The sequence below is a fragment of the Ramlibacter sp. genome, from assembly GCF_036676645.1.
GTDB lineage: Bacteria > Pseudomonadota > Gammaproteobacteria > Burkholderiales > Burkholderiaceae_C > Ramlibacter.
In genome coordinates this window covers 54195-109666 of the sequence record NZ_JAKFCM010000104.1, presented here as the reverse complement: position 1 = coordinate 109666, position 55472 = coordinate 54195, and the positions used below count along the sequence as shown (strand labels likewise).

51 protein-coding genes and 1 tRNA gene (2 of these 52 cut by a window edge) are annotated in these 55472 nt (G+C 71.2%); 12 read left to right on the top strand and 40 right to left on the bottom strand.

Annotation, left to right across the window (positions count from 1 at the left end; translation table 11 throughout):
- Positions 1–387 carry the 5' portion of a dienelactone hydrolase family protein gene (locus V6M57_RS15760; protein ID WP_332815946.1) on the bottom strand. It extends 294 nt beyond the left edge of the window, so the window shows 387 of its 681 coding nt (coding positions 1–387); it begins with the start codon at positions 385–387; the stop codon falls past the left edge of the window.
- 184 nt (positions 388–571) lie between these two features.
- Between V6M57_RS15760 and V6M57_RS15755 the strand changes: the two genes are divergently transcribed.
- The gene (locus V6M57_RS15755; RefSeq protein WP_332815945.1) at positions 572–1549 is read left to right on the top strand and encodes an LLM class flavin-dependent oxidoreductase; all 978 of its coding nucleotides are present in this window, start codon (positions 572–574) and stop codon (positions 1547–1549) included.
- 118 nt (positions 1550–1667) lie between these two features.
- Here the strand turns inward: V6M57_RS15755 and V6M57_RS15750 are convergent, their stop codons facing one another.
- The gene (locus V6M57_RS15750; protein WP_332816135.1) at positions 1668–1880 is read right to left on the bottom strand and encodes a hypothetical protein; all 213 of its coding nucleotides are present in this window, start codon (positions 1878–1880) and stop codon (positions 1668–1670) included.
- A gap of 105 nt (positions 1881–1985) precedes the next feature.
- Here V6M57_RS15750 and V6M57_RS15745 point away from each other — a divergent pair, with 105 nt between their 5' ends.
- A complete protein-coding gene (locus V6M57_RS15745) occupies positions 1986–2924 on the top strand; it encodes a glutathione S-transferase family protein (protein ID WP_332815944.1) in 939 nt (312 codons plus the stop codon).
- 57 nt (positions 2925–2981) lie between these two features.
- Here V6M57_RS15745 and V6M57_RS15740 read toward each other — a convergent pair whose 3' ends face one another.
- Both V6M57_RS15740 and V6M57_RS15735 read right to left on the bottom strand, forming a co-directional pair.
- Positions 2982–3335: a DUF4148 domain-containing protein gene (locus tag V6M57_RS15740; RefSeq protein ID WP_332815943.1), complete on the bottom strand. Its 354-nt coding sequence runs from the start codon at positions 3333–3335 to the stop codon at positions 2982–2984.
- Between the two features lie 277 nt (positions 3336–3612).
- Positions 3613–3966, bottom strand: a complete 354-nt coding sequence (locus tag V6M57_RS15735; RefSeq protein ID WP_332815942.1) for a winged helix-turn-helix domain-containing protein — start codon at positions 3964–3966, stop codon at positions 3613–3615.
- Between the two features lie 76 nt (positions 3967–4042).
- Between V6M57_RS15735 and V6M57_RS15730 the strand changes: the two genes are divergently transcribed.
- Positions 4043–4603, top strand: coding sequence for a hypothetical protein (locus V6M57_RS15730; RefSeq protein WP_332815941.1), 561 nt, complete (start codon positions 4043–4045; stop codon positions 4601–4603).
- A 112-nt stretch (positions 4604–4715) separates the two neighbouring features.
- Entirely contained in the window at positions 4716–5000 is a 285-nt protein-coding gene (locus V6M57_RS15725; RefSeq protein ID WP_332815940.1) for a hypothetical protein, read from the top strand.
- 3 nt (positions 5001–5003) lie between these two features.
- On the opposite strand, the gene V6M57_RS15720 is transcribed toward V6M57_RS15725, so the two are convergent.
- The 19 genes from V6M57_RS15720 to V6M57_RS15630 form a co-directional block, all read right to left on the bottom strand.
- Positions 5004–5831: an SDR family oxidoreductase gene (locus tag V6M57_RS15720; protein ID WP_332815939.1), complete on the bottom strand. Its 828-nt coding sequence runs from the start codon at positions 5829–5831 to the stop codon at positions 5004–5006.
- A 33-nt stretch (positions 5832–5864) separates the two neighbouring features.
- Positions 5865–6761, bottom strand: coding sequence for a c-type cytochrome (locus tag V6M57_RS15715; protein WP_332815938.1), 897 nt, complete (start codon positions 6759–6761; stop codon positions 5865–5867).
- A 107-nt stretch (positions 6762–6868) separates the two neighbouring features.
- Positions 6869–7633 (bottom strand): enoyl-CoA hydratase, encoded by a 765-nt coding sequence (locus V6M57_RS15710; RefSeq protein ID WP_332815937.1) that lies wholly within the window; start codon positions 7631–7633, stop codon positions 6869–6871.
- A 139-nt stretch (positions 7634–7772) separates the two neighbouring features.
- Positions 7773–8363 (bottom strand): 2-hydroxychromene-2-carboxylate isomerase, encoded by a 591-nt coding sequence (locus V6M57_RS15705; protein ID WP_332815936.1) that lies wholly within the window; start codon positions 8361–8363, stop codon positions 7773–7775.
- Entirely contained in the window at positions 8363–9085 is a 723-nt protein-coding gene (locus V6M57_RS15700) for an SDR family oxidoreductase (protein WP_332815935.1), read from the bottom strand. The genes V6M57_RS15705 and V6M57_RS15700 overlap by 1 nt, the downstream gene beginning before the upstream one ends.
- Before the next feature lie 2 nt (positions 9086–9087).
- Positions 9088–9897 carry an acyl-CoA thioesterase gene (locus V6M57_RS15695; RefSeq protein ID WP_332815934.1) on the bottom strand — a complete coding sequence of 270 codons (810 nt, stop codon included), beginning with the start codon at positions 9895–9897 and terminating at the stop codon, positions 9088–9090.
- 7 nt (positions 9898–9904) lie between these two features.
- The gene (locus V6M57_RS15690) at positions 9905–11110 is read right to left on the bottom strand and encodes an acetyl-CoA C-acyltransferase (RefSeq protein ID WP_332815933.1); all 1206 of its coding nucleotides are present in this window, start codon (positions 11108–11110) and stop codon (positions 9905–9907) included.
- 10 nt (positions 11111–11120) lie between these two features.
- Positions 11121–13520 (bottom strand): 3-hydroxyacyl-CoA dehydrogenase/enoyl-CoA hydratase family protein, encoded by a 2400-nt coding sequence (locus tag V6M57_RS15685; RefSeq protein WP_332816130.1) that lies wholly within the window; start codon positions 13518–13520, stop codon positions 11121–11123.
- Between the two features lie 97 nt (positions 13521–13617).
- Positions 13618–13992, bottom strand: coding sequence for a DUF2147 domain-containing protein (locus V6M57_RS15680; protein WP_332816129.1), 375 nt, complete (start codon positions 13990–13992; stop codon positions 13618–13620).
- 53 nt (positions 13993–14045) lie between these two features.
- Positions 14046–15842: an acyl-CoA dehydrogenase C-terminal domain-containing protein gene (locus V6M57_RS15675; protein WP_332815932.1), complete on the bottom strand. Its 1797-nt coding sequence runs from the start codon at positions 15840–15842 to the stop codon at positions 14046–14048.
- Between the two features lie 4 nt (positions 15843–15846).
- On the bottom strand, positions 15847–16551 hold the full coding sequence (locus tag V6M57_RS15670) for a TetR/AcrR family transcriptional regulator (protein WP_332815931.1): 705 nt from the start codon (positions 16549–16551) through the stop codon (positions 15847–15849).
- A 101-nt stretch (positions 16552–16652) separates the two neighbouring features.
- Positions 16653–16967 carry a chaperone modulator CbpM gene (locus V6M57_RS15665; RefSeq protein WP_332815930.1) on the bottom strand — a complete coding sequence of 105 codons (315 nt, stop codon included), beginning with the start codon at positions 16965–16967 and terminating at the stop codon, positions 16653–16655.
- 2 nt (positions 16968–16969) lie between these two features.
- Positions 16970–17935 (bottom strand): DnaJ C-terminal domain-containing protein, encoded by a 966-nt coding sequence (locus V6M57_RS15660; RefSeq protein ID WP_332815929.1) that lies wholly within the window; start codon positions 17933–17935, stop codon positions 16970–16972.
- 117 nt (positions 17936–18052) lie between these two features.
- Positions 18053–18739, bottom strand: a complete 687-nt coding sequence (pdeM, locus tag V6M57_RS15655; protein WP_332815928.1) for a ligase-associated DNA damage response endonuclease PdeM — start codon at positions 18737–18739, stop codon at positions 18053–18055.
- Between the two features lie 54 nt (positions 18740–18793).
- Positions 18794–19441 carry a nucleoid occlusion factor SlmA gene (gene slmA, locus V6M57_RS15650; RefSeq protein ID WP_332815927.1) on the bottom strand — a complete coding sequence of 216 codons (648 nt, stop codon included), beginning with the start codon at positions 19439–19441 and terminating at the stop codon, positions 18794–18796.
- 101 nt (positions 19442–19542) lie between these two features.
- On the bottom strand, positions 19543–20919 hold the full coding sequence (locus V6M57_RS15645) for an ATP-binding protein (protein WP_332816128.1): 1377 nt from the start codon (positions 20917–20919) through the stop codon (positions 19543–19545).
- A 47-nt stretch (positions 20920–20966) separates the two neighbouring features.
- A complete protein-coding gene (locus V6M57_RS15640; protein WP_332815926.1) occupies positions 20967–21668 on the bottom strand; it encodes a response regulator transcription factor in 702 nt (233 codons plus the stop codon).
- Between the two features lie 30 nt (positions 21669–21698).
- Entirely contained in the window at positions 21699–22589 is an 891-nt protein-coding gene (gene argB, locus V6M57_RS15635; protein ID WP_332815925.1) for an acetylglutamate kinase, read from the bottom strand.
- A 40-nt stretch (positions 22590–22629) separates the two neighbouring features.
- A complete protein-coding gene (locus V6M57_RS15630; RefSeq protein WP_332815924.1) occupies positions 22630–23547 on the bottom strand; it encodes an SDR family oxidoreductase in 918 nt (305 codons plus the stop codon).
- Between the two features lie 46 nt (positions 23548–23593).
- Here V6M57_RS15630 and V6M57_RS15625 point away from each other — a divergent pair, with 46 nt between their 5' ends.
- Positions 23594–24646 (top strand): CDP-6-deoxy-delta-3,4-glucoseen reductase, encoded by a 1053-nt coding sequence (locus V6M57_RS15625; RefSeq protein WP_332815923.1) that lies wholly within the window; start codon positions 23594–23596, stop codon positions 24644–24646.
- Positions 24647–24720: 74 nt separating this feature from the next.
- On the opposite strand, the gene V6M57_RS15620 is transcribed toward V6M57_RS15625, so the two are convergent.
- Positions 24721–25689 carry an NAD(P)-dependent oxidoreductase gene (locus V6M57_RS15620; protein ID WP_332815922.1) on the bottom strand — a complete coding sequence of 323 codons (969 nt, stop codon included), beginning with the start codon at positions 25687–25689 and terminating at the stop codon, positions 24721–24723.
- A 107-nt stretch (positions 25690–25796) separates the two neighbouring features.
- Between V6M57_RS15620 and galU the strand changes: the two genes are divergently transcribed.
- The gene (galU, locus tag V6M57_RS15615; RefSeq protein WP_332815921.1) at positions 25797–26684 is read left to right on the top strand and encodes a UTP--glucose-1-phosphate uridylyltransferase GalU; all 888 of its coding nucleotides are present in this window, start codon (positions 25797–25799) and stop codon (positions 26682–26684) included.
- Between the two features lie 25 nt (positions 26685–26709).
- On the opposite strand, the gene V6M57_RS15610 is transcribed toward galU, so the two are convergent.
- Positions 26710–26937, bottom strand: coding sequence for a sulfurtransferase TusA family protein (locus V6M57_RS15610; RefSeq protein ID WP_332815920.1), 228 nt, complete (start codon positions 26935–26937; stop codon positions 26710–26712).
- Between the two features lie 117 nt (positions 26938–27054).
- Here V6M57_RS15610 and rfbB point away from each other — a divergent pair, with 117 nt between their 5' ends.
- From rfbB to rfbC, 4 genes are read left to right on the top strand one after another with little or no spacing between them, the layout of a single operon-like run.
- Complete coding sequence (gene rfbB / locus V6M57_RS15605) at positions 27055–28119, top strand: dTDP-glucose 4,6-dehydratase (protein ID WP_332815919.1); 1065 nt, start codon at positions 27055–27057, stop codon at positions 28117–28119.
- Positions 28116–29030: a dTDP-4-dehydrorhamnose reductase gene (gene rfbD / locus V6M57_RS15600; protein ID WP_332815918.1), complete on the top strand. Its 915-nt coding sequence runs from the start codon at positions 28116–28118 to the stop codon at positions 29028–29030. The genes rfbB and rfbD overlap by 4 nt, the downstream gene beginning before the upstream one ends.
- Positions 29031–29033: 3 nt before the next feature.
- The gene (rfbA, locus tag V6M57_RS15595; RefSeq protein WP_332815917.1) at positions 29034–29921 is read left to right on the top strand and encodes a glucose-1-phosphate thymidylyltransferase RfbA; all 888 of its coding nucleotides are present in this window, start codon (positions 29034–29036) and stop codon (positions 29919–29921) included.
- Between the two features lie 5 nt (positions 29922–29926).
- On the top strand, positions 29927–30484 hold the full coding sequence (gene rfbC / locus V6M57_RS15590; protein ID WP_332815916.1) for a dTDP-4-dehydrorhamnose 3,5-epimerase: 558 nt from the start codon (positions 29927–29929) through the stop codon (positions 30482–30484).
- A 6-nt stretch (positions 30485–30490) separates the two neighbouring features.
- Here rfbC and V6M57_RS15585 read toward each other — a convergent pair whose 3' ends face one another.
- Together V6M57_RS15585 and cysM are read right to left on the bottom strand one after the other, a co-directional pair.
- On the bottom strand, positions 30491–31018 hold the full coding sequence (locus V6M57_RS15585) for an NUDIX domain-containing protein (protein ID WP_332815915.1): 528 nt from the start codon (positions 31016–31018) through the stop codon (positions 30491–30493).
- Between the two features lie 111 nt (positions 31019–31129).
- Positions 31130–32041: a cysteine synthase CysM gene (gene cysM, locus V6M57_RS15580; RefSeq protein WP_332815914.1), complete on the bottom strand. Its 912-nt coding sequence runs from the start codon at positions 32039–32041 to the stop codon at positions 31130–31132.
- A 42-nt stretch (positions 32042–32083) separates the two neighbouring features.
- Here cysM and V6M57_RS15575 point away from each other — a divergent pair.
- Positions 32084–32170, top strand: a tRNA-Leu gene (locus V6M57_RS15575).
- A 239-nt stretch (positions 32171–32409) separates the two neighbouring features.
- Here V6M57_RS15575 and V6M57_RS15570 read toward each other — a convergent pair.
- The 4 genes from V6M57_RS15570 to V6M57_RS15555 form a co-directional block, all read right to left on the bottom strand.
- Entirely contained in the window at positions 32410–34929 is a 2520-nt protein-coding gene (locus V6M57_RS15570; RefSeq protein WP_332815913.1) for an ABC transporter permease, read from the bottom strand.
- Between the two features lie 64 nt (positions 34930–34993).
- A complete protein-coding gene (locus V6M57_RS15565) occupies positions 34994–41305 on the bottom strand; it encodes a type I polyketide synthase (RefSeq protein WP_332815912.1) in 6312 nt (2103 codons plus the stop codon).
- Positions 41306–45880 (bottom strand): MupA/Atu3671 family FMN-dependent luciferase-like monooxygenase, encoded by a 4575-nt coding sequence (locus tag V6M57_RS15560; protein ID WP_332815911.1) that lies wholly within the window; start codon positions 45878–45880, stop codon positions 41306–41308.
- A gap of 21 nt (positions 45881–45901) precedes the next feature.
- Complete coding sequence (locus V6M57_RS15555; protein WP_332815910.1) at positions 45902–46657, bottom strand: 4'-phosphopantetheinyl transferase family protein; 756 nt, start codon at positions 46655–46657, stop codon at positions 45902–45904.
- Positions 46658–46858: 201 nt separating this feature from the next.
- Between V6M57_RS15555 and V6M57_RS15550 the strand changes: the two genes are divergently transcribed.
- Positions 46859–47716, top strand: a complete 858-nt coding sequence (locus tag V6M57_RS15550) for a polysaccharide deacetylase family protein (protein WP_332815909.1) — start codon at positions 46859–46861, stop codon at positions 47714–47716.
- A gap of 1 nt (position 47717) precedes the next feature.
- Here V6M57_RS15550 and V6M57_RS15545 read toward each other — a convergent pair whose 3' ends face one another.
- The 9 genes from V6M57_RS15545 to V6M57_RS15505 all read right to left on the bottom strand — a co-directional run.
- Positions 47718–48566, bottom strand: coding sequence for a formate dehydrogenase accessory sulfurtransferase FdhD (locus V6M57_RS15545; RefSeq protein WP_332815908.1), 849 nt, complete (start codon positions 48564–48566; stop codon positions 47718–47720).
- Between the two features lie 37 nt (positions 48567–48603).
- On the bottom strand, positions 48604–49155 hold the full coding sequence (locus V6M57_RS15540; protein WP_332815907.1) for a hypothetical protein: 552 nt from the start codon (positions 49153–49155) through the stop codon (positions 48604–48606).
- A 12-nt stretch (positions 49156–49167) separates the two neighbouring features.
- On the bottom strand, positions 49168–50418 hold the full coding sequence (locus tag V6M57_RS15535) for a formate dehydrogenase subunit gamma (protein ID WP_332815906.1): 1251 nt from the start codon (positions 50416–50418) through the stop codon (positions 49168–49170).
- The gene (locus V6M57_RS15530; protein ID WP_332815905.1) at positions 50396–50617 is read right to left on the bottom strand and encodes a hypothetical protein; all 222 of its coding nucleotides are present in this window, start codon (positions 50615–50617) and stop codon (positions 50396–50398) included. Before V6M57_RS15530 ends, V6M57_RS15535 begins: the two co-directional genes overlap by 23 nt.
- The gene (gene fdh3B, locus V6M57_RS15525; protein ID WP_332815904.1) at positions 50614–51231 is read right to left on the bottom strand and encodes a formate dehydrogenase FDH3 subunit beta; all 618 of its coding nucleotides are present in this window, start codon (positions 51229–51231) and stop codon (positions 50614–50616) included. Before fdh3B ends, V6M57_RS15530 begins: the two co-directional genes overlap by 4 nt.
- 18 nt (positions 51232–51249) lie before the next feature.
- Complete coding sequence (locus V6M57_RS15520; RefSeq protein WP_332815903.1) at positions 51250–54228, bottom strand: formate dehydrogenase subunit alpha; 2979 nt, start codon at positions 54226–54228, stop codon at positions 51250–51252.
- A gap of 22 nt (positions 54229–54250) precedes the next feature.
- The gene (locus V6M57_RS15515; protein ID WP_332815902.1) at positions 54251–54457 is read right to left on the bottom strand and encodes a formate dehydrogenase; all 207 of its coding nucleotides are present in this window, start codon (positions 54455–54457) and stop codon (positions 54251–54253) included.
- A 180-nt stretch (positions 54458–54637) separates the two neighbouring features.
- Positions 54638–55312 carry a TorD/DmsD family molecular chaperone gene (locus V6M57_RS15510; protein WP_332815901.1) on the bottom strand — a complete coding sequence of 225 codons (675 nt, stop codon included), beginning with the start codon at positions 55310–55312 and terminating at the stop codon, positions 54638–54640.
- Positions 55305–55472, bottom strand: the end of a protein-coding gene (locus V6M57_RS15505) for a 4Fe-4S binding protein (RefSeq protein ID WP_332815900.1). Its footprint extends 1923 nt past the window's final position; only the last 168 of its 2091 coding nucleotides appear in the window; the start codon falls outside the window, past its right edge; it ends in the stop codon at positions 55305–55307. Before V6M57_RS15505 ends, V6M57_RS15510 begins: the two co-directional genes overlap by 8 nt.

Sequence of the window (55472 nt, the reverse complement as noted above, 5' to 3'; positions counted from 1 at the left end):
TGCCGCGGCGATCAGTGCCGCGGCAGCGCCCGTGCTGGCGCCGAAGTAGCCGATCGGCAGTCCCTGCAGGGGCGGATCGGACGCGGCCCAGGCCGTAGCGTCCTGCAGGCGCTGGGTCAACAGCGGAATGTCGAAGCGGTGCTGGCGCGTATGCAGGTCGACCTCTTCCTCCTCGGGCGTGAGAAGGTCGAACAGCAAGGTGGCGATGCCGGCGTCCTGCAGCCGCCGCGCGACCTTGCGGTTGCGGGCGCTGTGGCGTCCGCTGCCGCTCCCATGGGCGAACAGCACCAGCCCGGTCGCGGCGTCGGGCAGGACCAGGTCGCCGACCAGGTGGTGCGCACCGGCCGGCATCCGCACTTCGCGCGAGGGTTCGGATCGTGCTCGCATGGGCTGCAAGGTGCCTGCTGGGGCCGCCGCCGTCGGTCAGCAGCAACCACGAGTGCGCGTAGGAGCGCGAGCGACATGCCCGGCCGCGCGACCGGCCCCCGGCCGGACTGGCCGTGCAGCGTGTTGCAAGCTGCAATGGCCCCGCGCCGGCACCCGCCGCCGCCTGCATGGCATGCTTGCCGGCATGCAGTTCCCGCTTTCCGTCCTGGACCTCGCCCCCATCGTGGAGGGCGGCGATGCGGCGCAGTCGTTCCGCCACTCGCTGTCGCTGGCGCAGCAGGCGGAGCGGCTGGGCTACCGGCGCTTCTGGCTGGCCGAGCACCATGGCATGCCGGGCATCGCCAGCGCGGCCACGGCGGTGCTGATCGCGCACGTGGCCGCCGGCACCGAACGCATCCGCGTCGGTGCCGGCGGCATCATGCTGCCCAATCATTCGCCGCTGGTCATCGCCGAGCAGTTCGGCACGCTGGAGGCGCTGTTCCCCGGCCGCATCGACCTGGGCCTGGGGCGCGCGCCCGGCTCGGACCCGGCCACGGCCCGCGCCCTGCGGCGCAACCTGGACAGCGACCCCGACCAGTTCCCGCGGGATGTGGTGGAGTTGATGGACTTCCTGTCGGACGAGCCGCAGCAGAAGGTGCGTGCCGTGCCGGGTCGCGGCGCCAGGGTGCCGGTGTGGATCCTGGGTTCCAGCCTGTTCGGGGCGCAGCTGGCGGCCATGCTGGGGCTGCCCTACGCGTTCGCGTCGCACTTCGCCCCCCAGCAGATGATGCAGGCGGTGGAGTTGTACCGCGCCGCATTCCGGCCTTCGGCGCAACTGGACAAGCCCTACGTGATGCTGGGCTTCAACGTGATCGCCGCCGATTCGGACGAGCAGGCGGCGGTGCTGGCCACCTCGCAGCAGCAGGCCTTCGTCAACCTGCGCAGCGGGCGGCCGACCCGGCTGCCGCCGCCGCTGCCGGGCTACCTGGAGTCGGTCGGGCCGGCCGGGCGCGGACTGCTCGAAAGCATCCTGGCCTGCTCGGCGATCGGCTCGCCGCATACCGTGCGGCGGCAGGTGCGCGAGTTCATCGAGCGCACCGGCGCCGACGAACTGATGGTGGCCTCGCAGATCCACGACCACGCGGCACGCGTGCGCTCCTACGAGTTGCTGGCCGGCGGATAGGCCCACCCCCGAAGCGCCTGCGGCGCTCCTCCCTCAAGGGGCGTCACCAGCGGCCCGGCAAAGCCCGGTTCCGCGGTGACCCTGAACCCAGCCCAGTGGACCTTGCCAGGCACGGCTATCAGTGCGCCTCGGCCACCTTGGCGGCCTCGATCGCGCCGACCGTGCCCTCGTCCCGGGCGCCGTTGAAGAAGATGTTGAGCAGCACGGCCGCGATCGAGGTCAGCAGGATGCCCGATTCCAGCAGCCCCAGCGTCGAGGAGGCGCGCCAGGTGTTCGAGGTGCGGCGGCTGGTGGAGGGCGGCATGGTGCGGCAGCTGGCGGCGAAGATCACCGACGCCCAGCTCGCGCAGGCGGCGGTGCTGCGGCCGGCGCACTGACCGGGCGGCCTGCGCGGGCGTTTCCGACCCGACCGCGCCGGGCGTGGCATGCTTGCGGCATGAGCGGCTACCTCGAGCACGGCCAGTGGCACGATGGCTGGTACGACACCCGTGCCACCCGCGGCGAGTTCGTGCGCACCACGTCGGCGTTCCGCCACCGGATCACCGCCGACGGCTCCAGCGGATTCCCGGCCGAAGACGGCCGCTACCACCTGTACGTCTCGCTGGCCTGCCCCTGGGCGCACCGCACGCTGGTGGCGCGCGTGCTCAAGCGGCTGCAGGCGGCCGTCACGGTATCGGTGGTCGAACCGGTGATGACCCAGGGCTGGAGCTTCAGCGAAGCACTGCCCGATCACCTGTACGGGTCGTCGCACCTGCACCAGCTGTACACCCTGGCCGACCCGGACTACAGCGGCCGCGTGCTGGTTCCGGTGCTGTGGGACAAGCAGTCGCGCACCATCGTCAGCAACGAGTCCAGCGAGATCCTGCGCATGTTCAACGACGCGTTCGACAGCCTGGGCGCGGGCGGCGTGGATCTCTACCCCGAACCGTTCCGCGCCGAGATCGACCGCATCAACGCGTTCGTCTACGACGACATCAACAATGGCGTGTACCGCTGCGGGTTCGCCAGCGGGCAGGCCGCCTATGAGCGTGCGTTCGAGCGGCTCTTCTCCGCGCTGGACCGGGTCGAGGCGCTGCTGCAGGAGCGGACCTGGCTGGCGGGATCGCCCCAACCCACCGAGGCCGACTGGCGCCTGTTCACCACGCTGGTGCGCTTCGATGCGGTGTACTTCGGCCACTTCAAGTGCAACCGCAACCGGATCGAGGACTTCCCGCGCCTGTCAGGCTACCTGCGGGAGCTCTACCGGGTGCCCGGCATCGCTGCGACGGTGGACATCGGCCACATCAAGCGGCACTACTACATGAGCCATCCGCACATCAACCCGACCCGCATCGTGCCGGCGGGCCCACGGCTGGCGTTCTGCGAGCCGCAGTGACCCGCACGCAAAAGGGGCTCCGTTGCCGGAGCCCCTTTCGACGGACGCGGCCTGTTTTCAGCGGGCCGTGTGCACGTTGCCGGCGACGCGCTCGCCGGACGGCCGCTGGCCATTGCGGGCCAGCCAGGCCGAGCCGCTGTCCTCGCGGGTCATGGCGGTCACGCGGTCGCGCGACGCGACGTACTCGTTCGACACTTCCGCGCGGGACTTGCTGCTCTGGAAGCTGCGCAGCGGCTGGTACGTGGTGGACCAGGGGTTCACGCCCGCCTGCTTGTAGCTCGCCAGGTCGGCCTGCACCTGGGCCCGCGTGGCCGTGGACTGGAACGGCGTGGTGTCGATGGTGATGTCGTCGGCCAGGGCGCTGCCGGCGGCAACGGCGGTGGCGAGGGCGAGGGCGATCGTGCGGTTCATGTGGGTATCTCCGGGTGGATGAGCAAAAGGATGGAACGGGAGCCGGCTTTGCTTGCCGGCGGCGCGCGGTGGAAGCACCGTCGGCATGGAAAGAATTGTGGGATTCGCGGCCGGGAAGAAAAACCGCCCGGTCGTGCATGCGGCATTGCCGATCCGGCAACAATCGCGCCACCGCAGGCGCTGCCGGCGCTTCGCAACCTTGAGGTCGCAGGACTTGCTGCGGCACCCCTGCAGGCGCCTGCGGATGGCCGGTGCCCGCCGGGGGCCGGCAGGCGGCTCAGCCGCGCGTGGCCTTGACCATCACCCGCGACAGTTGCGCGAAGTGCTCCAGCGCCGCCTGCGTGAGTTCGATCTGCTTGCGGCGGGCGTCCTCGGTGTCCGCCAGCGTGATCCAGCCCTTGCTGCGCATGGATTTCAGGCGCGAGTGGATGGTGGCCGGCGCGCCGAATTCGCCCTTGGAGAGCATGTCGCGCACCGAGAGCCGGTCGCCCTGCTGCGCGGTGCGCGCGATCCAGGACAGGATGCGCTCTTCCAGCGGGTCCAGCGGAGGCAGCGTGGGCAACCCGCGGATCGCCTGCGACAGTTGCAGGAAGCGCAGGTAGATCTCGGCTCCTTTCGTGGCTCTGTTCATCCGTTCTCCGTATGGCTCGCCCGTGGCGACCGTGCTAGAACAGCCGCCGACGCCACGCGATGCTAACCGCAAGCCCATGATCCCACCGAGTCTCCGCCTGCAGGTGGCGCAGGTGCTCGCCACCATGGCGCTGTTCCTGGCGATGCTCTGGGTGAACGAGCAGCTGTTCCGCTGGCTCGAATTCGCACCCGGCATCAACTGGATCTACCTGCCCGCCGGGGCGCGCCTGCTGTGCACCCTGCTGTTCGCCGAAGCCGGCGCCGTCGGGCTGCTGCTCGTGTCGTGGCTGGTCAGTTTCCTGCTCTTCTTCCCCGACGATCCCGAGCGGGCCTTCGTGGGCGGCATCCTGGCCGCCCTGGCGCCCTGGCTGGTGTATCGCGGCGCCTCCCGGGCCTGGGGCTTCCAGGCCTCGCTGGGCAACCTGACGCCCGGGCGGCTGCTGGTGCTGGCGCTGGCGTACTCGGTGGCCAGCCCGCTGCTGCACCACCTGTGGTTCGCGTGGCGCGGCCAGGACAACCTGCTGCAGGGCTTCCTGGCGATGTTCGCGGGCGACCTGGCCGGCACGCTGATCGTGCTGTACGGAATCAAGGCCCTGCTCGTGCTGCTGCACCCGTTGCCCAGCGGGAGGCCTCACTAACCCGTTTGGGCGATTGACGCGGCCCGCCCTTGGGATAAGCTGGAAACCGTATCAGTTTCTGTCACGACAAAGGGCAACCGGGGAGCATCATGGAGGCGCGCAGGAGGGGGCAATGACGGGATGCGAGGCATGCTCCGCGCTGGTGAACACGGGCGACACGTCCTGCGCGATCTGCGGCGCCGACCTGCAGGGGCTCGCGGCCGGGAAGCGCGCCGGGGCGACGCAGCGGCCCAAGGTCGATATACCGGTACGTCGCTACGGCCAGGTGCCGCCGCCACGGCTCTCGCTGCGCGACCAGTCCGCGCGGCACGCCGCCCGGCGACGCTCGGCCCTGGTGGCAGTCGTGCTGACCGCGGGGCTGGCCGGCGGGCTGGCCGCCTGGCTGCAGTTCGGCTGAGGCTCAGTCGACGAAGAAATCCGGGATGAACTGCTTCGTCCCGGGCGTGACCGAGTAGCGGTCCAGGTCACTGACGCCATGGCCGGCCAGCACTTCGTCGTCGATGTAGAAGTTGCCGGTGGCGCCGGCCGGGCCGGTGAGGATGCACCACGCGGCGTCGGCTAGGATCTCGGGCTTGCGGCACAGCTTGATGTCCACGCCCGGGATCATCTGCAAGGCCGCGGTGGCGATGGCCGTGCGCGGCCACAGGCTGTTGACGGCGATGCCGTACTTGCGGAACTCGCCGGCGTGGCCCAGCGTGCACAGGCTCATGCCGTACTTGGCCATGGTGTACGCGGTGTGCGGCGCGAACCAGCGCTCCTTCATCGACAGCGGCGGCGACAGGTTCAGCACGTGCGGGTTGCGGCCCGCCGCCGCCGCCTTCTTCAACTCCGGCAGGCAGGCCTGGGTGCACAGGTACGTGCCGCGCGCATTGACCCCGTTCATCAGGTCGTAGCGCTTCATCGGCGTGTGCTCGGTGTCGGTCAGGCTGATCGCGCTGGCGTTGTTGACCAGGATGTCGATGCCGCCGAACGCCTGCACCGCCTGCGCCACCGCATCGAGCACGGCGCCTTCGTCGCGAATGTCCACCGCCAGCGCCAGGGCCTGGCCGCCCGCGCCGCGGATCTCGTCGGCGGCGCTGTGGATGGTGCCCGGCAGCTTGAGGTTGGGCTCGGTGGTCTTGGCCGCGATCACCACGTTGGCGCCGTCGGCGGCGGCGCGCTTGCCAATGGCCAGGCCGATGCCGCGCGAGGCGCCGGTGATGAAGAGAGTCTTGCCTTGCAGCGTCATGGCGCAGTCTCCTTGCGGGTCGATCGGGGGCTCTCAGCCCTTGGGCGCGGGCAGGCTGCGCAGGTACAGGTGCAGCGCCCGCATGTCGGTGTCGTTGATCTCGCGCAGCGAAGTGAAGGGCATCACCTGGACCGCGCTGCCATCGGCCCGTTTGCCCGTACGGAACAGCCTCATCAGTGACTCGGAATCCGGGTAGCGATCCATCGCCGAGTCTTTCCCCGGCGCCAGCCGCGAGGCGGGCGGCCAGTCCGGCGGGCCGCCAGGGATGCGGCCACCCGCCAGGTGCTCGCCGTGGCAACCCAGGCACATGTTGGCCACGTACGCCCCATGCTGCACCGTGACGCCCTCGGCCACCGGTGCCGCCGGCGGCAGGGAATGGTCGATCTTGGCGGCGGCGTCCCGGATTGCGCCAAAACCGTACAGGACGCGCGCGGGCAGCGGCAACGCGACGATGGCCGCACCGCCTTCGGCCGGCGGCAGCGACCGGACGTAGGCGATCAGCGCGGCGAGGTCGGCGTCGGTGAAGCGGTTGTAGTCCTCGCTGGGCATGATCATCAGCGGCCGCCCGCCGGGTGCCACGCCATGGCGGATCGCTCTCACCCAGTCCTCGGGCCGATACCGGGCGACCAGGCTGCCGGGGCCGGGGCTGATGTTGGGGCCCTTGATGCGCAAGCCCGCCGATGCGTCGTCGACGAAGGTGCGTCCGGCGCCATTGGCGCCGTGGCAGTCCACGCAGCCGCGCGACGAGAACAGGTAGTGCCCGCGCTCGATCGCCTGCGCGTCGCTCACGTAGGCGAGCGCTGGCGCCCTCACCTCGACCTTGCGATGCATCCGGCTGTCGGCCAGCTGCAGCCCCGCCAGCACCCCACCGCCCGCGGCCAGCAGCAGCACTGCAGCCGTCCAGCCCGCCACCTTCATCCACTTGCGCATGCTCGTCTCCTGAAGGGCTTGAAAGGATGAAACCTTTGGCTTGCAAAATCAGGAGCGGATCGTCGGTCAACGCCTCGACCGGTGTCAACGCCGCTTGGCGCCGCCGCTCAGACCTGCGAGAAATCCGGCCTGCGCTTCTCCATGAAGGCCGTGAAGGCCTCGCGCGCGGCCGGCTCGCGCAGCATGCGCGAAAAGCTGGCGCCCTCCTCCTGCATGCGGTCGAGCACCGGTCCCTGCTGCCCCAGCTTCATCAGGCGCTTGGTCTCGACCAGGCTGCCCAGCGGCTTGGCCGCCAGCTTGCGCGCCTGCGCCTGCGCGTAGGCGTTGGCCTCGGTCGGCGGCAGCACGCGGTTGACCAGGCCCGCCTCGAGCGCCGCTTCGGCCATGAAGGGTTCGCCCAGCAGCAGCGCTTCGGCGGCGCGGTGGTAGCCGAACATCTGCGGCACCAGCAGGCTGGAGGCGGCCTCGGGACACAGGCCCAGGTTCACGAAGGGCAGCGAGAAAGCGGCGTTGTCGCCGGCGAACACCAGGTCGCAGTGGAACAGCATCGTGGTGCCCACACCCACCGCCGGGCCGCACACGGCCGCCACCAGCGGCTTGGGGAACTGCGCGATGCCGCGCAGGAAGCGGAACACCGGGGAGTCGGCGCCGGCGGGCGGCTGGTTCAGGAAATCGCCGATGTCGTTCCCGGCGCAGAACACGGTCTCGTGCCCCTGCAGCAGGGCCACTCGGGTCGCCGGGTCGGCGCTGGCAGCCTCCAGCGCGTCGGCCAGGGCCGCATACATGGCGGAGGTGATCGAGTTCTTGCGCTCCAGCCGGTTGAAGGTGAGGGTCATCACGCCGGCTTCGGCGTGGGTCAGGATGTCCTTCATGTCGCTTGCTCCACCAAGCTGTGCACACCCGGCACACGGCGTTCCATGGCTGGGTCCAGTGCCACCGCGGAACCGGCTCTGCCGGGCCGCTGGTGGCGCCCCTTGAGGGGAGGCGCCGAAGGCGCTTCGGGGTGGTCGTTCATCTCAGGCTCTCCTTCACGAAATCGAGGCGGTCCTGGCCCCAGAACATCTGGTCGCCCACGAAGAAGGTGGGCGCACCGAACACGCCGCGGGCCACGGCTTCCTGGGTGGCGGCCTTGAGCCGCTCCTTCACCGCCGGGTCCTGCGTCAGGGCCAGCAACGCCTGTGGCTCGAAACCGGCTTGCTGCAGGACGGCAGCAACCTCGGCCGGCTCGTTCATGTCGCGGCCGTCGACCCAGATCGCGCGCATCACCGCATCGACGCAGGGCCGCAACTTTTCCGGCTGGCGCATCTGCAGGCCGACGGCAGCGCGCATCAGCATCAGCGTGTTGATCGGGAAATGCGGATTCAGCCGGAACGGGACGCCGTACCGGGCCGCATGCCGGGCCAGGTCCTGCTCCATCCAGCGGCTCTTGGCCGGCACCTCCATCGGCGAGCGGTTGCCGGTGGCCTGGAACACGCCGCCCAGCAGCATGGGCCTGTCGTGCACGGTGGCGCCGGTCTCGGCGGCGATGCGCGGCATTTGCGTCCAGGCCAGGTAGGCCGCCGGGCTGCCGACGTCGAAGTAGAACTCCACGCTCTTGCTCATCAGAACTTCTCCATCCAGGGCCTCAGGTCGAGTTCGTGGGTCCAGGCATCGCGCGGCTGCCGGTGCAGCATCCAGTACTGGTCGGCGATGTGCTCGGGGTTCAGGATTCCCTCCTGGTCCTTGAGCGCGTAGCGCTCGGGGAAATTCTCGCGGATGAAGGCGGTGTCGATGGCGCCGTCGATCACCACGTGGGCCACGTGGACGCCGCGCGGCCCCAGTTCCCGTGCCATGCTCTGGGCCAGCGCGCGCAGCGCATGCTTGGCGCCGGCGAAGGCGGCGAACTGGGCGCCGCCGCGCATCGAGGCCGTCGCACCGGTGAACAGGATGGTCCCGCGCCCGCGTGCGACCATCCGGCGCGCCACCTCGCGGCCGTTGAGGAAACCGGCGAGGCAGGCCATTTCCCAGACCTTGAAGTAGCGCCGCGCGGTCTCGTCCAGGATGCTGGCGCGCACGTTGGCGCCGATGTTGAACGCCAGCACCTCGATCGGACCGATCTCCGACTCGATGCGCTCGACCAGCGCCACCACGTCATCTTCCTTGCGTGCATCGCTGCCGAAGCCCTGCGCCTGGCCGCCCTCGGCGCGGATCCGGTCGACCAGCGGCTGCAGCGATTCGGCGCTGCGGCGCGTCACGCAGGCGGTGAAGCCTTCGCGCGCGAAGCGCCGGGCGATGGCGCCACCGGTGGCGTCGCCGGCGCCGATGACGAGTGCGACGGGGGTCATGCTCACTCCTTGTAGTAGACGACCTGGTGCGTGGTGGCCAGCAGGTCGCCGGCCTCGTTCCAGAGTTGCGCGGTCTGGTCGAAATAGCCGCCGCGGAAGGCCTGGGCCTGCGCCTGCCCCAGCAGGTGGCCCTCGCCGACCTGCGAAAGCTGCGCCGCGCCGGCATGGAAATAGACCGTCATCGTCACGGTGCCGATCGGCACGAACACCGGCCGGCGGCGCCAGATGCGCGGGAAGAACACGTCGGCCAGTGCCGTGAGCGAAGCGAAGTCCAGCGCCCGCGGCGGGTCGTCGCGCATCCACAGGCGGGTGCGGCTGTCGCCCAGGTCGTGCCCGTGCCAGTCGACCGGGAGCGCCCCGTCGACGAAGCGCATCTCGTAGCGCTTGACCCACTCGACGCGGGCAGGGCCCTGGGCCAGCGGCACGTCGGCCGGCCTCGGCACCGCCGGCAGAGGGTGTTCGACCGCGCCCCAGGTGTCGCGCCGCAGCGCGGTGAACACGGTGCCGGTCAGCACCGCCTGGCTGTCCTGCAGCATCTGCACGGACCAGTGCTGGGTGGAGCGGTTGGTGCGAGCCGGCGTGGCCACGACCTCGAAGGGGCCGTCGGCGACGGCCGACGCGAAATTCACCGTCAGGGCCACGGGCTCGCCCAGCAGGGCCGGATGGCGCAGCACGGCGGCCAGCGCCTGGGCCGCGGTGACGCCGCCGAACGGCCCCACCATGTTGGCGTAGGCCGGGCTGGTCTGCCCCTGCCAGCGGCCCTCGCCGGCGTCGGACAGTGCGATGGCGGCGTCGAACGCGTGGGCCGTCACGTCGCGCCTAGACCCGCTCGAAGATGCCGGCAGCGCCCTGGCCCATGCCCACGCACATGGTGACCATGCCGTACTTCAGGTTCCTGCGGCGCAGCGCGTGCACGACGGTCGCGGAGCGGATGGCGCCGGTGGCGCCCAGCGGGTGGCCCAGGGCAATGGCGCCGCCCATCGGGTTCACCCTGGCCGGGTCCAGACCGAGCGTGTTGATCACCGCCAGCGACTGCGCCGCGAAGGCTTCGTTCAGCTCGATCCAGCCCATGTCGTCCTGCTTCAGGCCGGCGGCCTTCAGCGCGGCGGGGATGGCCTCGACCGGGCCTATGCCCATGATGTGCGGCGGCACGCCGCGGCTGGCATAGCCGACGAAGCGCGCGAGCGGCTGCAGGTCGAAGCGCTTGAGCGCGGCTTCGCTCACCACGATCAGCGCCCCGGCGCCGTCGGAGGTCTGGGAGCTGTTGCCGGCGGTCACGCTGCCGCGGGCGGCGAACACGGTCTTGAGCCTGGCCAGGCCTTCGACCGTGGTGTCGGGGCGGGCGCCCTCGTCCAGGTTCACCGTGCGGGTCTTCACTTCGATCTCCGCCGATTCGAGGTCGACCGACCGGTCGCTCACTTCCACCGGGGTGATCTCGTCGGCGAACTCGCCGGCCTTCATCGCCGCCAGCGCCTTCATGTGCGACCGGTAGGCGAACTCGTCCTGCGCCGCGCGCCCGACCTTCCACTGCTGCGCCACCTTCTCGGCGGTCAGGCCCATGCCGTAGGCGATGCCGTAGCTCTCGATGTCGTCGGGGTTGGAGAAGATCGCCGGCGAGAGCGAGGGCGCGTTGCCCATCATGGGCACCATGCTCATGCTCTCGGTCCCGGCGGCGATCATCACGTCGGCTTCGCCGACGCGGATGCGGTCGGCCGCGATCTGCACCGCCGACAGGCCGGAGGCGCAGAAGCGGTTGACCGTGATGCCGCCCACGCTCTTGGGTAGGCCGGCCAGCACCGCGCCGATGCGCGCCACGTTCAGCCCCTGCTGGGCCTCGGGAATCGCGCAGCCGCAGATCACGTCCTCGATCGCGTTCGGATCGAGGCCGGGCGCCTGCGCCAGCGCCGAGCGCAGCACGGTGGCCAGCAGGTCGTCCGGCCGGGTGTTGCGGAAGTAGCCGCGGTGCGAGCGCCCGATGGGCGTGCGGGTGGCGGCGACGATGTAGGCGTCCTGTACTTGCTTCATGTCCTGTCCCTCAGTTCCTGACCGGCTTGCCCGTGTTCAGCATGCCCAGGATGCGCTCCTGGGTCATGGGGTGCTGCACGAGTTCGCAGAAGGCCTGGCGCTCCAGGGTCATGAGGTACTCCTCGCTCACCAGGGTGCCGGCGTCGACCTCGCCGCCGGTGACCACGTTGGCGATCAGCGAGGCGATGCGGAAGTCGTGCGCGCTGATGAAGCCGCCGTCGCGCAGGTTGACCAGCTGGCCCTGGATGGTGGCCTTGCCGCTGCGGCCGGCCACCGGGAACAGGCGCTTGAGCGGTGCCCGCCAGCCGGCGTCGAACATGGACTTCGCTTCCTGGATCGCCACGTACAGCAGCTCGTCCTTGTTGGGCACGACGATGTCGCTGTCCAGCAGGTAGCCGATCCTGCGCGACTCGAGCGCGCTGGTGCCCACCTTGGCCATGGCGGCCGCGGTGAAGCCCTCGGTCAGGAACGGCAGCAGGTCCTTGTGGGTGGACTGCGCCTGCGCCTCGGCGGCGCGCCGCGCGATGTAGGCCAGGCCGCCCGCACCCGGAACGAGGCCGACTCCGACCTCCACCAGGCCGATGTAGCTTTCCATGGCCGCCACGCGCCGCGCCGAGTACAGGCCCAGCTCGCAGCCCCCGCCCAGGGCCAGCCCCCGGATGGCCGACACCACCGGCACGCCGGCATAGCGCAGCCGCAGCATGGTCTGCTGCATGAAGCCTTCGGCGTCCTCGATGGCACTCACGCCCACCGCCAGGAAGGCCGGCAGGGTCGCTTCCAGGTCGGCGCCGGCGCTGAAGGGCTCGTCGCCCGACCAGATCACCAGGCCCTGGTAGTCCTTCTCCGCCGTCTCGATCGCCAGTTGCAGGCCTTCGCACACCTCGGGGCTGATGGTGTGCATCTTGGTCTTGAGGCTGGCGATCAGCACGTCGCCCTCCAGGGTCCAGACGCGGACGTTCCTGTCCTCGTGCACCGTGGTGCCGGCCGTCTCGAACGTCGCCTCCCCGCTGCCCCGCACCGTCTCGGGGAAGTGCTGGCGCCGGTAGACCGGCAGCAGGCGGCGCGGCTCGAATTGGCCGCTGGTTGGGTTCCACGAACCCTCGGGGGTGTGCACGCCCCCCGCCTCGGCCACCGGGCCCTTGAACACCCACTCGGGCAGCGGCGCCTTCGACAAGGCCTTGCCTTCATCGATGTCCTGCTGGATCCATCGAGCGACCTGCAGCCAGCCGGCTTCCTGCCACAGCTCGAAGGGACCCTGCTTCATGCCGAAGCCCCAGCGCATGGCGAAGTCCACGTCGCGCGCGGTGTCGGCAATCGTGGCCAGGTGGACCGCGGCGTAGTGGAAGCTGTTGCGCAGGATGGCCCAGAGGAACTGCCCCTGCGGCCCTTCGCTCTCGCGCAGCAGCTTCAGGCGCTCGCCCGCGGGCTTCTTGAGCATGCGGCCGTAGACTTCATCGGCCTTCTGGCCACCGGGCACGTAGTCCTTCGATTCCAGCTCGAAGCGCAGCACGTCCCGGCCGACCTTCCTGTAGAAGCCGGCCTTGGTCTTCTGGCCCAGGTGGCCCATCTCCAGCAGCACCTCGAGCACCTCGGGCGTGCCGAAGCTGTCGTAGAAGGGATCGGTCTCGGCGCTCAGGTTGTCCTGCAGCGTCTTGATCACGTGGGCCATGGTGTCCAGGCCCACCACGTCGGCGGTGCGGAACGTGCCGCTGGAGGCGCGGCCCAGCTTCTTGCCGGTGAGGTCGTCGACCACGTCGTAGGTGAGGCCGAACTGCTCGACCTCGCGCATGGTGGCCAGCATGCCGGCGATGCCGACCCGGTTGGCGATGAAGTTGGGCGTGTCCTTGGCCCGCACCACGCCCTTGCCCAGCCCGCTGGTGACGAAGGTCTCCAGGTCGTCCAGGACCTGCGGCTGCGTCGTCGGGGTCGCGATCAGCTCCACCAGGTACATATACCGCGGCGGGTTGAAGAAGTGGATGCCGCAGAAGCGCGGCTTGATCGCATCGGGCAGCGCTTCGGACAGCTTGGTGATCGACAGGCCCGAGGTGTTGGAGGCGACGATCGCGTGCGGCGCCACGTGCGGCGCGATCTTCCTGTACAGCTCCAGCTTCCAGTCCATGCGCTCGGCGATGGCCTCGATCACCAGGTCGCATTCGCCCAGCAGGGCCATGTGCTCCTCGTAGTTGGCCGGCTGGATCAGCGCGGCGTCCTCGGCCACGCCCAGCGGCGAAGGCTTGAGCTTCTTGAGCCCTTCCACCGCCTTGGTGACGATGCCGTTCTTCGGGCCTTCCCTGGCCGGCAGGTCGAACAGCACCACCGGCACCTTCACGTTCACGAGGTGGGCGGCGATCTGCGCGCCCATCACGCCGGCGCCGAGCACGGCGACCTTTCTCACCTGGAAGCGGCTCATCGTCGCGGCCCTTTCGCTGCCGGCCGCAGGCGCGGCGTCGTGTTCCTTGTACATCTCACTCTCCGGTTCCCTCCCCGCCCGGGAAGGGGAAAGACATCTACTCGACCCGCACCCAGGCCTGCGTGCGGCCGAACGGGCCGATCGAACCGCGCACGTCCAGGCGCTTGCCGCCGTCCTGCGGTGTCAGGCGCAGCGCGTAGTCGCGGCCGTTCTCCGGATCGAGGATCTTGCCGCCCTCCCAGACGTCCTTGCCGTCCGCCTTGCGGGCGCCGCGGATGATCTCCAGCCCGTCCAGCCGCTGGCCCTTCCGGTCGTCGGTGCACTCGTCGCAGACCGCATCGGGCCTGGCGTTCTTCGCCAGGCGCCGCACGATGCGGCCGTTGACCACGCCGTTGGCCTCGGTGATGCGAATCTCGGCCTTGACCTCGCCGGTCTTGTCGTCCACGTTGCGCCACAGTCCGACCGGCGACATCTGCGCGACGGCGGTGCCGGCGGCCAGCAGGCCGCCCAGGAGGACCACCGCCCTCACGCCAGCGCCTCGTCGGTCTCGAGCAGGACCCTGGCGCCCGAACGCGCCGTGCGCATCAGCGTGGCCGTCTCGGGGAACAGGCGGGCGAAGTAGAAGCGTGCCGTCTGCAGCTTGGCCTTGTAGAACGGGTCGGAGTTGCCGGCCGCGATCTCGCGCAGCGCGACCTGGGCCATGCGCGCGAACAGGTAGCCGAACACCAGGTGGCCGGCCACGCGCAGGTAGTCCACCGCGGCGGCGCCCACCTCGTCCGGGTTCTGGAAGCCCTTGAAGCCGATCTCGGTGGTGAACTTGGTCATCTGCTCGCCCAGCAGCGCGATCGGGTTGATGAACTCGGCCATCTTCTCGTTCACGCCCTCCTCCTCGACCAGCTGGGCGACCAGCTTGCCGAACTTCTTGAGCGTGGCACCCTGGTTGCCCAGCACCTTGCGGCCCAGCAGGTCCAGCGACTGGATCGTGTTGGTGCCCTCGTAGATCATGTTGATGCGGGCATCGCGCACGTACTGCTCCATGCCCCATTCCTTGATGTAGCCGTGGCCGCCGAACACCTGCAGGCAGGCCGAGGTGGCGATCCAGCCGTTGTCCGTGATGAAGGCCTTGACGATCGGCGTGAGCAGCGCCACCAGCTCGCCGGCGTCCTTGCGCACCTTCTCGTCCGGATGGTTCAGCTCGCGGTCGATCAGCTGCGCGCTCCACAGCGCGAGCGCCCGGCCTCCCTCGGCATAGGCCTTGGCGGTCAGCAGCATCTTGCGCACGTCGGGGTGCACGATGATCGGGTCGGCCGGCTTGTCCTTGGCCTTGGGACCGGACAGAGAGCGCATCTGGATCCGATCCTTGGCGTAGGCCAGCGCATTCTGGTAGGCGACCTCGGTCAGGCCCAGTGACTGCATGCCCACGCCCACGCGCGCGGCATTCATCATCACGAACATGGCCTGCAGCCCCTTGTTCGGCTCGCCCACCAGCGTGCCGGTGGCGCCGTCCAGCACGATCTGCGCGGTGGCGTTGCCGTGGATGCCCATCTTGTGCTCCAGGCCACCGCAATGCACGCCGTTGCGCGCGCCCAGCGAGCCGTCGGCGTTGATGTTGAACTTGGGCACGATGAACAGGCTGATACCCTTGCTGCCCTTGGGCGCGTCCGGCAGGCGCGCGAGCACCAGGTGGACGATGTTGGGCACGAAGTCGTGCTCGCCGGCCGAGATGAAGATCTTGTTGCCGGTGATCCGGTAGCTGCCGTCGGCCTGCGGTTCGGCCCTGGTGCGCAGCAGGCCCAGGTCGGTGCCGCAGTGCGGCTCGGTCAGGCACATGGTGCCGGTCCACTCGCCGCTCACCAGCCGGGGCAGGTAGGTCTTCTTCTGCTCCGGCGTGCCGTGCGCGCGCAGCGCGGCGTAGGCGCCGCTGGTCAGGCCCGGGTACATGGTCCAGGCCTGGTTGGCGGCGTTGAGCATCTCGTAGAAGGCCTGGCTCACCACCACCGGCAGGCCCTGGCCGCCGAAGGCGGGATCGCATGACAGCGCCGGCCAGCCGCCCTCGACGTATTTCGCGTAGGCCTCCTTGAAGCCCTGGGGCGTGGCGACCTCGTGCGTGGCCCGGTCGAGCCGGCAGCCTTCCTCGTCGCCGCTGATGTTGAGCGGGAAGATCACCTCGCTGGCGAACTTGCCGCCCTCCTCCAGCACGGCATCGATGGTGTCGGCGTCGACCTCGGCGAAGGCCGGCATGGCCTTGTACTCGTCGGCGACCTTGAGCACCTCGTGCATGACGAACTGCATGTCGCGCAGGGGCGGGGCGTAGCTGGGCATGGGATCACTCCTTGTGGGCGTTCTTGCTGTGGCGTTGGGGGCGGTGGGGGCGGCCGTCGACCGCATCCGCGCCGTAGCGGCGCAGGATGTTGTCGAAGCCGGTGTTGGCGCGCGCGATGGAGCCGGGGCTGCGCAGGAAGCGCGCCTCGTAGTGCAGGGCCAGGATCAGTCCGTGGATCTCGAACAGCATCTGCTCGATGTCGGTGCCGGCGCGCAGGTGGCCCTCGTCGCGCGCGCCGGCGATGGCGCGCTTCATCGCGGCATGCCAGGTCATGACGGAGCTGGCCAGGGCATCGCGCACCGGGCCGGGACGATCGTCGAACTCGACGGCGCCGCTGATGTAGATGCAGCCCGAATCGATCTCCACCGAGGTGCGCTTCATCCAGTTGGCGAACAGCGCGCGCAGCCGCGGCAGCCCGCGCGGCTCGTTCAGCGCGGGATAGAACACCTCGTCCTCGAAGCGCGCGTGGTACTCGCGGATGACCGAGATCTGCAACTCCTCGCGCGAGCCGAAGTGGGCGAACACGCCCGACTTGCTCATCTGGGTCACCTCGGCCAGCGCACCGATGGACAGGCCTTCCAGCCCGATCTGCGTGGCCAGCCCGAGGGCGGCATCGACGATCGCGGCCTTGGTCTGCTGGCCCTTCTGCAGGGCACGACCGTCGCGCGCGGGGCGCGAGCGCTTCAGGGGCAGCTCGGTGACGGACATGGAGGTGGAGAATAAAACGAACGATCGTTCTATTCTGCAGGAAAACGCGGCAACCCTCCCAACCCTTCCGGCCTCTAGGGGCACCGGCCTAGAAAGCCGGCTCAGGGGCCCGGATCGCCACCTTCGAGCATCTGCAGCCGGCGGCGCAGCAGGGCCACTTCCTCCATCAGGTCGGCCGCCAGCGCGGCCAGCTGCGGATCGGCGCCGAAGCCCGATTCCAGCTTCGCGACCCGGCGCGCCCGAACCAGCGTGGCGCTGTCGAAGCGCCACTGCCCACCCTGCCCGCTGGCGCGCAGCACGCCCGCCTGCACGTGCTCCTGCACCCAGGCCACCTGCACACCGCACAGGCGCGCGACTTCCTCGACCGACAAGGCGGCATCGCCGAGCACTTCGACTTCACGGATCTCTTCACGCATGCTCATCCTCCGCCGGCGGCCCGGCGCACCTCGAAACCGGGGTAGCTGGCGCGCAGCGCCTCCCAGGCGGCGCGCTGCGCATCGGTGACGGCGGGCGGCGCCACCAGCTCCAGTTCCAGGTACAGGTCGCCCGGCGGGGCGGAAGGAAGGCCGCGGCCCTTCAGGCGCAGCTTGCGACCGGCGCCGGAACCCGCCGGCACCTGCACCTCCACCACGCCGGCCGGCGTGGCGACCTCGACGGGACCGCCCAGCGCGGCCTCCCAGGCCGCCAGCGGCACCCGCTGGTAGACGTCGCGACCCTCGGCGCGCCAGCGTGGATCGGGCCGGAACACCACTTCCAGCAGCAGGTCCCCCGCCGGCCCGCCGTTCAGGCCCGGGTTGCCCTGGCCGGCCAGGCGGATGTGCTGGCCTTCGCGCACGCCCCGGGGGATGCGCACCTGCAACTGCCTCTGCTCGCGGTGCAGGCGTCCCTGTGGATCGAGCCGGCCGCTTTGCAGCGCCAGGGTGCGCTCGACCCCGCGGTAGGCATCGAGCAGATCCAGCTCGACCCGCGCGTAATGGTCTTCGCCTCGCAAGGGCCCCGCTGCGGCGCGCGCACCGTGGCCGCCGGTACTGCGTTGCCGGGCCGCGCGCCCGAACAGCTGCTCGAAGAAGTCGCTGTAGGCCTCCTCGGAAACGCCCTCGCTGCCGCTGAACTCCCAGCCGGCATCCCAGTTGGGCGGAGGCTGGAAACCGCCGCCCGCGCGCGCCTGCGGCTGGCTGGCGAGCTGGTCATAGGCGGCGCGCTTCTCGGGGTCGGACAGGACGGCGTTGGCTTCGTTCACTTCGGCCATGCGCGCGGCCGCACCGGCTTCCTTGCTGACGTCGGGGTGGTACTTGCGTGCCAGCCTGCGATAGGCCTTGCGGATGTCGTCCCCGGTGGCGTCGCGCGCCACGCCGAGCACCTGGTAGTAGTCCTTGAAATCCATGCGGCAGCCCTTCGTGCGGGATTGTCGGGAGCGGGCCGCGGCGCCAGCCGCCGCGGCAGCATGTGCAAAAGCGTCTTGCCAAGTGTTTCGGCGCCGGCGGGCCGCGCTCAGGCCGGGTCAGGCGGCAGGCAGCGGCCGCAGCACGCCGTCGGCGATCGCGTAGATGCGGTCGCCGGGCACGCGCCGGATCGGGTGCATGCCGGTGAAGCTGCCGAACGCCGGCAGCACGCCGACCGCGCGCTGCGGCTGAGCGCCACTGTCGTCGCCCAGCCAGAAGCAGGGCAGGCGCAGGCGATCGAAGGCGCGGCCGCCGAGGCCGACGCAGGGGTGCCAATGCCCGGCCAGGACGTAGCGCCCCGCCGCCGGTTCCGGGTGGTGGCACAGGGCGAACGAGCCCAGCAGCAGCGGCTCTCCGGTCGCTTCGATGCCCAGCGAGGCGGGCGGGTCGCCCGCCCGGGCATCGTGATTGCCGCGCACCAGCGTCAGGTCCAGCGCGGCATGGCGATCGCGCCAGGCCTGCAGCGCGGCCAGGGTTTCGCGCGCATGCGAGCGGCGCGAGTGCAGGAAATCGCCCAGGAAGACGACCCGGCGCGCCGAAGTGCTGGCCAGGGCCCGCGACAGCGCATCCAGCGTGGCGCCGGTGGTGGCCTCCGGCACCGGCACGCCCAGCCGGCGGTAGCTCACCGCCTTGCCGAAGTGCGCGTCGGCAACCAGCAGCGCGCCGTGCGCCGGCAGCAACAGCGCGCCGGTCGGGTGCAGCAGCGCGTCCTCGCCGGCGAGTCGGATGCGGTGCAGGGCGGACATGCGAGGCGCCGGCCGCAGCGGCGGCAGGGCGGACGGACCAGGCGTGCCGGCGGCTCAGCCCAGCATGAAGCCCAGGCTGGCGTCCAGGTGCTCCGACGGGCTGCGCCGGAAGCCGGAGCGGGCAAAGCGCTGCAACCGGCCCACCACGAAAGCGGTGAGCATGGAAGCGCGCACCTGCGCGTCGACCGTGGGGGTGGCGGAGGGCTCGGCGCCGGCCTCGCGCAGGCACTGCTTGAGCGTGGACTCGATCTTGTCGAAGAACTGGTTCATGCGCTGCTGCAGGCGCTCGTTCTCGAACACCAGCGCATCGCCCACCATCACGCGCGTCATGCCGGGGTTCTTCTCGGCGAACTGCACCACCATGGTGACGATGCGCGCAGCCTGGCGGCTGCCGGCCTCCGGGCCGCCCTCGCGCTCCTGGATCTGGTTGACCAGCGTGAACACGCTCTGCTCGATGAATTCGATCAGGCCCTCGAACATCTGGGCCTTGCTGGCGAAATGGCGGTACAGGGCCGCTTCGCTGACCTCCAGCCGCGCCGCCAGCGCCGCCGTGGTGATGCGCTCGGCGCCGGGTTGCTCCAGCATCATCGCCAGCGCCTGCAGGATCTGCACCCGCCGCTCGCCCGGCTTGGGGCGCTTGCGCGCGGGCGCCGCGGCCTCGGCGGCGGGAACTGCGGGCGTGCTGAGCTCGGCTTCGGACATGGCTTGGCAATGGATCAGTTGGCGGCATTCTCGCACACCGATGGGGCGCTGCTGACGCCCAGGGTGCGTGCGGCAGCGCGGCTGCGCGCCCAAGTGCGCGCTTACAACGCCAGCAACAGCCGCGCGCGCAGGCCGCGTCCGCCGGCGCCCGCGCCCAGTTCCAGCTGGCTGTGGTGCACGCGCGCGATCTCCTGCGCGATCGCCAGCCCCAGGCCATTGCCCTCGCCGGCCGTGCCCTGCACCCGGTAGAAGCGCTCCAGCACCCGCCCGAGCTCGGCTTCGGGCACGCCGCGCCCGTCGTCCTCCACCTCCAGGAACGCCTGGCCGGCCTGCACGCCGCAGCGCAGGGTGACCGTGCCGCCCTCGGGCGTGTACTTGACGGCGTTGTCGACCAGGTTGGCCAGCAGCTCGCGCAGCAGCCACTCATGACCCATCACCTGTACCGGCGCAGCCTCCAGCCCCAGGTCGATGCGGCGCGCGCCGGCGGCGTCCAGGTGCGCGCCCAGGATGTCCTCGCACAGCGACTTCAGGTCGACGCGGTGCAGGGGCTGGGCCTGCATGGTCCGCGCGTCGGCCCGCGAGAGGGCCAGCAGCTGGTTGGCCAGCTGGGAGGTGCGCCGGGTGGCGCCGCGCAGCTTGTGCACCTGCTCCGCCGGCAACTCCATCCGCCCATCCGGTCCGGCATGGCCGGCCGCCTGCGCCCACGCCTCCACCTGCGCCTGCAGGGCGGCCAGCGGCGTGCGCAACTGGTGCGCCGCGTCGGCGATGAAGCGGCGCTGGCTCTCGGCCTGGGCATTCACCATCCCGAACAGCCGGTTGAGCGACTGCACCAGCGGCCGCACTTCCTCCGGCGAGCCGCCCTCGTCCAGGGCGCTCAGGTCGCGCGGCGAGCGCCGCTCCACCGCATCCTTCAGGGCCAGCAGCGGCCGGAGCGCCCGCTCGACCGCCCAGCCCACCGTGACGGCGGCCGCCGCAATCAGCACCAGGTTGGGCAGCAGCACCTTCAGCAGGATCGAGCGGGCCCACTGCTGGCGCGGATCGGAACCGTCCGCGATGGCCACCGCCACGTCCCCGACCACCGTCCGCTGGCGCTGGCGCGCAATCCGCCAGGTGATGCCGTCGAATTGCTCGCTGTGGAATTCGAGCTGGGTGTCCGGCGGCGGCAGCGCCGCCAGCCACTCGTCGCCCAGCAGCAGCTTGCCGTCCGGGTCGGTGATGGCGAAAGTGGCGGGGCCGGGCCGCTCCCTGAGGAACTCCTGCACGCTGGGCGCCATCATCAGCACCAGCGCCTCGTCGGGGCCGCTGCCCTGGCCGATGACCGAGTCGGCGAGCAGCGGCACCAGGGCCTGCAGCCGGCGGTCCTGCTGCAGCGCGACGTCGTCGGCCGAGCCGTACGCGAACCAGGCGTTGCCCAGCGCCAGCAGCACCAGCGGCACCAGCAGCATCACCGTCAGGCGGCGCCGCAGGCCGGACAGCATGCGCTCGCCCGGGGCGCGCTGCACCGGACCGGGAGCGCGGAAGTACATCATGGAGCGGCGGGCTCCTGCAGTTCCAGCCGGTAGCCGAAGCCGCGGATGGAGCGCAGCGCCACCCCGTGCGGCTCGAGCTTGCCGCGCAGCCGCGAGATGTAGACCTCCACGGCGTTGGGCGTGATCTCCTTGTCCCAGCCGGTCAGGGCCTGCAGCAGCTTCTCCTTGCTGGCCGGCTTGGGTGCGTGCATCAACAGGTACTCCAGCACCGTCCACTCGCGCGGGCCCAGCTCGATGGTGCTGCGCCGGTCCTGGTGCACCGCGCTGGCGCGGCGGTTGGCGGTGTCCAGCTCCACCGGACCGAAGCTGAGCACGGCGCTGGTGGCCGCCTGCGACCGCCGCAGCAGCGCCCGCAGGCGCGCCAGCAGCTCCGGCAACTCGAACGGCTTGATCATGTAGTCGTCGGCGCCCAGGTCCAGGCCCTGCACCCGGTCCTGCAAGGCGTCGCGCGCGGTCAGGATCAGCACCGGCACCTTGCGGCTGGCCATGCCCGGCTTGCGCAGGCGGCGGGTCAGCTCCAGGCCGTCCATGTTGGGCAGCCCGATGTCGATCACGGCGACGTCGAACACCTCGGCGCGCAGCACCTCCTCGGCGCGCTCGCCGCTGCCGACCCAGTCGACCGCGTAGCCGGCGTCGGTCAGCCCCAGCTTGATGCCGCTGGCGACCATCACGTCGTCCTCGACGAGCAGCAGACGCACTTCAGCTCCCGCAGCCGGACTTCGGGGGATTCATTTCGAGCGGATCATGGTCCCGTAGGCCTGCTCGGTCAGGATCTCCAGCAGCATCGAGTGCGGCACCCGGCCGTCGATGATGTGCACCGAGTTCACGCCGTTGCGGGCCGCTTCCAGCGCGCCGCTGATCTTGGGCAGCATGCCGCCGGACAGCGTGCCGTCGGCGAACAGGCCGTCGATCTCGGCCGCGCTCAGCTCGGTGAGCAGCTGGCCGTTCTTGTCCAGCACGCCCGGCGTGTTGGTCAGCAGCACCAGCTTCTCGGCCTTCAGCACGGTGGCCAGCTTGCCGGCGACCACGTCGGCGTTGATGTTGTAGCTCTCGTTCTCCTCGCCGAAGCCGATCGGGCTGATCACCGGGATGAACTGGTCGTCCTGCAGCGCCTTCACCACGGCCGGCTCGATGGCGATGATGTCGCCGACCTGGCCGACGTCGTGCTCCTTGCTCGGGTCCTGGTTGTCGACCATCTTCAGCTTGCGGGCGCGGATCATGCCGCCGTCGCGGCCGGTCAGGCCCACCGCCTTGCCGCCGGCCTGGTTGATCAGGCCGACGATGTCCTGCTGCACCTCGCCGGCCAGCACCCACTCGACCACCTCCATGGTCTCGGCGTCGGTCACGCGCATGCCCTGGATGAATTCGCCCTTCTTGCCCAGCCGCTTGAGCGCCTGCTCGATCTGCGGGCCGCCGCCGTGCACCACCACGGGGTTCATGCCCACCAGCTTGAGCAGCACCACGTCTTCGGCGAAGTCGGCCTGCAGCCCCGGGTCGGTCATCGCGTTGCCGCCGTACTTGATCACCATGGTCTTGCCATGGAACTTGCGGATGTAGGGCAGCGCCTGGGCCAGGATCTCGGCCTTGTCGCGCGGGGTGATCGAGGAGAGGTCGCTCATGCCGAAATTGTAGGGTCGGCACCCCGCGCCTCCTGCGGGGCTACAGCCCCTCGCGCACCGTGGGGTGCCGCAGCCGCAGCCGCAACTCGCGCTTGAGGCGGCCGTTGTCCAGCCGGCGCGACTCGCCCATGAAACTCAGGAGCAGGGGCGCCAGCTGCTCGCGCGCCTGCTCGCGCGTGATGCGCGGCGGCCGCGGCAGGCCGTAGCGGTCCGCCGCCAGGTCGAACCAGTCGCCCATCTTCAGCTCGGTGTCGTCCGCGACGTTCACCACCCGCTGCGGGCGGCCGCGCCAGAGTGCCGCGGCGACGGCCCGCGCCAGGTCGTCGGCGTGGATGTGGCTGGTGTAGACGTCGTCCTCGGGCCGCAGCACCGGCGTGCCCTTGAGGAGCCGCTCGCGGGGCGTGCCGCCCTCGCGGTCGGGCGCATAGATGCCGGGCACGCGCAGGATGGCGGCCCGCACGCCGGCGGCGCGGCCGAAGTACCGCACCGCCCGTTCGGCGTCGGCGCGGCGCTGCGCCCGGGCCGTGCGGGGGGCGATGGATCGCGATTCACCGACCTTGTCGCCGCCGCAGTCGCCGTACACGCCGGTGGTCGACGCATACACCAGTGCGGCCGGCGGCGTGCGCAGGCGCAGCGCCTGCAGCAGGGCCGAGGTGCGGGGATCGCGCCAGGCCGGCTCCCGGTCGGACGGGGGCGGCGCCAGGTGGACCACGCGCGTGGCCAGCCCCGCCAGCCGGGCCAGGGTGCGGGGCCGGTCGAGGTCGCCGGCCAGCGGCGTGAGGCCCTGCGCGCGCAGGGCACCGATGCGCGCGGGCGACGAAGTCAGGGCGAGCAGCCGCACCCGCCCGCGCAGCTCGCGCGCGACGCGCAGGCCCACGTCGCCGCAGCCGACGACCAGGATGCGCTCGCGCCGGAAGCGCGCGGGGCGCGCGCCCAGGGGACTCTGGTTCGAGGGCAAAATACCGGCTTCGTCGAGTGAAAACCAGCTCCGAGGATACACAGACATGACCAGCGCCGAGGCCGCAGCCGGCCCCTTCCAGGTGACCGTGCAGCCCAGCGGCCGGACCTTCAGCGCCAATGCCGACGAAGCCCTGCTGGCCGCCGCCATCCGCCAGGGCATCGGCATGCCGTACGGCTGCAAGGACGGCGCCTGCGGCTCGTGCAAGTGCCGCAAGCTCGAAGGCGAGGTGGTCCACCGTGCGCACCAGAGCAAGGCGCTGAGCGCCGAGGAGGAAGCGGCCGGCTACGTGCTGACCTGCAGCGCCTTCGCCCTGACCGACGTGGTGCTGGAATCGCGCCAGGTCACCGACGAGAGCGCCTTCCCGATCAAGAAGATGCCCTCGCGCGTGATCGCGCTGGAGAAGCGCTCGCACGACGTGATGGTGGTGAAGCTGCAGCTGCCCGCCAACGACACCCTGCGCTACCACGCCGGGCAGTACGTCGAATTCATCCTGCGCGACGGCTCGCGCCGCAGCTACTCGATGGCCAACGCGCCGCACAACGGGCCCGGGGTGGAACTGCACATCCGCCACATGCCCGGCGGCAAGTTCACCGACCACGTGTTCGGCGCGATGAAGGAAAAGGAGATCCTGCGGGTGGAAGGCCCGTACGGCAGCTTCTTCCTGCGCGAGGACTCCGGCAAGCCCATGGTCCTGCTGGCCTCGGGCACCGGCTTCGCGCCGATCAAGGCCCTGATCGAGCACATGCAGCACAAGGGCATCACCCGGCCGGCCACGCTCTACTGGGGTGGCCGCCGTCCGGGCGACCTGTACCTGGACGACTGGGTGCGGGCGCGCTGCGCCGAGATGGCCCACCTGAAGTACGTGCCGGTGATCTCCAACGCGACCCCCGAGGACAACTGGACCGGCCGGACGGGCTTCGTGCACAAGGCGGTGCTGGAGGACTTTCCCGATCTTTCGGGCCACCAGGTCTATGCCTGCGGCGCGCCCATCGTGGTCGATTCCGCCCGCGCCGAATACAGCGCCCTGGCCGGCCTGCCCCCCGAGGAGTTCTACGCCGACGCCTTCACCACCGAGGCCGACAAGCACCGCGATTAGGCCGCCGGGAGGGCGGCCGCGCGAAGCATCGTCAGGATGGCGAAGCGCAAGGCGCGGCGGCGCCTTGCGGGCGATCAGACCCCCAGGTCCATCGTCCCCGTGGGCGTGGGTTCGAACACCGCACTGCCCGGCTCAGACAGTGTCTCGTGGATGCGGTGCGCCACGTACCAGCTGGCGCGCAGGCGCGCCTCGCGGGTGTGGGAGCCCAGGCGCGGGGTGAGGAACAGGTTGCCGCACTCGTGCAGCGGCGAGCCGCGCGAGGCGAAGCCCGATTCGGCGCCGTCCAGCAGCGCGGCCTCGATGCGCCCGTCGTTCAGGGCCCGGGCGAAGGCGTGCGCGTCGTACAGGTGCGAGCGGCTGATGCCCACCCACAGCTGACCCGGCTTGCAGTGGGCCAGCAGCTTGTCGTTGATGAAGCCCTGGTAGCGCGAGGCGTACATCACCTGCACCGAGATCGAGTCGGCGTTGGCCACCAGCTCCTGCAGGCCCACCGGCTGGATCTTCAGGCGCGCCCAGATCGGGGCCGTGTGGTGCACGGCCGGGTCGTAGCCGATCAGCCGTGCGCCCAGCGAATGCAGCATCAGCGCCAGCGTGTGCGCGGTGGGCCCGAGCCCGAGGATGCCGACCACGCTGCCACTGAGCTCGCGCCCGAGGCGGATCTCGGCATGGCGGTCGCCGTTGACGGCCGCGCCGATGCCGCGCCGGTACAGCATCAGCAGGCTGGCCAGCAGGTATTCGGCGTTGGAGCGCACGTTGGCCGTGCTGGACTGGATGACCCGGACCTTGCGGGCCCGGCAGGCCTCCAGGTCGGTGTTGTCGGTGCCCACGTGCATGCGCGCCACCGCCTTGAGCATGGGCGCGAAGTCGAGGAACTCCTGCGTGACCACCACCTTGCGCGGCAGCACCACGGCCCGTGCCTTGTACACGGCCTTGCGCAAGGCGCTGGGGTCGGCGGCCAGGTCGCCGCGCGACTCGACGCCGTAGCGCTCCTGCAGCCATGCCAGCGCTTCGGGGACGAGGCGGTCGACCAGTAAGATGTCCAAGGTGGGTTGGGTCCTTGTCCGACAGGGATTTCAGCCCGGGACAACGGCTGAGGCCTGCAACTCGTGAAAAACTGCGCGGACTTTAACCAAGATCAACTTTCAAGGCTATGAAGAATGTCACGAGGATCAACAAGGCCGTCTTCCCGGTAGCCGGCCTGGGCACGCGCTTCCTGCCGGCCACCAAGGCCATCCCCAAGGAGATGCTGCCGGTCGTCGACAAGCCGCTGATCCAGTACGCGGTGGAAGAGGCGTACGAGGCCGGCATCCGGCACATGGTGTTCGTCACCGGCCGCAGCAAGCGGGCCATCGAGGACCACTTCGACAGCTCGCCCGAACTGGAGATGGAGCTGCAGGCCGGCGGCAAGAAGGAGCTGCTGGAGCTGGTGCGATCGATCGCGCCGGCCGACATGGCCTGCTCGTACGTGCGGCAGCCGCGCGCCCTCGGCCTGGGGCACGCGGTCCTGTGCGCGGCGCCGATCGTGGGCAACGAGCCCTTCGCGGTACTGCTGCCCGACGACCTGATGACCGGCCCCGAAGGCGGACCGTCGGTGCTGGCGCAGATGGTGCGGCAGTTCGAGCGCACGCCCACCTGCATCCTGGCGGTGCAGGAAGTCCCGCGCGAGCACGTCCGCCGCTACGGCATCGTGGCCGGCAAGGCCGTGGGCGAGCGCCTCACCCGGGTCGACCGGATGGTGGAAAAACCCGACCCGGATTCGGCGCCCTCGCGCATGGGCGTGGCCGGGCGCTACGTGCTGACGCCCGCCGTCTTCGAGATGATCCGCACCAACCCGCGCGGCGCCGGCGGCGAGATCCAGCTCACCGACGGCATCGCCCGGCTGATGGAGGGCGAGGGCGTGCACGCCTTCCTGTACGAAGGGCGGCGCTACGACTGCGGCAGCAAGGACGGCTTCCTGCAGGCAACGGTCGATTTCGCGCTGCAGAACCGCGAGCTCGGGCCCGCTTTCCGCGAATACCTCAAGGGCCTCGGAGCCTGAGACCGGCGACTGCGCCGGGGGCTTTCTAGCGGCGCTTCAGGACGTGGATGAACTCCTCGCCCTGCTGTTGCTGCTCGACCAGCTCGTTGCCGGTCTGGCTCGCAAAGGCCTGGAAGTCGCGCAGCGACCCGGGGTCGGTGGCGACCACCTTGAGGAGCTGGCCCGACTGCATGTCCGTCAGCGCCTTCTTGGCGCGCAGGATGGGCAGCGGGCAGTTCAGGCCGCGCGTGTCGATTTCCTTGTCGATGTTCATCGTGCGCCCCCGGGATGATCTGCGTCTGCGCTCGATTCTAGGCGGCCCGGGAAGAAGTTCAGCCGGGGGCGCGGATGGGCATTTGCTATCGTCGGGGTCTTGCTTCGCAGGCCTTGCATGATCCTCGTCACCGGCGGCTGCGGATTCATCGGATCCGCCTTCATCCTCGACTGGCTGGCCCAGGGCGGCGAGCCGGTCCTCAACCTCGACCTGCTCACCTACGCCGGCCACCTCGGCAACCTGCGCGCCGTGGAATCGGACCCGCGCTACCGCTTCGTGCATGGCGACATCGCCGACGGTACGCGGGTCGCGGCCCTGCTGGGCGAGCACCGGCCGCGGGCGATCGTCCATTTCGCCGCCGAAAGCCACGTCGACCGCTCCATCGCCGGGCCGCAGGCGTTCATCCACACCAACGTGGTGGGCACCACGCGGCTGCTGCAGGCGGCCCACGAGCACTGGAGCCGGCTGCCGCCGGGCGAGGCGCAGGCCTTCCGCTTCCTCAACGTCTCCACCGACGAGGTGTTCGGTTCGCTGGGCGCCAGCGAACCCGCGTTCACCGAGGCGCACCCCTACCAGCCCAACAGCCCGTATTCGGCCTCCAAGGCCTCGGCCGACCATTTCGCGCGGGCCTGGTGCCACACCTTCGGGCTGCCGGTGATCACCACCAACTGCTCCAACAACTACGGCCCGCGCCAGTTCCCCGAGAAGCTGATCCCGCTGACGATCCACAACGCCCTGGCCGGCCAGCCGCTGCCGGTGTACGGCGACGGGCTGCAGGTGCGCGACTGGCTGCACGTGGGCGATCACTGCGCGGCGCTGCGGGCGGTGCTGGAGCGCGGCCGCCCCGGCGAGACGTACAACATCGGCGGGCGCGCCGAGCGGACCAACCTGGAAGTGGTGCACACCATCTGCGGGGTGATCGACGAGGCGCGACCGGGCCGCACCCACGCCGAGCTGATCCGGCACGTGGGCGACCGCCGCGGCCACGACCGCCGCTACGCCATCGACGGCAGCAAGATCGCGCGCGAGCTGGGCTGGCAACCGGCCGTCGCCTTCGAGCAGGGTATCCGCGACACGGTGCAGTGGTACCTCGCCAATGCCGGGTGGGTCGAATCCGTCACCAGCGGCGCCTACCGGCGCTGGGTCGAGCAGCAGTACCCGGCCCTGAACGCCGCCGCATGAAGATCCTGCTGTTCGGCGCCCGCGGCCAGGTCGGCTGGCAGCTGCAGCGCAGCCTGGCGGTGCTGGGCGAGGTGGTGGCGCTGGACCGGCACAGCACCGGCGCGTGCGGCGACCTGCGCAACGCGGAAGGCATCGCCGCAACGGTGGCCCAGGTGGCCCCGCAGGTCGTGGTCAATGCCGCCGCCTACACCGCGGTCGACCGGGCCGAGGACGAGCCGGATCTCGCGTTCGCGATCAATGCGCGGGCCTGCGAGGCGCTGGCCCGCGCCGCGGCCCGCATCGATGCGTGGGTGATCCACTACTCCACCGATTACGTGTACGACGGCAGCGGCGAGCAGCCCTGGCGCGAAGGGGACCCGGCCGGCCCGCTGGGCGTGTACGGCCGCAGCAAGCTGGCGGGCGACGAGGCGATCGCGCGCGAGACCCCGCGCCACCTGGTCCTGCGCACCAGCTGGGTGTTCGACAGCTGGGGCCAGAACTTCGCCAAGAGCATCCTCAAGGCCGCGGCCGTGCGCGACGAACTGGCGGTCGTGGCCGACCAGTGGGGCGCGCCGACCCGCGCGGCCCTGATCGCCGACGTCACGGCGCATGCGCTGCGCGTGCTGCGCGACCGGCCCGATCCGCAGGCGCTGGCCGGCCTCTACCACCTGGCCGCGTCGGGATTCACCAACTGGCACGAGTACGCCCTGCTGCTGCTGCGCGAGGCCCAGTCGCGCGGCCTGCCGCTGCGGGCCAGGCCCGACCGGGTGCGGGCGATCCCGGCTTCCGACTACCCCGTGCGGGCCGCCCGCCCGGGCAACTCCCGGCTGGACACGAGCCGCCTTCGCCAGGCCTTCGGGCTGCGCCTGCCGCCCTGGCAGGACGGCGTGCGGGCCGTCGTCGCCGAAATCGCGCACCACCGCGCCAACTGACCCATGCCCACGAACAAGCCCGCCCGCAAGGGCATCGTCCTGGCCGGCGGCGCCGGCACCCGGCTGCACCCGGCCACGCTGGCCATCTCCAAGCAGCTGCTGCCGGTGTTCGACAAGCCCATGGTCTATTACCCGCTGGCCACGCTGATGCTGGCGGGCATCCGCGAGGTGCTGCTGATCAGCACGCCGCAGGACACGCCGCGCTTCGAGCAGCTGCTGGGCGATGGGAGCCAGTGGGGCATGCAGATCTCGTATGCCGTGCAGCCGCGCCCCGAGGGGCTGGCGCAGGCGTTTCTCATCGGCCGCGACTTCCTGGCCGGCGCCCCCAGCGCCCTGGTGCTGGGCGACAACATCTTCTACGGACACGACCTGGTGCGGCTGCTGCGGCGGGCCAACGACAGCGCCGAAGGCGCCACCGTGTTCGCCTACCACGTGCGCGACCCGCAGCGCTACGGCGTGGTCGCGTTCGACGAGCACGGCCGGGCCACCTCGATCGAGGAAAAGCCCGCGCAGCCCAGGAGCAACTGCGCCGTGACCGGCCTGTACTTCTACGACGGCGAGGTGTGCGACATCGCGGCCCAGGTGCGCCCTTCGGCGCGCGGCGAGCTGGAGATCACCAGCGTCAACCAGCACTACCTGGCGCGCGGCCGCCTGCACGTGGAGACCATGGGCCGCGGCTTCGCCTGGCTGGACACCGGCACCCACGAGAGCCTGCTGGAGGCCACCCAGTTCATCCATACGCTGGAGCAGCGCCAGGGCCTGAAGGTGGCCTGCCCGGAGGAAATCGCCTGGCGCAACGGCTGGATCGACGACGCCGCGCTGCAGGCCCTGGCCGAGCCGCTGGGCAAGAGCAGCTACGGCGCCTACCTGCAGGCGCTGCTGAAGGGCTGAGCGCCATGCAGGTCACGCCCACCCGCCTGCCGGAGGTGCTGCTGGTCGAGCCGCGCGTGTTCGGCGACGCCCGCGGCTTCTTCCTGGAGAGCTGGAACCAGCGCGCGTTCGACCAGGCCGTGGGCCGGCCGGTGGCGTTCGTGCAGGACAACCATTCGCGCTCGGGCCGCGGGGTGTTGCGCGGCATCCATTACCAGCTGGAGCACCCCCAGGGCAAGCTGGTGCGGGTGGTCAGCGGGCGCGTGTTCGACGTGGCGGTGGACCTGCGGCGCGATTCGCCGCGCCGAGGCCAGTGGGTGGGCGTCGAGCTCAGCGCCGACAACCACCGGCAGCTGTGGATCCCGCCCGGCTTCGGGCACGGCTTCCTGGTGCTGTCGGAACAGGCGGACTTCCTCTACAAGGCCAGCGACTACTACCTGCCGCAGGACGAGCGGGCGCTGGCCTGGAACGATGCGCACCTGGGCATCGACTGGCCGCTGGCCGCCATCGGCGGCCAGCCGCAACTGTCTGCGCGGGACCGGGCCGCGGGGGGCTGGGACACCGCGCAGCTCTATCCGTGGTGATGGCACTTAGTCCGCCCGGCGCTGCCACTCGACGAACTGCGGCTCGTATCCCTTGCCGCGCAGCCAGTCGGCCAGGGCGTAGCCGGTGCCGGCCGGCCAGCACTTGACCTGGTCGTACGCGTAGAGGCGGTAGTCGGCCAGTTCGGGCGAAAGGCGCACCTCGCCGTGCGCCTGCACATGGAAGGCGATGATCACCTGGTTCATGCGCTGGAAGTCGTAGACGCCGATCAGCTGCACCGCGCCGGCGTCGAGGTTGGTCTCTTCCTTCAGCTCGCGCCGGATGCCCTCCTGCGGCGTCTCGCCGGCTTCCATGAAGCCGGTGATCAGTGCATACATCTTGCCCGGCCAGGCGGCATTGCGCGCGAGCAGGATGCGGTCCTGGAACTCCACCACCGCCGCCAGCACCGGCGTCGGGTTGTTCCAGTGCGTCCAGTGGCAGGCCGGGCAGCGCAGCCGCTCCCTGGGGCCACCGTCTTCCTCCTGCACGATCGGCTGCAGGGCGGTGGCGCACTCGGGGCAGAACCTGTAGCTCATGGCGCTGTTGTCGTCATTGCGGGCTGGACCCGCCATCCATCTCCAGGACGTCGATGGAATCCAGATGCCGGAGATGGATGCCGGGTCAAACCCGGCATGACAAGCCCCGGGTCATGCCGGAAACACCCCGGTCGACAGATACCGGTCCCCCCGGTCGCACACGACGAACACGATGGTCGCGTTCTCGACCTGCCGGGCGACCTGCTGCGCCACCCAGCACGCGCCGGCCGCCGAGATGCCGCCGAAGATCCCTTCCTCGCGCGCCAGCCGCCGGCACATCTCCTCGGCTTCCTCCTGGCTGACCAGCACGGTCTCGTCCACGTGGGTGGGGTCGTAGATCCTGGGCATGTACTCGGGCGGCCACTTGCGGATGCCCGGGATGCGCGAACCCTCGCTCGGCTGGGCGCCGACCACGCGCGCCTTCGGGTTCTTCTCCTTCAGGTAGCGCGACACGCCGGTGATCGTGCCGGTGGTGCCCATGGCGCTGACGAAGTGGGTGATGCGCCCGCCGGTTTGCTGCCAGAGCTCGGGGCCGGTGGTCTCGTAGTGGATGCGCGGATTGTCGGGGTTGGCGAACTGATCCAGCACCCGGCCCTTGCCCTCGCGCGCCATGTTCCCGGCCAGGTCGCGCGCATATTCCATGCCGCCGCTCTTGGGCGTGAGCACCAGTTCGGCGCCGAACGCCTTCATCGTCTGCGCCCGCTCGATCGACAGGTCCTCCGGCATGACCAGCACCATGCGGTAGCCGCGGATCGCCGCGGCCATGGCCAGCGCGATGCCGGTGTTGCCCGAGGTCGCCTCGATCAGCGTGTCGCCGGGCTTGATTTCGCCGCGATCCTCGGCGCCGCGGATCATGGCGAGGGCGGCGCGATCCTTCACCGACCCGGCCGGGTTGTTGCCCTCCAGCTTGGCCAGCACCACGTTGCCGCGCCGGCGGTTGTCCGGTTCGCCGATGCGGCGCAACGCGACCAGGGGGGTATTGCCGATCGCGTCTTCGAGGGTGGGGTAGCTGCGCGGTTCCATCGCCCCACTGTGCCATAATTTTTTGCTGCGCTCTTCAACGCTGCCGGAGTGGCGAAATCGGTAGACGCAGCAGACTCAAAATCTGCCGGTGGCAACACCGTCCCGGTTCGATTCCGGGCTCCGGCACCAGCTTCCCCCGCCAAGAAAAAACGCCCGGCGCGCGGCCGGGCGAAGAACCTCCATGGCTGGGACCGTAACCAAGGACCGATCCCGACTGCAGCATGGTCTAACCGCCGAGCCAGCGCCGTCAGGCTGGGCCTCGAATCGTGGCTCGGCCGTTTCCGACGGGCGTGTAGGCGCAAACGCCGAGCCAGCGATGGATGCGCTGGGCGGCCATCGGCCCGGGCCAGGCGCCCGGCCGCGCGCAGCTATTCGGCCGCGCTGCGCAGCGTCTCCACCACCGGCCTGCGCAGCACCTCGCGCAGGCCCCACCAGCCGGCCCCCAGCGCCAGCAAGGCGCCGGCGGCCGCGCCGCCGGCCAGCACCAGCGGCGATGCGGTCCACTGGAACTCGAAGACGTAGCGCGCCAGTCCCCAGCCCACCACCGCGGCCACGGCGCTGGCCAGCAGGCCCGCCAGCAGGCCCACGCCGGCCAGCTCGGCCCGCTGCACCTGCCGCAGCAGCGAGCCGCTGGCCCCCACCGCCCGCATGATCGCGAACTCCCGCGCGCGCTCCTCGCGGGTGGCGGTGACGGCGGCGAACAGCACCACCAGGCCGGCCGCCAGCGTGAATCCGAACAGGAACTCCACGGCGCGCACCACCTTGTCCAGCACGGCCTGCACCTGGTCGATGGTGCTGGTCATGTCCACGTTGGTGATGTTGGGAAAGCGCCGCACCAGCGCACTGTCGAAGCCCTTGCGCTCGGGCGCCCGGAAAGCGGCCATGAAGGTGGCCGGCACGTCGGGCATGCGGCTGACCGGGAACATGACGAAGAAGTTGGCCCGCATCGAGCCCCAGTCCACCTTGCGCAGCGAGGTGATGCCCGCCTCCACCGGCATCCCGCCGATGTCGAAGCGGAGCCGGTCGCCCAGCTTCAGCCCCAGGGTCTCGGCGATGCCCTGCTCCACGCTCACGGCGCCGGCCTCCTCGGGCTGCCAGTTCCCGGCGACGATCTGGTTGTGCGGCGGCGCGGCCGCCGCATGCGAGAGGTTGAACTCGCGGTCGACCAGCCGCCGGGCGCGGTCCTCCGTGTAGTCGTCGGGGCCGACCGCGCGCCCGTTCACCGCCACCAGGCGGCCGCGGATCATCGGGTACCAGTCGAAGCGTTCCACGCCGGCCTGCTGCAGCGCCTGCAGGAAGTCGTCGCCCTGCTCGGGCATGACGTTGATGACGAAGCGGTTGGGCGCGTCCGGCGGCGTGGCCTGGCGCCAGCTCGACACCAGGTCGGTGCGCAGCAGCACCAGCAGCACCAGGGCCAGCAGGCCCACGGCCAGCGAACTCACCTGCACCACCGCGTACGCCGGCCGCGCCGACAGCTGGCGCGTCGCCAGCACCAGCCAGCGCGGGGCGGTGGCTTCGTTCACCGCCAGGCGCAGCAGCTTCACCGCCGCCCAGCTCAGCACCGCGAACAGCAGCACGGCGCCGGCGAAGCCGCCCACCGCGATGCCACCCAGCCGCAGGTCGCTGCTGGCGGCCAGCAGCAAGGTGGCGAAGCCCAGGACACCGACGCCCAGCACGGCCATCGAGGCCGGCTTCAGGTTGCCGACGTCGCGCCGGATCACGCGCAGCGGCGGCACCTGCGCCAGCTGCAGCACGGGCGGCAGCCCGAACGCGAACAGCAGCGTCAGTCCCATGCCCAGGCCGAACGCGACCGGCCACGGGCCGGCCGCCGGCAGCGCAGTCTCGACCAGGCCGGACAGCAGCAGCACGAAGACGAAGTGCAACGCGTAGCCCAGCGCCACGCCCAGCGCGCTGGCGGCCAGCCCGGCCAGCCCGAACTCCACCGCGTAGCCGCCGGCGATGGCGCGCTGCGGCTGGCCCAGCACGCGCAACATCGCGCAATCGTCGAGGTGTCGCGAAGCGAAGCCGCGCGCCGCCAGCGCCACCGCCACGGCGCTGAGCAGCGCCGACAGCAGCGCGACCAGGTTGAGGAACTTCTCCGCCCGGTCCAGCGTCTGGCGCATCTCGGGGCGTCCGCTGTCCAGCGACTCGACGCGCACGCCGCGCACCTCGGGCTGCTCGGCGTGCGCGGTGGCGAAGCCGGTGAACGCCTTGACCGCGCGGTCCGGCCCGGCCACCGCGAACCGCCAGCGTACGCGGCTGGCCGGCTGCACCAGCCGGGTGGCCGCCAGGTCGGCCTCGTTGATCATCACGCGCGGCGAGAAGGTCGAGAAGCCGGTGCCGCGGTCCGGCTCCAGCAGCAGCACGCGCGCGATGCGCAGGCTGGCATCGCCCAGCAGCAGCCGGTCGCCCGGCGCCAGCGCCAGGGCTTCCAGCAGGGAGCGGTCGACCCAGGCTTCGCCCGGCCGCGGGATGTCCCGCGTGGTGGTCCCCGTTCCCTCTGCGCTGTCGCTCACCGTGAGCTGGCCGCGCAAGGGATATCCCGGCTCGACGGCCTTCAGTGCCACCAGCCGGGCGCCCCCGCCACGCTCGTCCGGCGCGCGGGCCATGGTCGGGAACACGACACTGGTGGCGGCCTGCAGGCCCAGTGAGCGGGCCCTGTCGACGAAGGCTTGCGGCGTCGGGTTGTCGCTGGCGACGACCGCGTCGCCGCCCAGCAGTTGCCGCGCATCGCGCGCCAGGCCGCCCTTGAGCCGGTCGGCGAAAAAGCCCACCGCGGTGAGGGCGGCCACGGCCAGGACGACGGCCACGATCAGCAGGCGCAGCTCGCCGGCGCGCAGGTCGCGCCACAAGGTGCGCCAGCCCAGGCGCCAGGAGGAGGTCCGCATGGCGCGCACCTTAACAAAGAAGGCCGCACGCCGCCGCCCGCGCGCGCCGTGGACGGACCGTGCCTCAGGCAGCCGGCGTCAGGCCGCGCCGCGAGAAGATGCGCGTCTTGCGCCGCTTGGAGCCGCTCGTGTGCTCCGCCGGCTCCTCGCCGTCCAGCCGTGCCAGCTCGCGCTGGAACGCCTCGATCACTTCCGAGACGCCCGGCTCGGACATCATGCTGAAGTGCGAGCCGGCGATCTCGTTGACGCGGATCTCGCCCGTCACATGCTCGTCCCAGCCCAGCCAGGGGCCGGCGTACAGGTACAGCGTCTCGGCCTGCGTGGCCCTGAACAGCACCACCTCGCCGTCGTAGGGTTGCGGCTGGTAGCGCGCCTGGGCGTCGGTGAAGTTGCGGAACAGGTGGAAGTCCACCAGCTCCGGCGGCAGCGGCTCGCCGCGCGCCAGCTTCTCCAGCGCCAGCTGATAGGAGCGCTGCATCACCCGCGCGCGGCGGCGACGGCCGGGCCAGCCGAGCGCGAACCCCAGCGTCCAGTGCCGCTTGAGCCAGATCTTCTGCAGCACCGGCACCCTGCGCGTGGCCGCCGCCGGCGCCAGCGTATCGATCATCAGGATCGATTCGACCTCGGCGCCGCCCTGCATCAGCTGCTGCGCCATCTCGTAGGCGATCACGCCGCCGCCCGAATAGCCGGCCAGCCGGTAGGGGCCGGCGGGGTCGACGGTGCGGATCGCCTCCACGTACTGGGCCGCCATCGCTTCCACGCTGCCCAGCGGCGGCAAGCGCCCGTCCACCCCCTGTGCCTGCAGGCCGTAGAAAGGCTGCTGCGGGCCCAGCCGGTCGGAGATGACCTTGAAGTTCAGCACGTTGCCGCCGGCGCCGTGCACGCAGAACAGCGGGCGCCGCCCGGCCGCGCCACGGCAGATCGCCACCAGCGGTGACCAGGCCCGCGGCAGCTGGATCACGTTGGACGCGGGCGCCGCAGCGGGCGCCTGCGCGCTGGGCATGCGGGTGTCCAGGTGGCCGGCCTGCGCCACCAGCGCTGCCAGGCCCGCCAGGGTGGAGCCCTGGAACAGCGTGGCCAGCGGCAGGTCCACGTCCCACTGCTTGCGGATGCGCGCGAACAGCCGCACCGCCGCCAGCGAGTGGCCGCCCAGCGCGAAGAAGTCGTCGTCGCGCCCGACCTCCTCCACGCCCAGCAGCTCGCGCCAGGCGTCGGCGATCACCGCCTCGACCGGGTTGAGCTGCGCCGCCGATGCCGCCGGCGGGCGCGAGGCTGCGACCGGCGGCAGCGGCCTGGGCGCGGCATCGCTCATCGCACTGCGGATGGCCGACAGCGGAATCGACGAGACCACCAGGTCCCGCGCGCCGGCGGCCAGCACGCGCTCGAACAGCTGCGGCGCCTCGTCGGCGCGCAGGCCGCAGGCCAGCATGGCCTCGGCCAGCGCGGGTTCGCGGCGTGCGCGGCCGCCGGCCTGCCGCGACAGGGCCTGCGGGTCCACTCCGCGCAGGCTGAAGCCCTCGAACGTGGCGACCGGTGCGCCCTCAGGCGTGTGCAGGCTGACGTCGAAGGCGACGAAGCCGTCCTTGCCGCCCTTGAGCCGCACCCGGCTGAGGCTGCGTGCGGGCATCGGGGCCGTGATGCGGATGCGATCCACCGACAGCGGCACGTACAGGCTGTCCCTGCGCAGGCCGGCATCGGGCAGGTGCAGGCCGACGGTGGCCGCGACGTCGGTCAGGGCGGGGTGCAGGGCAAAGGTCTTCAGGTCCGCGGCGAAGCGCTCGGGCAGCGCCAGCTCGGCGCTGCCCTCGCTGCCGCCCAGCTGCATGCGCACGATGCTGTGCCAGCGCGGCCCGAAGGCCACGCCTTGCTGCGGCAGCTCGCCCTTGCGCCACTCCCCGCCGGACGCGGGTTGCGCCACGGGCAGCGCTCCCTGGAAGCGCGCCAGCCGGGCCCGCGCGTGCTCCTGCCAGCCGTCACGCGCATCCGCCCGGCTGCGCACCAGGAATTCGTAGCCTTCGGCATTGCGGTGCAACTCGATGCGCACGTCGCGTCGCCCGGCACCGTCGAACACCATCGCCTCCTCGAACGACAGCGAGCGGATCTCGACGCCGCTGCCCGGGTGCAGCTGCGCCATGGCGGCCCGCGCGATCTCGATGTAGGCCGTGCCGGGCAGCACCGGCCGCCCGGCCACCGCGTGCTCGCGCAGCACCCACAGGTCCTGCGCGCTGTAGGTCGCCTCGAAGGCCGGCCCGCCCTCGCCCTCCACGCGGGCGCCGAGCAGGGGGTGTCCGGTGGCCGGCACCGCCGGGGGGGCCGTGCGGCCATAGGCCCGGGCCGCCATGCCCTTGTCGGCCCAGATGCCCCAGTGGATGGACAGCCCGTCCGGCCGTGACGCAGCCACCGCATCGAGGAAGGCGTTGGCGGCAACGTAGTCGACCTGGCCGGGCGGCCCCAGCCACACGCTGGTGGAGGAGAACACCGCGAACAGGTCCAGCTCGCCCGGCGGCAGCAGCTCGTGCAGCACCGCCGCGCCGCCCGCCTTGGGCGACAGCACCTGGCGCAGCGCCTGCGGCGTCTTGGCGGCGATGGGTGCATCCTGCAGCAGGCCGGCCGCATGGAAGACGCCGTGCACGGCCCCCCAGCGCCGCCGCACGTCGGCGACCACCCCGGCCATGGCGGCCCGGTCGGCCACGTCGGCGCTGTAGGCAGCCACCTCGGCGCCGGCCGCTTCCAGGGCCAGCAGCTCGCGCAGCAGGCGCGCCGGTTCACCCTGGCCGGCCGCAACCGCGGCCCAGGTGCTGCGCGCCGGCAGCTTGCGCCGGCTCACCAGCGCCAGGCGGGCCTTGCAGCGGTGGGCCAGGAAAGCGGCGAGCTCCAGGGCGATGTCGCCCAGGCCGCCGGTGATGAGGTAGGTGCCGCGCTCGCGCAGGCGGCCGGGGCGGGCATCGCCGCGGTCGGCACCGGCCGGCAGCTTGACCAGTTGCGCCACCCAGCGCGTGCCGCCGCGCCAGGCGACCAGGTCGGCGCCACTGGCCGCCCGGCTCTCGCCCACCACGGTGCGGCCGACGGCCGCCGACGAGAGGTCCTGCGGGTCCAGGTCGATGAGCACCGCGCTGACATTGGGCACCTCTCGCGGCATCACGCGCACCGGCCCCAGCGCCAGGCTGCGCACCGGATCGGTGACCGGGCTGCCGTTGACGCACTGGCTGCCGGAACTCGCCACCGCGAGCCGCACCGGCTGCCGCAGGTCCAGCGACTGCAGCGCCTTGGCGATGTTCACCAGGCTGTCGAAGACGAGCGCCTGGTCGTTCGCCGCGTCACCGCGGCCGGCCTGCAGGCCCCACAGGTGCACGATGTGGTCCGGCAGGCGGCCGCTGCCCTCCAGCGAGCCGAACAGGCGCTCGCACTGCGCGGGGTCGGCGGGCGCCAGCAGGTAGCTGCCGTCGGGCGCTTCGGCCAGGCCGGCGCCGGGCCGCACGAGCACGCCATGTCCGCCCTCCTCGGCAATGCGGCGCAGCACGCCCTGCGTGGCCGCATCGTCGCCGCCCAGCACCAGCCAGTGCAGGCCGCGTTCCGGAGCGGCCGCCTGCGGCAGCGGCGACGGACTCCATTGGGGCACGCCGAACCAGTCGTCCATCTGCGGCAGGCGGCGCACGCGCTGCGAGGGCGCTTCGCGCGCGATGGAGGACGGCGCCGCCGGCGCTTCGCCCGGTTCGATCCAGTGGCGCTGGTGGTCGAAGGCGTAGGTGGGCAGCGAGATGCGGCGTGGGGTGCCGCCGCCCCGCACCGTGGCCCAGTCCGGCGCGATCCCGCGCGCCCACAACGCGCCCAGCGAGGTCAGCATCCGCGGCCGGTCGTCCCCGGCCTCGTGGGCCTTGCCGGTGGACGGCAGCACCGCGCGGGGCCGGCCCTGCAGGTTCTGGCGCGCCAGCGCGCACAGACCCTGTCCCGGCCCCACTTCCAGCAGCACCGCGTCATCCATCGCCAGCACGGCCGCCAGCCCGTCGGCAAAGCGCACCGGCTGGCGCAGGTGGCGCACCCAGTAGTCGGCACCGGACAGCAGCGCGGCATCGGCCCAGCCGCCACTGAGGTTGGAGGCAAAGGGAATGGCCGGCGCGGACAGCCGGATGCGGGCCACACCTTCGCGGAAGCGGTCCAGGATGCCGTCCAGCAGGCGCGAATGCGCGGCCACGTTGATGTGCAGGCGCCGCCCCTCGCGGCCCTGCGCGGCCAGGCGCCGGCCCAGCTCCTCGATGGAGGCCTGCGCACCGGAGGCGATGCACAGGTCGGGCGCGTTGATCACGGCGATGTCCAGTTCCAGGCCCTGCATCGCCGCGCTCAGCTCGTCCGCGCACAGGTCCACCGACAGCATCGCGCCGGCCGGCGCCTGCTCGAACAGCAGGCCGCGCAGCACGACGACGGACAGCGCGTCGGCCAGCCCCATGACGCCGGCGACCACGGCCGCGGCGTACTCGCCGGCGCTGTGGCCGATCACGGCCGAGGCGCGCACGCCCCAGCTCTCCCACAGTCGGGCCAGCGCGTACTCCAGCACGAACAGCGCGGGGATGTTGCAGCGCGGCTGTTCCAGTTGCCGGGCCGCCTCGGCGTCGCCCGGCTCGCGCTCGAACATCAGGTCGCGCAGGTTCGCCGGCGCGCCGGCCGGCATGAGCGCGAAGCACTCGTCGACGGCGGCGCGGAAAGCGGCTTGCGCGAGCAGCTCGCGGCCGGCGCCGGGATAGCTGGCGCCGCCGCCGGGGAACATCATCACCACCGGAGGGGCGCTGCTGCCGGCCTTGCCCGTGGCGACGTTCGCGGGCTGGCGCGCGTCCAGCGCCGCCGCCAGCCCCTGCACGTCGCGGGCCACGAGCGCGCAGCGATGCGCGAAGCCGCGCCGGCCTTCCTGCGTGGTGAAGGCGGCGTCGTGCAGGCTGAAATCCGCCGGCGGCCGCGCCAGGAAATCGCTCCAGCGTGCCTTCAGCCGTTCCAGCGAGGACGGCGTGCGCGCCGACAGCGTGATGACCTGCCAGGGCTGCCCGGCCGGCGCCTGCGACGCGATCGGCGGCGCCTCCTCCACGATCACGTGCGCGTTGGTGCCCCCCACGCCCAGCGAATTGACCGCCGCCCGGCGCGGCTGCGCCCCGCGCGGCCAGGGCCTGGCGCGGTCGACCACCCGGAACGGCGTGCGCTCCATCTCGAAGCGGCTGTTGGGCCGCGCGAAGTTGAGCGAGGCCGGGATCAGCCCGTGCCGCAGTGCCAGCGACACCTTGATCAGCGAAGCCGTGCCGGCGGCGGTGTCCAGGTGGCCGATGTTGGTCTTGACCGAGCCCAGCCCGCAGAAGCCCACACCGCCCGCACCGTACGCCTGGGTGAGCGCGGCCACCTCGATCGGGTCGCCCACCGGCGTGCCGGTGCCGTGGGCCTCGATGTATTGCACGCTGCCCGGGTCGATGTCGGCCACCGCCAGCGCCTCCACCGCGCAACGGGCCTGCCCGTCGACGCTGGGTGCCAGGTAGCCGGCCTTCTGCGAGCCGTCGTTGTTGACGGCGGAGCCGCGGATCACGGCATAGATGTTGTCGCGGTCGCGCATCGCGTCTTCCAGCCGGCGCAGCACCACCAGCGCGGCGCCGCTGCCGAACAGGGTGCCGCCGGCGTCCTCGTCGAAGGCCCGGCAGTGGCCGTCGGGCGAGAGGATCTCGCCCTCCGCAAACCGGTAGCCCTGCCGGTGCGGCAGCTCGATGCTGGACGCGCCGGCCAGCGCCATGTCGCACTCGCCGGCCAGCAGGCTCTGGGCCGCCATGTGCACCGCCACCAGCGAGGTCGAGCAGGCGGTCTGGATGCCGATGCTCGGTCCCTTGAGGTCCAGCAGGTAGGAGACGCGGGTGGCGAGGAAATCCTTGTCGTTGCCGGTGTGCCGCAGCAGGAACAGCCCGACCGACTGCTTCAGCTTCGCGTTGCTCAGGAGGTTGTAGGCCATGTAGGCCTGCATGCCGCAGCCGGCGAACACGCCGATCGCGCCCTCGAATTTTTCCGGCGGGTGGCCCGCGTCCTCCAGCGCCTCCCACGCGCATTCGGTGAAGTGGCGGTGCTGCGGATCGAGGATGGCCGCATCGCGCCGCGAAAAGCCGAAGAACTCGGCGTCGAACATCTCCAGGTCCGGCAGCACCAGGCTGGCGCGAACGTAGTTCGGGTCGGCCAGTTCGGCCTCCGAGACGCCGGCGGCACGCAGTTCCGCGTCCGTGAGCCACTGGGTGGCCTCGCGTCCGGCGGCCAGGAGCTGCCACAACTCGGCCGGCGTGCGCGCGGACGGAAAGCGGCCCGCCATGCCGACGATGGCGATGCAGCCGGGATCGATGGGAGGCAGTTCTTGTTCGCTCATTCAGGGCTGGGTCTGCAGGTTGCGGTTGCGCAGCAGGCGGCGGGCCTGCGCCCGGCTCTGGCCCTGCGCGACCGCGGTGGAAGCCGCGCCGCCGCCCAGGTGCGCGGCCAGCGCCTGGATGGTGGGCAGGCGGAACATGTCGGTGATCGCCACCTCGTGGCCGGTGGCCTCGCGCAGGCGCCGCTGCACCTGCACCACCAGCAGCGAGTGGCCGCCCAGGTCGAAGAAGTTCTCGGTGCTGCCCACCGACTCCAGCCCGAGCACGTCCTGCCAGATGGCGGCGATCGCCTTCTCCATCGCGTTGCCGGGCGCGAGGGCGGGCGTGGCCGTGGCGGGCGCGCCGCGAGCGCCGGTCCCCGCGCGCGGATCGGGCAACGCCTTGCGGTCGATCTTGCCGTTGGGCGTCATCGGCAGCGACGGCAGCACCAGCACGGCCTGGGGCACCATGATCTCGGGCAGCGCCCGCGCCACCGCTTCGCGCAGCCGGCCCGCCTGCAGTGCGGCGCCTGGCCGGGCGGCGACGTAGCCGGCCAGGAAGTGCTGGCCGGCGCTGTCGGTGCGCGCCACCACCACGGCCTGCTTCACGCCGTCCTGCCGCAGCAGCACGCTCTCGATCTCGCCCAGTTCGATGCGGTGGCCGCGGATCTTGACCTGGTGGTCCATGCGGCCGAGGAACTCGATCGTGCCGCCCGGCAGTCGGCGCACGAGGTCGCCGGTGCGGTACCAGCGAAGGCCGGGCTGCGCCGGGTCCGCCACGAACCGCTCGGCCGTCAGTTCCGGCCGGTGCAGGTAGCCCTCGGTCACGCCGTCGCCGCCGATGCACAGCTCGCCCGGCACGAAGGCGGGGCATTCGGCGCCCCAGGGCGTGCGGACCGACAGCCGGGTGTTGGCGATCGGCCGGCCGAGCGGTACCAGCCCTTCCACGCGGTCCAGCCGGCACGTGGTGGACCAGACGGTGGTCTCGGTCGGGCCGTACATGTTGACCAGCACGCCGGGCACCTGCGCGCGCAGTTGCGCCGCCATCTCCAGCGGCAGCGCCTCGCCGCCGACCAGCAGCACCTCCAGCCGGGACAGCGCCGCGCGGCCGGTCGAGTCGGCCAGCAGCATCGCCGCCATCGAGGGCGTGCACTGCAGGTGGGTCACGCCGTGCTGCAGGACCTGGCCCGCCACCGGCACGCGGCGCGGCGCGGCACGCAAGGCCTGACTGGCCTGCATCACGGCCTTCAGGTGCTGCAGGCTGTCCAGCACTGCGTCGGGGGCGATGCCGAAGTCGATCAGGCAGGCGATCTCGTCGACGCCGGCGGCCTGCACCTTGCCGACCAGCTCCAGGCAGCGCTGCGGCGTGCCGATCAGCGCGCTGGTGCCGTAGTAGCGGTCGAAGGCATGGTCCAGCAGCGCGTCCATGTCCTCGTCCGACAGCGGCGCCGACTCCATGATCTCCAGCGGGCTCTTGCCGCTCGCGGCGGCACGCTCGACGAAGGTCGGGAACGACCAGGCCGCCTGCCGGACCAGGTCCACCGCGCTGCGAAGGTACTGCTTCATCGGCCCGCGTGCAGTCTCCCGCGTGCGTTCCTCGTCGGTGCCGACGAAGGTGTGCAGCATCAGCGTGACCTGGCCCTCGCCCGGATGGCCGGCCTGCAGCCAGGCGGCCCGGTACAGGGCGAGCTTCTCGGCGACGTCCTCGACGCGCTGGCCCAGCAGGTGGGTCAGCAGCCGGCAGCCCAGCGCGCCGGCCTGCTCGAAGGTTTTCGGATTGCCCGCCGCCGTGATCCACACCGGCAGCTCGGGCTGGATCGGCCGCGGCAGGGTGCGGATCGCCACCGGCTCACCCTTCGGTCCGGGGAAGGACACCGCCTCGCCGCGCCAGAGCCGGCGCACGATGTCCATGCGGGAGGCCATTTCGTCCTGGCGCCTGGCGAACGCCTCCGGCATCAGCACGAAGTCGTTGGGCTGCCAGCCGGAGGCGAAGGCGACGCCCACGCGACCCTGCGAGAGGTTGTCGACGAAGGCCCAGTCCTCGGCGATGCGGATCGGGTGGTGCAGCGGCGCCACGCAGCTGCCGGCGCGGATCTGCACCCGCGAGGTGATGGCCGCGAGGGCGGCGCTGGTGACCGAGGCGTTCGGGAACAGCCCGCCGAAGGCATGGAAGTGGCGCTCCGGCGTCCACACGGCGGCAAAGCCCTCGCGGTCGGCGAAGCGCGCGCCTTCCATCAGCAGCCGGTAGCGGTCCTTCGGCTCGTTGTTCTCGTCGCTGGCGAAATAGAACAGGCTGAACTCGATCGGCTTCGCGGCCGCGCCGTCGTCACCGTGCAACACCACCGTGATGCCGCGCGCGAGGGTCCAGCACAGCTCGAGCACCGAGATGTCGAACGACAGGCTGGTGACGGCCAGCCAGCGCGCGCCCTCGCGCCGCGGCACCCGCTCGTCCATGCCGGCGAAGAAGTTGATCACGTTGCGGTGCGTGACCACCACGCCCTTGGGCTGGCCGGTGGAGCCGGAGGTGTAGATCACGTAGGCCGCGCGGCGCGGATCGGCGGCGGGCAACTCGCGTGGCGTGCCGGTGGCCGGGCCCTCCTCGTCGATGCGCAGCAGCCGTTGCGTGTCCAGCGCCAGCGCCCCGACCGTGGCCGCGCTCGCCAGCACCAGCGGGGCCCGCGAGTCGTCGACCATGAACTGCAGGCGCTCCTGCGGGTACTCCGGATCGAGCGGCAGGTAGGCCGCGCCGGCCTTGAGCACGCCCAGCACCGCCACCAGCAGTTGCGGCGTGCGCGGCAGGCACAGTCCCACGATGTCGCCCGGCTGCACGCCGCGTGCCAGCAGCCGCTGCGCCAGGGAGCTGGACTGCTCGTCCAGCTGGGCACAGGTGAGGCTTTCGCTGCCGGTCTCGACGGCGACCTGGCCGGGGGTGCGCGCCAGTTGCGCCGCAATGGCCAGGTGCACCGCGCCGGCCGGGTCGAAGTCGGCCCGGGTGGCGTTGAGCTGGTCGAGTTCGCGCTGCTCGTCCAGGCCGAACAGCGGCAACTGCGACACCGGGTCGGTCGATGCGGCGAAGGACTTCAGCCAGGCGCCGAGCTGGCCGGCGATCGCCAGCCCGACTTCGGGGTCGAATACCGCCGCGTCGAGCACCAGCTCGAGCGACTGGCCACCGGCATCGGGGCGCACGAGCATCTCGCAGCCCGGGGCGGGCTCGCAGTGCCGCAGCGAAACCGCGATCCTGGCGATGGCGGCCATGGCGGCCTGGCGATCGCCCAAGCGGCCCGGCAGGTCCCGCGCCATCGGGCCGGCGGCGCGCGCGCCGGCGATCGCTGCCTCGGCGGCGCCGGCCGCCTGCAGCGTGCCGGCACCGGGTTCGGTCGACAAGGCCAGGGGTACCCAGGTCTCCAGCCAGGGTTGCAGGTCCCGGGCCTGCTCGGCGAGGACCCCGTCGGTGTAGAGCACGCAGCTGCCGGGCCGGCCGGTCAGTGCGGCCAGCCAGGCCTGGCAGGCGGCCACCGTCGTCGCGCCGTGCGGCGCCACGTGCAGATCGAAACGCATGGGCTGCGCACCGCTTGGGCCGCCGCCGCTGCGGCGCGGGTACGGCAGCTCCACTGCCTGCGCCGACCGCAGGACCTCGGTCCAGTGCTGCTCGCCGCGGGCGATGCCTTCGCTGCGCCGGGCCAGCTGCGCCGCGCTGTCGGCGGGCAGCGCCAGCACGTCGCCGGCCTTCACGGTGCCGCCGGCCGCGCGTCCGTCCAGCTCGGACAGGCCGGTCAGCAGCAGGTCGCCATCGGCGGCAGCGATGCGCAGCGCATCGCCTTCGGCCGACAACACCGTGCCGGGTGCGGCGCCGCTGCGCGAGCCGGTCGGCTCGGCGCCGCGCACCCGCAGCAATCGGCCGTCCACCAGGAGCTTGGCGTGCGCGAGCGGATTGGGGTACTGGCCGAAATCCAGGGCGCGCACCATCGCGGCGAGTTCGTCCGCGGGCCGCGTGAAGTCGAGCGTGCCCAGCGCCGGCGGACGGCGGTACCGGCCGAAGTAGCGGCGCTCGCCCTGCTGCTCGGCCAGCGGCAGCTCGCCCCGGCCGATGTCCTGCACGAGCGCCGTGAAGCTGGCCAGCCCGGCCTCGTAGCACTTGGCGTTCAGGCTCAGCGCCGTCTCCTGCGGCGACACCTCGAAGGACGACTGCCGCAGCAGGCGGCCCGCATCGGCGCGCCCCGTCATCTCGTGCCAGCTCACGCCGTGCTTTCGTTCGCGCGCCATCAGCGCCCAGCAGGTGGCGTTGAGGCCGGCATAGCGGGGCAGCAGGGCGTCGTGGAAATTGACGGCGAGCTTGCGCGCGCGGGCCAGCACGGCCGGCGGCAGCATGCGCAGGTTGGCCACGCTGAAGAGGTAGTCGAATCCGCCGGCGCCCTCGAGCGCGGCCTCCCAGCCGGTGTCCATGCGGATGGCCGCAAGGCCCTGCGCGCCGGCCCACTCGAGGTTGGCCGCACTGGCGGACACCACGGCCAGCGCCTCGTGGCCGGCGTCCAGCCAGGCCTGCACGCATGGCACCAGCAGGCTGCCGTCTCCCACGAACACTGCCTTGATCTTCTTCATGCCTGTCCCTTGCTTCACGGATTACGTCGTGGCCATGCCGGGTGCCGGCTCGGGCCCGCAGTCCCGGCCCCTGCAGCCGGACCCATCCTGCGGTACAGCGGCCGGCGGCCCCGGCGCGATCGCATCGAGTTCCACCATGCGCACCTGCGCAGCCGGCCGGCAGGCCAGGCTGAGCACGTGCGTGGACGGACCGGGCAGGCGCATCACCACCAGCCCGGTGGCCGTGCGCGCCTGGCCGAGCAGCACCTCCGCGCAGCCGTCGCCGGCGGGCTGCAGCGAGATGCGCGGCTGCCCCGCCGCAAGGCCCAGGCCGCGCGCCTTCCAGAAGGCCTCCAGCGCGGTCCAGTGCTCATGGAAACCTTCGTCGTCCGGCGGCGGCCGGGCTCCGGTGTCCACGTACGGCTGGAGCAGGTCGGCGTCCATGCCCCCGAGCAGCGGTTCGACATCGATGCCCACCGGCCCGCGCCGGTCCAGCGCGCAGGCCACCAGCTCGCGGCTGCGGGTGAGGCTGAAATGGATTTCATCGCCGCCCTCCCCGGGCGCCAGCAGCAAGGGCTGGCCGTACGGTCCGCTGCCGAAGCGCAGTTCCTGCGGATCCACCGCCAGTGCCAGGCCCAGTGCCATGCGCCGCATCGCGTGCGCGACGACGAAGGCGCGCCGGTCCGGGGCGAACACCAGCCGGGACGCCCGTTCGCGCTCCTGCGGGTCCAGCATGCGCGCGAAGGCCTGGCAGGCACCGCAGCCCAGCGCGTCCGGACTCGCCGTCCAAACTTCCACTACACCCATGCGTCGTTCCCATCGGACTGCCGTTGCGCCCTGTTGCAGGGATGTTTGCATGCCCCCCTGGCGCCGTGTGCGGCCGTGGATGGCCCGTACGGACTACCCGGCTCGCGCCCTACAGGCCCCCGGGAAGCCGTCCTACAGGAAACCTCGTGCATTGGCACATCATTCCTGCAGGGCAACCTGATCCAGCACGCCATGCAGCACGACACGCGTCAGACCGGAATGGACTTGCGCTCGGCCAGGCGGCCCATCGCGATCCTCTCCTACCACCAGACCACCCGCCCACCGCGCCGCGGCACGCCGGTCCGGTCCCTCGTCCTGCCGCCACGGCGCCTGGCGCGCCAGCTGTGGTCGCTGCGCCTGCTCGGCTGGCGCGGGCTGTCGCTGCGCGAGCTGGAGCCCTACCTGCGCGGCGATCGGACGGGCAAGGTGTTCGGCATCACGCTGGACGACGGCTACCTGAACAACTACGAGGAAGCGCTGCCGATCCTGCGCGAGGCGGGGTTCACGGCCACCGCCTTCATCGTCAGCGCCCAGATCGGCGGCTCCAACGTATGGGACCACGCGAAGGGCGCGCCGCCCGTGCCCCTGATGAACGTGGGCCACATGCGCGCGTGGATGGCGGCCGGCATGGAGATCGGCTCGCACACCCGCAACCACGTGAACCTGTGCGAATGCGACCCGGATACGGCGCGCGAGGAGATCGCCGGCAGCAAGCGCGAGCTCGAGCAGGCGCTGGGCATCGAGGTCCGCAGCTTCTGCTATCCCTACGGCGAGCACCGCGCCGAGCACGCGCAGATGGTGCGCGACGCCGGCTATGCGATGGGCACCACCATCGTCAGCTCGCGCGCGCGGGCCGACGACGACCTGGCGCTGCTGCCGCGCATCTCGGTGCACCTGCACGATCGCCTGCCCCGCCTGCTGGCCCAGGTGACCACCAACTACGAGGACTGGCGCATGGGCCGGCCGAAGAACCGGTCGCAGCCGACTTCCCGCTGGTACCAGCCGGCAGCCGGCGTGCCGTCGATCGGCTCCGGCGCGACCAGCTCCTGATTCAGCGCGGCGCTGCGGCCTCCCGGTCGGGCGCCTGCATCAGCAGGCGCCCCGCGCCCGTGTAGCAGAGGAAGCGGCGATTGAGGGCGCGCCCGACCGTGCACAGGCCGAGCTGCTGCGCCACCTGGTGGCCCATCTGCGTCATGCCGCTGCGCGACACCACGATGGCCACCCCCATCTGGGCCGACTTGATCACCATCTCGCTGGTGAGCCGGCCCGTCGTGTAGAAGACGAAGGGCTGCTCGGCGGGCGCATCGTGCGCCGACAGCCCCTGCATCCACATCCAGCCGGCGATCGTGTCGATCGCGTTGTGGCGGCCCACGTCCTCGACGAACAGCAGCATCTCGCTGCCCCTGAACAGCGCGCAGCCGTGCACCGAGCCGGCCGACTTGTAGGTGCTCTCCTGGTGGCGGATGGCCTCGAGGATCCCGTACAGGGCTTCCTGGCGCAGCACGGCGGGCGGCAGGCGAAGCGACGCCACCTCGTCCATCAGCGCGCCGAACACGCTGCCCTGGCCGCAGCCGGTGGTGACGATGCGGCGCGACGTCCGCTCCTCGATGCCGGCGATGCCGGTGCGGGTCTTCACCGCCGCGCTGGACACTTCCCAGTCGACGGTGACGGACTCCACCTCGTCCAGCGAGCGAACCAGCCGCTGGTTGCGCAGGTAGCCCAGCACCAGCCACTCGGGATGCGCACCCAGCGTCATCAGGGTGACGAGTTCGCGCCTGTCGACATAGATCGTGAGGTCGCGCTCGGCGGGAATGGCCACGCGCTGCCGCTGGCCGTGCTCGTCGAGCACATCCACTTCCTGCGTCAGGGGCGCGCGCGCCCGGGTCAACCGCGGCAACATCGCGGCAGTTTTAGCACGCGCGAGGAGATCTGCGGGATCAGGACTTTCCGGCGGAAGCCGCTGCCGCCGGCTTGCCCGGCGACATCTCGGCCGCTTCCGGCCGCACGCTGGGCGGCGTGGCAGCCGTGCCGGCCGGCGAATGGGCACCCGAGGCTTCCAGCGGCTTTTGTGCCGCCGGCGTGTAGGCGAACGGCCCCGGGTCCATGCAAGGCGCGGCCGGCGCCGCGGCGACTGGCGTGCCCGATGCGGGAGAGGCCGGCGCGGACTTGGCGACATTGCTTGCGGCCGCAGCAGCCTGCGCGGCCGGCAGCGCCGGCTGGGCGACGGCGGTGGCCGGCGCGGCGCTGGTGGCCGCCGCCGGTTGCACGGCACCGGACGGCGCGGACACCGTTGACTTGCCACCGAACTTCGTCGCGATCTTGTCCTGCACCTTGCACAGCTGGTACGAGGACACCTTGGCGGTCCATGCAGCTCGTGCCTTGGTTTCCTCGGCCTTGGCCTGCTCGGCTTCGGTCGGCGGCGGCAGCTTGGCGATGGAGGCGGTGCCCAGCGCGGCCAGCAACAGGGCGGTGAGATGACGCAGCTTCATGGCGGGACCTCTTCAGGCAGGGCGGACCTGTTCGGGGGCGGCGGGCTCCGCTTTCCCGCTGCGCTCGGCCGGGATCCGGCCGGCCCGGATCGCTTCGTGCCAGTGCGCGTGGTGTTCCTGCGCCCAGGCTTCGTCGACCCAGCCGTGGCGCATGGCGTCGTAGGCGCCACGCATGCCGATGGTGCCCAGGTAGATGTGCAGCGCCATCATGGCCATCATCAGGATGGTGGCCGTGGCGTGGATCATGTGCGCCTGCTGCATGGTGCCGCGCACGTAGTCGATGCCCGGGATCAGGTGGTCCAGCACCAGGCCGGATCCGACCGCGACCAGGCCCAGCACCAGCACCGCGATCCAGAACAGCACCTTCTCGCCGGCGTTGAACCGGTGCGAGGGCGGCTCGTGCCGGTCCTTGCTGAAGGCGCCGCCGGCCCGGGCCAGCCAGCGCAGGTCGCCGCGCTGCGGGAATTCGTCCTTGATGAAGGTGATGATGACCACCACCAGCGACACGGCGAACAGCGGACCGGCGAAGTTGTGGATGTTTTTCAGCGCATAGGTCAGCCAGCCGAACAGGGTCTGGCCGATCAGCGGCAGCAGGAAGGCGCGGCCGAACGCCATCACGATGCCGGAAACCGCCAGCAGCACGAAGGCGATGGCGTTTGCCCAATGCGCGGCGCGCTCGAACGGGGTAAAGCGCTCGATGCGGCGTCCGCCGCCGCCCACCGCCGGCTGGTGCCCCAGGGGGCCGCGGGTGAAGTAGTAGATGGCCAGTGCCACCAGCGCGATCAGCAGCAGTGCGCCGCCGTAGGGGATCAGCCAGTTGTTGCGCACCTGCCGCCAGGCCTCGCCCGCGGTGGTCGGGCGCGAGCCGGGGTATTGCACCTGCTCCTGGATCAGCACGCCGGCTTCGGGCGCCTGGCTCTCCGGCAGGCTGCTGTAGCCCTCGATCCCGTCCTTGACCCTGCGCCACATCGGCGAATTGTTGCCCGGCTGCACGGCGTTGCGCTGGGCATTGTTCTGGTCCATGTAGCCGTCGTCGCTGGAGGCGTCGCGCTTGACCTCGGGCTTGACCTCGAAGATGTTCTGGCCCTGGATGCCGCCGGTGCCGGGCACCGCGTCGTCCATGGGGGCGGCCGGCGCCGGCTGCGCGGCAGCGCTCTGGCCCTTCTGGGCAGCAGGCGCCTGGGCCGCGGCGGGCACCGCCAGCAAGGCGGCCAGCGCGAGCACCGCGGCCGCGAACAGATCAGTTGACCTTGTTGTAGTCATTCTGGCCCCGCTGCGTGCGCGTCTTCAGGTGCTGCTCCCAGCTGGCGCGGTCGCCCGGCTTCCAGCCCGACGCGACGTAGGGCTTGCCGGTGCCTTGGAACAGCGCGGCGTCGCTGCCGCTGCCGCTGGCGCTCTGCGGCTCCTCGCCGCAGGCGGCCAGCACGACCGCCGCTCCGATGACGAATGCGGTGCGCATCATGATTTCTGCCCTCCCGGCTGGCCGGCCTGGCGCGACCCGTAGGCCGTGCCCCAGCCCCATACCTCGGCGCCCTTGCCGCGCTTGACCACGCGGTTGCGGAAGATGTCGGCCACCGTGTCGCCGTCGCCGCCCAGCAGGGCCTTGGTGGAGCACATTTCCGCGCAGGCCGGCAGCTTGCCTTCGGCCAGGCGGTTGCGCCCGTACTTCTCGAACTCGGCCTGCGAGCCGTGCGCTTCCGGGCCGCCGGCGCAGAAGGTGCACTTGTCCATCTTGCCGCGCACGCCGAAGCTGCCCGAAGCCGGGAACTGCGGCGCACCGAACGGGCAGGCATAGCTGCAGTAGCCGCAGCCGATGCAGGTGTCCTTGTTGTGCAGCACCACGCCTTCCTCGGTGCGGTAGAAGCAGTTGACCGGACACACCGCCATGCAGGGCGCGTCGGAGCAGTGCATGCAGGCGACCGAGATCGAGCGCTCGCCCGGCACCCCGTCGTTGAGCGTGACCACCCGCCGGCGGTTGACGCCCCACGGCACCTCGTGCTCGTTCTTGCACGCGGTCACGCAGCTGTTGCACTCGATGCAACGCTCCGAGTCACAGATGAATTTCATTCGTGCCATGTCTGTCTCCCCTCAGCGCTAGGCCCGTTCCACGTTGCACAGCGTGGTCTTGGTTTCCTGCATCATGGTCACGCTGTCGTAACCGTAGGTCGTGGCGGTATTGACCGCTTCGCCGCGCACCACCGGCGCCGCCCCCTTGGGGTAGTAGGCCAGCAGGTCGGCGCCCATCCAGCGCCCCGCGAAGTGGAACGGCATCCAGCAGGTGTCGGGGCCGACCCGCTCGGTGACAAGGGCCTGCACGTTCAGCTGCGCCCCCGTCGGCGTCTTGAGCCAGACCCGGTCGCCGTTGCGGATGTTGCGGGCCGCGGCCGCCTGCGGGTTGATCTCGACGAAGGCTTCCTGCTGCAGTTCCGCCAGCCAGGGGTTGGAGCGCGTCTCGTCGCCACCGCCCTCGTACTCGGTCAGGCGGCCGGAGCTGAGGATCAGCGGGTACTTCTCGTGCACCTTGTCGGCCAGGTTCTTCTGCTGCAGGGTCTTGTACAGCGTGGGCAGGCGCCAGAACGCCTTCTTGTCGTCGTGCGTCGGGTACTTGGCCACCATGTCCGGCCGCGGGCTGTAGATCGGCTCGCGGTGCTGCGGGATGGGATCCGGGAAGTTCCAGACGACGGCGCGCGCCTTGGCGTTGCCGAACGGGTGCACGCCGTGGTTCTTCATCGCCACCCGGATCAGGCCGCCCGAGGGGTCGGTCTTCCAGTTCTTGCCTTCCGCGGCGGCCTGCTCGGCGGGCGTGAGCTCGTTCCACCAGCCCAGCTTCTTGATGAAGACGTGGTCGACCTCGGGGTAGCCGGTGGTGATCTCGCAGCCTTTCGGGAACGAGCCGTCCTCGGCCAGCAGGTTGACGCCGTCGCGCTCGACGCCGAAGTTGGCGCGGAAGCAGCCGCCACCGTCCATCACATGGCGGGTGGTGTCGTACAGGTTGGCCGAGCCCGGGTGCTTGAGCTCCGGATTGCCGAAGCACGGCCAGGGCAGGCCGTAGTAGTCGCCCTGGATGTCGTAGCCGGTTTCCGGGTCCTTGACGCTGCCCTTGGCCTTGAGCGTCTTGACGTCGAAATGCGCCATCAGCTTCATGTGCGCCTTCAGCCGCTCGGGGCTCTGGCCCGTGTAGCCGATGGTCCAGACCGACTTGTTGATCTCGCGCAGGATCTCCTCGGGCATGGGCTCGTCCATGCCCTTGATCTTCTGCATCTTGAAGTTCTTGACCAGCTCCTTGCCGAAGCCGAGCTTTTCGGCCAGCTGGTACATGATCATGTGGTCGCTGCGGCTCTCCCAGATCGGGTCGATCACCTTCTCGCGCCACTGCAGCGTGCGGTTGGAGGCCGTCACCGAGCCGCTGGTCTCGAGCTGGGTGGCTGCCGGCAGCAGGTAGACCGCGCGATTGGGGTTGAGGTCCTCCGGGCGACCCGGCATGGCCGCCATCGCCGCGGTGGCCGACGGGTACGGGTCGATCACCACCAGCAGGTCCAGCTTGTCCATGGCGCGCTTCATCTCGGCGCCGCGGCTCTGCGAGTTGGGCGCATGGCCCCAGTAGACGACGCCGCGCAGGTTCGGGCCCTGGTCGATCAGCTCGTTCTTCTCCAGCACGCCGTCGATCCAGCGCGAGACGGTGATGCCGGGCTTGGTCATCAGCTCCGGTCCGGCGAAGCGGCCCTTGATCCACTCGTAGTCCACGCCCCAGACGTTGGCGAAGTGCTTCCACGAGCCTTCGGCGATGCCGTAGTAGCCGGGCAGCGAATCGGGGTTGGGGCCGATGTCGGTGGCGCCCTGCACGTTGTCGTGGCCGCGGAAGATGTTGGCACCGCCGCCGGAGACGCCCACGTTGCCCAGCGCCAGCTGCACCAGGCAGGACGCGCGCACCATCGCGTTGCCGATCGAGTGCTGGGTCTGGCCCATGCACCACACCAGCGTCGAGGGCCGGTTCTTGGCCATCATCTCGGCCGCCTTGTACAGGTCGGCCTCGGGCACGCCGGACGCCTCGAACACCTTGTCGGGCGTCCACTTGGCCAGCACGTCCTCGCGGACCTTGTCCATGCCGTAGACGCGGTCGTTGATGTACTTCTTGTCTTCCCAGCCGTTCTTGAAGATGTGGTACAGCAGGCCGAACAGCACCGGGATGTCGGTGCCCGAGCGGAAGCGGATGTACTGGTCGGCCTTGGCCGCGGTGCGCGTGAAGCGCGGGTCGGCCACGATCATCTTGCAGCCGTTCTCCTTGGCATGCAGCATGTGCAGCATGGAGACGGGGTGCGCTTCGGCGGCGTTGGAGCCGATGTAGAACGCGCACTTGCTGTTCTGCATGTCGTTGTACGAGTTCGTCATCGCACCGTAGCCCCAGGTGTTGGCGACGCCGGACACCGTGGTGGAGTGGCAGATGCGCGCCTGGTGGTCGCAGTTGTTGCTGCCGAACAGGCTGACGAACTTGCGAAGCAGGTAGGACTGCTCGTTGCTGTGCTTGGACGACCCGATCCAGTACACCGAGTCGGGGCCGCTGGCCTTGCGCAATTCCTCGATCTTCGCCGCGACCTCGTTGTAGGCCTGGTCCCAGGAGATGCGCTGGTACTTGCCGTCCACCAGCTTCATCGGGTAGCGCAGGCGGAACTCGCCGTGGCCGTGCTCGCGGATGGCCGCGCCCTTGGCGCAGTGCGCGCCCATGTTCAGGGGCGAATCGAACACCGGTTCCTGCCGCACCCACACGCCGTTCTCGACCACCGCATCGATCGCGCAGCCCACCGAGCAGTGGGTGCACACGGTGCGCTTGACCTCGATGCGGCCGTTGCCGACGGCGGTCTCGCGACCCTCGGCGGCACGCGCCTTCTTCACCAGCGACAGGCTGCCGGCAGCCACGCCGACGCCGACCCCCAACCCGGATCGCCGCAGGAAGGCACGGCGGTCCATGGTGGGCAATGCATGCGAGAGCCCCCGCTGCAGGCTGTGGACGAAAGGCGAGCGCTCATCGGCGCGCGCAGCCGAATGGCCGGCGCCCGTTCTCTTGGTCAGCAACATGTGAAGTCCCCTGGGTGAAGGGTTAGAGACGGGTGGTCTCGTAATAGCGCTTGACGTGCTCGGTGAGCCGGTAGCCGCCGCCCCGCTCGGGTGGCTGCGGCTGCGCGGCCGGCGCGCCGGCCTCCTGGCGGGCCGCGGGCAGCAGGCTGGCTGCGGCTGCAAGCGCGCCGGTGGTGGCGGCGCCTGCGAAAAGCGTCCGGCGGGAGAGCTTGCTCGGGGTTTTGCTCATGCTGTCTCCTTTACGCTGCGGCGAGGCAGGCCTATGCAAGCCGCAGCATAGCCATTTGCTGGGGCTTGAACACAGGGTAATTCCCAGCTACCAAAGTCTTGTATGCCCACGACAGGCCATCGTGCGAAGAGTGGCACTTCTGCGCCCCTGCCGGGGCTGTAATTCGGGTAAACCCGAGCTTCAGGCGAGAAGATCGAATCCCTGCTGCTCCACCTGGAAGAAGGCCTGCGAAAAGCCGGCCAGCGCCGCGTAGAGCCGCGCCGAAGGGTGGGCTGCGACCGCATGGCACATCTCGCCCACCCAGGGCTGCAGGTGCGCGGCGAAGAAGTCGCGCTGGCGCGCGAGGTTGGCGACCGCCGCCTCGCCATCCGCCGTACCGCTTCGCTGCGCAGGGCTATCGCCGGCCGGGGGCGGATCGTCGCCTGCGATGAGGTAGCGCATCACCTCGCACAGGTAGGCGACATGGTCCTCCGTCTCCGGCATGGTCATTTCGTCGCGCGTGAGGCCGAGCGCGCCCAGGTCGTCGCGCAATCTCGCCAGCGGCCGCTCGTTGAGGAATCCGGCCAGGTAGTGCGAGCCGAACAGGTAGCACTCGGGCTTGCCGACGCCGCCGAACAGCGCGTCGTACTCGGCCGCAGCCTGGGCGGCGGTGGTCTCGCGCGCCACGCCGACGAAGGTGCGCCAGGGCTCTTCCAGGAAAGCGCCGGCGGCAGGCGCCTCGGTCACCGCGACCTGCAGCCGGGCCAGCAGGTCCGCACCGGGCGGCGCGTACCAGAGCTGCGCCAGCAGGCCATAGACCTCGGCGCGCGCGGTCTCCTCGTCCAGCGCGGACGACACGGGAAGGGCTTCAGACATCGGTGATCTTCACCTCGTCGGTGGCGGAGTACAGGTCGATCACGCGGCAGTCGCCGCACATCTTCAGGCGTTCCAGCGCCGCGCCCTGGAACATGGAGTGGCCGGCCAGCCGCGCCAGCATGGACTCGATCGCCTTGCCGGTGCCGAAGGGCTTGCCGCA

Bases quoted from the DNA above. Each gene is read 5' to 3' on its own strand.
- V6M57_RS15735 (WP_332815942.1), bottom strand. From the start codon at position 3,966: ATGAACAGAGCCACGAAAGGAGCCGAGATCTACCTGCGCTTCCTGCAA.
- rfbC (WP_332815916.1), top strand. From the start codon at position 29,927: ATGCAGGTCACGCCCACCCGCCTGCCGGAGGTGCTGCTGGTCGAGCCG.
- fdh3B (WP_332815904.1), bottom strand. From the start codon at position 51,231: ATGGCACGAATGAAATTCATCTGTGACTCGGAGCGTTGCATCGAGTGC.
- V6M57_RS15550 (WP_332815909.1), top strand. From the start codon at position 46,859: ATGCAGCACGACACGCGTCAGACCGGAATGGACTTGCGCTCGGCCAGG.
- V6M57_RS15610 (WP_332815920.1), bottom strand. From the start codon at position 26,937: ATGAACATCGACAAGGAAATCGACACGCGCGGCCTGAACTGCCCGCTG.
- pdeM (WP_332815928.1), bottom strand. From the start codon at position 18,739: ATGTCCGCCCTGCACCGCATCCGACTCGCCGGCGAGGACGCGCTGCTG.
- V6M57_RS15540 (WP_332815907.1), bottom strand. From the start codon at position 49,155: ATGAAGCTGCGTCATCTCACCGCCCTGTTGCTGGCCGCGCTGGGCACC.
- V6M57_RS15585 (WP_332815915.1), bottom strand. From the start codon at position 31,018: ATGAGCTACAGGTTCTGCCCCGAGTGCGCCACCGCCCTGCAGCCGATC.
- cysM (WP_332815914.1), bottom strand. From the start codon at position 32,041: ATGGAACCGCGCAGCTACCCCACCCTCGAAGACGCGATCGGCAATACC.
- V6M57_RS15645 (WP_332816128.1), bottom strand. From the start codon at position 20,919: ATGCTGTCCGGCCTGCGGCGCCGCCTGACGGTGATGCTGCTGGTGCCG.
- V6M57_RS15690 (WP_332815933.1), bottom strand. From the start codon at position 11,110: ATGAAGCAAGTACAGGACGCCTACATCGTCGCCGCCACCCGCACGCCC.
- V6M57_RS15685 (WP_332816130.1), bottom strand. From the start codon at position 13,520: ATGAGCCGCTTCCAGGTGAGAAAGGTCGCCGTGCTCGGCGCCGGCGTG.
- V6M57_RS15740 (WP_332815943.1), bottom strand. From the start codon at position 3,335: ATGAACCGCACGATCGCCCTCGCCCTCGCCACCGCCGTTGCCGCCGGC.
- V6M57_RS15700 (WP_332815935.1), bottom strand. From the start codon at position 9,085: ATGACCCCCGTCGCACTCGTCATCGGCGCCGGCGACGCCACCGGTGGC.
- V6M57_RS15530 (WP_332815905.1), bottom strand. From the start codon at position 50,617: ATGATGCGCACCGCATTCGTCATCGGAGCGGCGGTCGTGCTGGCCGCC.
- rfbD (WP_332815918.1), top strand. From the start codon at position 28,116: ATGAAGATCCTGCTGTTCGGCGCCCGCGGCCAGGTCGGCTGGCAGCTG.
- V6M57_RS15755 (WP_332815945.1), top strand. From the start codon at position 572: ATGCAGTTCCCGCTTTCCGTCCTGGACCTCGCCCCCATCGTGGAGGGC.
- V6M57_RS15720 (WP_332815939.1), bottom strand. From the start codon at position 5,831: ATGACGCTGCAAGGCAAGACTCTCTTCATCACCGGCGCCTCGCGCGGC.
- V6M57_RS15745 (WP_332815944.1), top strand. From the start codon at position 1,986: ATGAGCGGCTACCTCGAGCACGGCCAGTGGCACGATGGCTGGTACGAC.
- V6M57_RS15570 (WP_332815913.1), bottom strand. From the start codon at position 34,929: ATGCGGACCTCCTCCTGGCGCCTGGGCTGGCGCACCTTGTGGCGCGAC.
- V6M57_RS15675 (WP_332815932.1), bottom strand. From the start codon at position 15,842: ATGCCCAGCTACGCCCCGCCCCTGCGCGACATGCAGTTCGTCATGCAC.
- V6M57_RS15545 (WP_332815908.1), bottom strand. From the start codon at position 48,566: ATGTTGCCGCGGTTGACCCGGGCGCGCGCGCCCCTGACGCAGGAAGTG.
- rfbB (WP_332815919.1), top strand. From the start codon at position 27,055: ATGATCCTCGTCACCGGCGGCTGCGGATTCATCGGATCCGCCTTCATC.
- V6M57_RS15730 (WP_332815941.1), top strand. From the start codon at position 4,043: ATGATCCCACCGAGTCTCCGCCTGCAGGTGGCGCAGGTGCTCGCCACC.
- V6M57_RS15520 (WP_332815903.1), bottom strand. From the start codon at position 54,228: ATGTTGCTGACCAAGAGAACGGGCGCCGGCCATTCGGCTGCGCGCGCC.
- V6M57_RS15515 (WP_332815902.1), bottom strand. From the start codon at position 54,457: ATGAGCAAAACCCCGAGCAAGCTCTCCCGCCGGACGCTTTTCGCAGGC.
- rfbA (WP_332815917.1), top strand. From the start codon at position 29,034: ATGCCCACGAACAAGCCCGCCCGCAAGGGCATCGTCCTGGCCGGCGGC.
- V6M57_RS15670 (WP_332815931.1), bottom strand. From the start codon at position 16,551: ATGTCCGTCACCGAGCTGCCCCTGAAGCGCTCGCGCCCCGCGCGCGAC.
- V6M57_RS15510 (WP_332815901.1), bottom strand. From the start codon at position 55,312: ATGTCTGAAGCCCTTCCCGTGTCGTCCGCGCTGGACGAGGAGACCGCG.
- V6M57_RS15715 (WP_332815938.1), bottom strand. From the start codon at position 6,761: ATGCGCAAGTGGATGAAGGTGGCGGGCTGGACGGCTGCAGTGCTGCTG.
- V6M57_RS15625 (WP_332815923.1), top strand. From the start codon at position 23,594: ATGACCAGCGCCGAGGCCGCAGCCGGCCCCTTCCAGGTGACCGTGCAG.
- V6M57_RS15660 (WP_332815929.1), bottom strand. From the start codon at position 17,935: ATGGATTTCAAGGACTACTACCAGGTGCTCGGCGTGGCGCGCGACGCC.
- V6M57_RS15565 (WP_332815912.1), bottom strand. From the start codon at position 41,305: ATGAGCGAACAAGAACTGCCTCCCATCGATCCCGGCTGCATCGCCATC.
- V6M57_RS15560 (WP_332815911.1), bottom strand. From the start codon at position 45,880: ATGAAGAAGATCAAGGCAGTGTTCGTGGGAGACGGCAGCCTGCTGGTG.
- V6M57_RS15710 (WP_332815937.1), bottom strand. From the start codon at position 7,633: ATGAAGGACATCCTGACCCACGCCGAAGCCGGCGTGATGACCCTCACC.
- galU (WP_332815921.1), top strand. From the start codon at position 25,797: ATGAAGAATGTCACGAGGATCAACAAGGCCGTCTTCCCGGTAGCCGGC.
- V6M57_RS15680 (WP_332816129.1), bottom strand. From the start codon at position 13,992: ATGTCGCCGGTCGGACTGTGGCGCAACGTGGACGACAAGACCGGCGAG.
- V6M57_RS15725 (WP_332815940.1), top strand. From the start codon at position 4,716: ATGACGGGATGCGAGGCATGCTCCGCGCTGGTGAACACGGGCGACACG.
- argB (WP_332815925.1), bottom strand. From the start codon at position 22,589: ATGAGCGACCTCTCCTCGATCACCCCGCGCGACAAGGCCGAGATCCTG.
- slmA (WP_332815927.1), bottom strand. From the start codon at position 19,441: ATGTCCGAAGCCGAGCTCAGCACGCCCGCAGTTCCCGCCGCCGAGGCC.
- V6M57_RS15705 (WP_332815936.1), bottom strand. From the start codon at position 8,363: ATGAGCAAGAGCGTGGAGTTCTACTTCGACGTCGGCAGCCCGGCGGCC.
- V6M57_RS15665 (WP_332815930.1), bottom strand. From the start codon at position 16,967: ATGCGTGAAGAGATCCGTGAAGTCGAAGTGCTCGGCGATGCCGCCTTG.
- V6M57_RS15535 (WP_332815906.1), bottom strand. From the start codon at position 50,418: ATGACTACAACAAGGTCAACTGATCTGTTCGCGGCCGCGGTGCTCGCG.